Annotated in this window: 48 protein-coding genes and 1 tRNA gene (2 of these 49 running past the window's edge); 15 read left to right on the forward strand and 34 right to left on the reverse strand. The window is 34.5% G+C overall.

Going from position 1 to position 57,671, the window contains the following annotated elements; translation table 11 throughout:
- Positions 1-791 carry the 3' portion of an MBL fold metallo-hydrolase RNA specificity domain-containing protein gene (locus tag BM296_RS13280; protein WP_091903561.1) on the forward strand. Its footprint begins 580 nt before the window's first position, so only the last 791 of its 1,371 coding nucleotides appear in the window; its start codon lies off the left edge, out of view; it ends in the stop codon at positions 789-791.
- 108 nt (positions 792-899) lie between these two features.
- Positions 900-1,538: a hypothetical protein gene (locus BM296_RS13285; protein WP_027067600.1), complete on the forward strand. Its 639-nt coding sequence runs from the start codon at positions 900-902 to the stop codon at positions 1,536-1,538.
- Positions 1,539-1,541: 3 nt separating this feature from the next.
- On the opposite strand, the gene cls is transcribed toward BM296_RS13285, so the two are convergent.
- Entirely contained in the window at positions 1,542-2,948 is a 1,407-nt protein-coding gene (cls, locus tag BM296_RS13290; protein WP_027067601.1) for a cardiolipin synthase, read from the reverse strand.
- A gap of 228 nt (positions 2,949-3,176) precedes the next feature.
- Between cls and BM296_RS13295 the strand changes: the two genes are divergently transcribed.
- Positions 3,177-6,542: a ThuA domain-containing protein gene (locus tag BM296_RS13295; RefSeq protein ID WP_091903563.1), complete on the forward strand. Its 3,366-nt coding sequence runs from the start codon at positions 3,177-3,179 to the stop codon at positions 6,540-6,542.
- A gap of 102 nt (positions 6,543-6,644) precedes the next feature.
- Here the strand turns inward: BM296_RS13295 and BM296_RS13300 are convergent, their stop codons facing one another.
- Genes BM296_RS13300 through BM296_RS13310 form a run of 3 tightly spaced genes read right to left on the reverse strand, consistent with a single transcriptional unit; the run spans position 6,645 to position 9,690 of the window.
- A complete protein-coding gene (locus tag BM296_RS13300) occupies positions 6,645-7,337 on the reverse strand; it encodes an ABC transporter ATP-binding protein (RefSeq protein ID WP_091903565.1) in 693 nt (230 codons plus the stop codon).
- Positions 7,338-7,348: 11 nt separating this feature from the next.
- A complete protein-coding gene (locus BM296_RS13305) occupies positions 7,349-8,611 on the reverse strand; it encodes an ABC transporter permease (protein WP_091903567.1) in 1,263 nt (420 codons plus the stop codon).
- The gene (locus tag BM296_RS13310) at positions 8,608-9,690 is read right to left on the reverse strand and encodes an efflux RND transporter periplasmic adaptor subunit (protein ID WP_091903568.1); all 1,083 of its coding nucleotides are present in this window, start codon (positions 9,688-9,690) and stop codon (positions 8,608-8,610) included. Before BM296_RS13310 ends, BM296_RS13305 begins: the two co-directional genes overlap by 4 nt.
- Positions 9,691-9,919: 229 nt before the next feature.
- On the opposite strand from BM296_RS13310, the gene BM296_RS13315 reads away from it, so the two are divergent.
- From BM296_RS13315 to BM296_RS13340, 6 genes are all read left to right on the forward strand, one after another.
- The gene (locus BM296_RS13315) at positions 9,920-10,378 is read left to right on the forward strand and encodes a hypothetical protein (RefSeq protein ID WP_091903570.1); all 459 of its coding nucleotides are present in this window, start codon (positions 9,920-9,922) and stop codon (positions 10,376-10,378) included.
- Between the two features lie 41 nt (positions 10,379-10,419).
- Positions 10,420-11,229: a universal stress protein gene (locus BM296_RS13320; protein ID WP_091903584.1), complete on the forward strand. Its 810-nt coding sequence runs from the start codon at positions 10,420-10,422 to the stop codon at positions 11,227-11,229.
- Between the two features lie 14 nt (positions 11,230-11,243).
- The gene (locus BM296_RS13325; protein WP_091903586.1) at positions 11,244-11,459 is read left to right on the forward strand and encodes a hypothetical protein; all 216 of its coding nucleotides are present in this window, start codon (positions 11,244-11,246) and stop codon (positions 11,457-11,459) included.
- Between the two features lie 114 nt (positions 11,460-11,573).
- Positions 11,574-13,256 carry an ABC1 kinase family protein gene (locus tag BM296_RS13330; protein ID WP_091903588.1) on the forward strand — a complete coding sequence of 561 codons (1,683 nt, stop codon included), beginning with the start codon at positions 11,574-11,576 and terminating at the stop codon, positions 13,254-13,256.
- An 11-nt stretch (positions 13,257-13,267) separates the two neighbouring features.
- Positions 13,268-14,539 (forward strand): MgtC/SapB family protein, encoded by a 1,272-nt coding sequence (locus BM296_RS13335; protein WP_091903590.1) that lies wholly within the window; start codon positions 13,268-13,270, stop codon positions 14,537-14,539.
- 52 nt (positions 14,540-14,591) lie between these two features.
- The gene (locus BM296_RS13340; RefSeq protein ID WP_091903592.1) at positions 14,592-14,969 is read left to right on the forward strand and encodes a hypothetical protein; all 378 of its coding nucleotides are present in this window, start codon (positions 14,592-14,594) and stop codon (positions 14,967-14,969) included.
- A 114-nt stretch (positions 14,970-15,083) separates the two neighbouring features.
- Here BM296_RS13340 and BM296_RS13345 read toward each other — a convergent pair.
- The 3 genes from BM296_RS13345 to BM296_RS13355 form a co-directional block, all read right to left on the reverse strand.
- Positions 15,084-15,160, reverse strand: a tRNA-Pro gene (locus BM296_RS13345).
- A gap of 68 nt (positions 15,161-15,228) precedes the next feature.
- Entirely contained in the window at positions 15,229-16,140 is a 912-nt protein-coding gene (locus BM296_RS13350) for an alpha/beta hydrolase (protein WP_091903594.1), read from the reverse strand.
- Between the two features lie 15 nt (positions 16,141-16,155).
- Positions 16,156-16,923 (reverse strand): M15 family metallopeptidase, encoded by a 768-nt coding sequence (locus BM296_RS13355; protein WP_091903596.1) that lies wholly within the window; start codon positions 16,921-16,923, stop codon positions 16,156-16,158.
- A 108-nt stretch (positions 16,924-17,031) separates the two neighbouring features.
- On the opposite strand from BM296_RS13355, the gene BM296_RS13360 reads away from it, so the two are divergent.
- Positions 17,032-18,156, forward strand: coding sequence for a glycoside hydrolase family 130 protein (locus BM296_RS13360; protein ID WP_091903598.1), 1,125 nt, complete (start codon positions 17,032-17,034; stop codon positions 18,154-18,156).
- A gap of 84 nt (positions 18,157-18,240) precedes the next feature.
- Here BM296_RS13360 and BM296_RS13365 read toward each other — a convergent pair whose 3' ends face one another.
- The 4 genes from BM296_RS13365 to BM296_RS13380 form a co-directional block, all read right to left on the reverse strand.
- Positions 18,241-19,062 (reverse strand): sugar phosphate isomerase/epimerase family protein, encoded by an 822-nt coding sequence (locus BM296_RS13365; protein ID WP_245787017.1) that lies wholly within the window; start codon positions 19,060-19,062, stop codon positions 18,241-18,243.
- Positions 19,063-19,076: 14 nt separating this feature from the next.
- The gene (locus BM296_RS13370; protein ID WP_091903601.1) at positions 19,077-19,799 is read right to left on the reverse strand and encodes a gluconate 2-dehydrogenase subunit 3 family protein; all 723 of its coding nucleotides are present in this window, start codon (positions 19,797-19,799) and stop codon (positions 19,077-19,079) included.
- 3 nt (positions 19,800-19,802) lie between these two features.
- A complete protein-coding gene (locus BM296_RS13375) occupies positions 19,803-21,524 on the reverse strand; it encodes a GMC family oxidoreductase (protein ID WP_027067617.1) in 1,722 nt (573 codons plus the stop codon).
- 129 nt (positions 21,525-21,653) lie between these two features.
- Positions 21,654-23,033, reverse strand: coding sequence for a sialate O-acetylesterase (locus BM296_RS13380; RefSeq protein ID WP_091903603.1), 1,380 nt, complete (start codon positions 23,031-23,033; stop codon positions 21,654-21,656).
- A 144-nt stretch (positions 23,034-23,177) separates the two neighbouring features.
- Here BM296_RS13380 and BM296_RS13385 point away from each other — a divergent pair, with 144 nt between their 5' ends.
- Complete coding sequence (locus tag BM296_RS13385; RefSeq protein ID WP_091903605.1) at positions 23,178-24,551, forward strand: Gfo/Idh/MocA family protein; 1,374 nt, start codon at positions 23,178-23,180, stop codon at positions 24,549-24,551.
- A 1-nt stretch (position 24,552) separates the two neighbouring features.
- On the opposite strand, the gene BM296_RS13390 is transcribed toward BM296_RS13385, so the two are convergent.
- The 7 genes from BM296_RS13390 to BM296_RS19435 form a co-directional block, all read right to left on the reverse strand.
- Positions 24,553-25,569 carry a LacI family DNA-binding transcriptional regulator gene (locus BM296_RS13390; RefSeq protein WP_245787018.1) on the reverse strand — a complete coding sequence of 339 codons (1,017 nt, stop codon included), beginning with the start codon at positions 25,567-25,569 and terminating at the stop codon, positions 24,553-24,555.
- A 157-nt stretch (positions 25,570-25,726) separates the two neighbouring features.
- A complete protein-coding gene (gene xylA / locus BM296_RS13395; protein WP_394365307.1) occupies positions 25,727-27,043 on the reverse strand; it encodes a xylose isomerase in 1,317 nt (438 codons plus the stop codon).
- A gap of 10 nt (positions 27,044-27,053) precedes the next feature.
- Positions 27,054-28,541: a xylulokinase gene (locus BM296_RS13400; RefSeq protein ID WP_091903611.1), complete on the reverse strand. Its 1,488-nt coding sequence runs from the start codon at positions 28,539-28,541 to the stop codon at positions 27,054-27,056.
- Positions 28,542-28,777: 236 nt separating this feature from the next.
- Positions 28,778-29,419, reverse strand: a complete 642-nt coding sequence (locus tag BM296_RS13405) for a response regulator transcription factor (protein ID WP_091903810.1) — start codon at positions 29,417-29,419, stop codon at positions 28,778-28,780.
- A gap of 668 nt (positions 29,420-30,087) precedes the next feature.
- The gene (locus tag BM296_RS13410; RefSeq protein ID WP_027067624.1) at positions 30,088-31,866 is read right to left on the reverse strand and encodes a PorP/SprF family type IX secretion system membrane protein; all 1,779 of its coding nucleotides are present in this window, start codon (positions 31,864-31,866) and stop codon (positions 30,088-30,090) included.
- Positions 31,867-31,932: 66 nt separating this feature from the next.
- Positions 31,933-33,159: a TolB family protein gene (locus tag BM296_RS13415; protein WP_091903614.1), complete on the reverse strand. Its 1,227-nt coding sequence runs from the start codon at positions 33,157-33,159 to the stop codon at positions 31,933-31,935.
- Between the two features lie 156 nt (positions 33,160-33,315).
- Positions 33,316-33,459: a hypothetical protein gene (locus BM296_RS19435; protein WP_155941670.1), complete on the reverse strand. Its 144-nt coding sequence runs from the start codon at positions 33,457-33,459 to the stop codon at positions 33,316-33,318.
- Positions 33,460-33,697: 238 nt separating this feature from the next.
- Here BM296_RS19435 and BM296_RS13420 point away from each other — a divergent pair, with 238 nt between their 5' ends.
- Entirely contained in the window at positions 33,698-34,150 is a 453-nt protein-coding gene (locus BM296_RS13420; protein WP_091903616.1) for a ferritin-like domain-containing protein, read from the forward strand.
- Between the two features lie 60 nt (positions 34,151-34,210).
- On the opposite strand, the gene hpf is transcribed toward BM296_RS13420, so the two are convergent.
- From hpf to sbnA, 5 genes are all read right to left on the reverse strand, one after another.
- Positions 34,211-34,513, reverse strand: a complete 303-nt coding sequence (gene hpf / locus BM296_RS13425; RefSeq protein ID WP_027067627.1) for a ribosome hibernation-promoting factor, HPF/YfiA family — start codon at positions 34,511-34,513, stop codon at positions 34,211-34,213.
- Between the two features lie 8 nt (positions 34,514-34,521).
- Positions 34,522-34,920, reverse strand: coding sequence for a VOC family protein (locus BM296_RS13430; RefSeq protein WP_091903618.1), 399 nt, complete (start codon positions 34,918-34,920; stop codon positions 34,522-34,524).
- Positions 34,921-35,020: 100 nt separating this feature from the next.
- Entirely contained in the window at positions 35,021-36,496 is a 1,476-nt protein-coding gene (locus BM296_RS13435) for a type III PLP-dependent enzyme domain-containing protein (protein WP_245787019.1), read from the reverse strand.
- Positions 36,471-38,288, reverse strand: a complete 1,818-nt coding sequence (locus BM296_RS13440; RefSeq protein WP_091903620.1) for an FAD/NAD(P)-binding protein — start codon at positions 38,286-38,288, stop codon at positions 36,471-36,473. The genes BM296_RS13435 and BM296_RS13440 overlap by 26 nt, the downstream gene beginning before the upstream one ends.
- Before the next feature lie 8 nt (positions 38,289-38,296).
- Positions 38,297-39,301 (reverse strand): 2,3-diaminopropionate biosynthesis protein SbnA, encoded by a 1,005-nt coding sequence (sbnA, locus tag BM296_RS13445; RefSeq protein ID WP_091903622.1) that lies wholly within the window; start codon positions 39,299-39,301, stop codon positions 38,297-38,299.
- A 331-nt stretch (positions 39,302-39,632) separates the two neighbouring features.
- On the opposite strand from sbnA, the gene BM296_RS13450 reads away from it, so the two are divergent.
- A complete protein-coding gene (locus BM296_RS13450; RefSeq protein ID WP_091903624.1) occupies positions 39,633-40,097 on the forward strand; it encodes a (2Fe-2S)-binding protein in 465 nt (154 codons plus the stop codon).
- 47 nt (positions 40,098-40,144) lie between these two features.
- On the forward strand, positions 40,145-42,349 hold the full coding sequence (locus BM296_RS13455; protein WP_091903626.1) for a xanthine dehydrogenase family protein molybdopterin-binding subunit: 2,205 nt from the start codon (positions 40,145-40,147) through the stop codon (positions 42,347-42,349).
- A gap of 77 nt (positions 42,350-42,426) precedes the next feature.
- Here BM296_RS13455 and BM296_RS13460 read toward each other — a convergent pair whose 3' ends face one another.
- The 11 genes from BM296_RS13460 to BM296_RS13510 form a co-directional block, all read right to left on the reverse strand.
- Complete coding sequence (locus BM296_RS13460) at positions 42,427-43,305, reverse strand: DUF6268 family outer membrane beta-barrel protein (protein ID WP_027067634.1); 879 nt, start codon at positions 43,303-43,305, stop codon at positions 42,427-42,429.
- A 113-nt stretch (positions 43,306-43,418) separates the two neighbouring features.
- Positions 43,419-44,894, reverse strand: coding sequence for a malate dehydrogenase (quinone) (mqo, locus tag BM296_RS13465; RefSeq protein WP_091903629.1), 1,476 nt, complete (start codon positions 44,892-44,894; stop codon positions 43,419-43,421).
- Positions 44,895-45,042: 148 nt separating this feature from the next.
- On the reverse strand, positions 45,043-46,368 hold the full coding sequence (locus tag BM296_RS13470; protein WP_091903630.1) for a DUF3570 domain-containing protein: 1,326 nt from the start codon (positions 46,366-46,368) through the stop codon (positions 45,043-45,045).
- 22 nt (positions 46,369-46,390) lie between these two features.
- Positions 46,391-46,603 carry a DUF4266 domain-containing protein gene (locus BM296_RS13475; protein ID WP_091903632.1) on the reverse strand — a complete coding sequence of 71 codons (213 nt, stop codon included), beginning with the start codon at positions 46,601-46,603 and terminating at the stop codon, positions 46,391-46,393.
- On the reverse strand, positions 46,600-47,580 hold the full coding sequence (locus BM296_RS13480; RefSeq protein ID WP_091903634.1) for an FAD:protein FMN transferase: 981 nt from the start codon (positions 47,578-47,580) through the stop codon (positions 46,600-46,602). Before BM296_RS13480 ends, BM296_RS13475 begins: the two co-directional genes overlap by 4 nt.
- A 1-nt stretch (position 47,581) precedes the next feature.
- Positions 47,582-48,022, reverse strand: a complete 441-nt coding sequence (locus BM296_RS13485) for a thioredoxin family protein (RefSeq protein WP_091903636.1) — start codon at positions 48,020-48,022, stop codon at positions 47,582-47,584.
- A 94-nt stretch (positions 48,023-48,116) separates the two neighbouring features.
- Entirely contained in the window at positions 48,117-49,259 is a 1,143-nt protein-coding gene (locus BM296_RS13490) for an efflux RND transporter periplasmic adaptor subunit (RefSeq protein ID WP_091903637.1), read from the reverse strand.
- A 10-nt stretch (positions 49,260-49,269) separates the two neighbouring features.
- Positions 49,270-53,607, reverse strand: coding sequence for a CusA/CzcA family heavy metal efflux RND transporter (locus tag BM296_RS13495; RefSeq protein WP_091903639.1), 4,338 nt, complete (start codon positions 53,605-53,607; stop codon positions 49,270-49,272).
- 76 nt (positions 53,608-53,683) lie between these two features.
- Entirely contained in the window at positions 53,684-54,046 is a 363-nt protein-coding gene (locus tag BM296_RS13500) for a hypothetical protein (RefSeq protein WP_245787020.1), read from the reverse strand.
- A 110-nt stretch (positions 54,047-54,156) separates the two neighbouring features.
- A complete protein-coding gene (locus BM296_RS13505) occupies positions 54,157-55,101 on the reverse strand; it encodes a L,D-transpeptidase (RefSeq protein WP_091903643.1) in 945 nt (314 codons plus the stop codon).
- Between the two features lie 2 nt (positions 55,102-55,103).
- Positions 55,104-55,880, reverse strand: a complete 777-nt coding sequence (locus tag BM296_RS13510; protein ID WP_091903645.1) for an LOG family protein — start codon at positions 55,878-55,880, stop codon at positions 55,104-55,106.
- Between the two features lie 345 nt (positions 55,881-56,225).
- On the opposite strand from BM296_RS13510, the gene pta reads away from it, so the two are divergent.
- Positions 56,226-57,671: the 5' portion of a phosphate acetyltransferase gene (pta, locus tag BM296_RS13515; protein ID WP_091903647.1), read on the forward strand. Its footprint extends 648 nt past the window's final position; the window shows 1,446 of its 2,094 coding nt (coding positions 1-1,446); the start codon lies at positions 56,226-56,228; the stop codon falls past the right edge of the window.

Here is a 57,671-nt window from a genome sequence, read left to right on the forward strand (position 1 = left end):
TATTACCTCCAGAAAGACCCGAATGGGCAGATTATTTATTCTTAGAAAGTACTTACGGCAACAAACTTCATCCAAAAGAAAATATTGCCGAAATTCTTAGTGACCTAGTTCAAAAGACCATACACGAAAGAGGAACATTGATCATACCCTCTTTTGCCGTTGAAAGGCTACAATTGCTCATGTATTTGTTTTGGCAATTATACAAGAAGAATAAAATACCCAACATACCCATATTTATAGATAGTCCTATGGGTAATAATGTGCTAGGTGTATTTGAGCAATTTACAGACTGGCATAAACTTAGTAAAGCTGATTATGAAGCTATGTGTAATCATTTCAACATCATTACATCATACGCAGATACATGGAAAACTATAGATGACAAACGTCCTAAAATAGTTATTGCAGGTAGCGGTATGGTAACCGGTGGCAGGGTTTTAACTTATTTAAAACAACTAGTAGATGAACCTACAACAAAGGTATTACTGGTTGGTTACCAAGCCGAAGGTACACGAGGCAGACAACTATTAGAAGGCACACATGAACTAAAATTATTTGGAAAATATTATCCTGTAAAAGCCAGTATTCATTTTATAGAAAGTCTTTCTGCACATGCCGATCAGGCAGAACTTCTAAATTTTATAGATAATATTAAAAACACACCAGAAAAAGTCTTTCTTATTCATGGAGAACCAGGTGCTTTAGATGCTTTTAAGGTTAAAATTAGAGATACTAAAGGTTGGGACTGTCATATTCCTAAATTGGAAGAAAACATAGATTTATGGTTATAACTAATCAAAAGCCAGAAGGTTCATATCATATTTACTGACAATCGTCATATTCTTGATATTTTCTAAATAGTATCTTCGACTTATAATCCAACTAAATTTACCTTTCTTATGAAAAAGTTGATCGTAGTATTGTCATTGATGTTAATGGGTTGTTCTTCTATTAGCTTAGTAGAGAATTGGAAAAATCCAGATATTGTATTATTCAATGCCAACAAAGTTTTAATTGTAGGTATGGCACAGAGCGATGATACTAGAGAAAACTTTGAAAGTGAACTTCAAGAAGAATTTACTGATAGAAATGTTGAGGCATGGCGTAGTATTGATATTTTCGACCTGTCGCTTACAGATTCTCGTAAGACCGATAAAGAATTGGATGCTGTTGAACAAAGTCTTTTAGACAAAGATTTTGATGCTATTCTTTTAACCAAAATTACAGGGTCGGAAGACCGCGATAATTTTGTAAAATCTATATCGCGTTGGGACGATCACCAAGCTAGGTTTAACGATGATTATTTAGAGCACCAAGGCATATATTACGATGATGCTTACTACGAAAAATATACTGTTTACCATGCTGAAACTACATTGTACTGTATCTGCGAAGGAAAGGAAAGAGCTATGATATGGAGAGGTATTATTGAAATTACAGAACCTGATAATATTGATAAGGCTATTAAAGATTATGTGAAATTAGTTATTACAGCTATGGAAGATCAAGATTTGGTTTTCACTTCACAGGTGGATTAACACTTAGAAAAGAGGACTAAGAACTTTACCTACTCCTTCTTTCAACTTTTTACCCCAAGGTCTTTTAATAAAATCACTATATAATAACTCATTACTAACCGCACAATCATTTAAAAAGTCTGCTTTTAAGATTTTAGCAAAATCCTTGTTGTATATAATGGCATTTACCTCATAGTTCTGTTCAAAACTACGGTCATCTAAATTAGCTGTGCCAATAGATGTAATAGTATCATCACTTACTATTATTTTACTGTGCAAAAATCCGTCAGGGAATAGGAATATTCGAATACCAGATTTCAAGAACATTTCAAAATAAGAATGTACAGACCAACTCACAACCTTATTATCTGCATTTTCAGAAACCAATAACCTAACATCAACACCACTTAAAGCCGCAGTTTGCAATGCTTGTATCAAAGCTTGCCCTGGTATAATGTAAGGGTTTGTTATATAAAGATATTCTTTGGCTTTATTAATAATTGAAAAATAAGTCTGTTCCAAAACAGGAAAATCATCATCGGGTCCTCCGGCGACAATTTGTACCAATTCACTAGAGTTCATTGGCAATTGATTGTATAAGTGCTGTAAAGGCTGTAATAATTGAGTACTTACCAAATACCAATCTGTCATAAAAACCTGATCCAATTGTGTGGCTGCCGGTCCTTCTAATCTTAAGTGCATATCATGCCATTTGCCCAGACCTACTTGTCCTTTTAGATACTTATCAGAAATATTAATTCCGCCTGTAAAAGCTACTTTTCCATCTACAACAATAATTTTTCTATGATTTCTATAATTCAAAGAATAAAAGTACCTGCCAAATTTAAAGGGAAGAAAAGAATACACCTCTACCCCAATGTCCAATAATTTTTTTAAATAGTTCTTGCTTAGCGTAAAGCTTCCAATACCGTCATAGATCATTCTTATGGCAATACCTTCATCAATTTTTTTCTTAAACAAAGCCATTAAGCGATCTGCTAACTCCCCTTCTTCAAAAATATAATATTGTATATGTATCTGTAATGTAGCTTGTTCCAAAGCATTAAAAATCGAATCAAAAGTTGTTTTACCATCTTTTAATAAATGTAGTTTGTTATGAGCCGTTGGCGGAAAGTGTGAATTTTTATAATTAAGGGTCATCAATTTTTTATACCTGCCATTAAACAAATTCACTTGTTCGGTATTCGGTTTGGGCAGTTTATTGAATAGGTCTTTCTTTAGACGTATAAGTTTTCGTTTGCGCCTGTTTCTTCCAATTACCAAGTAAAGAAATATACCACCTACGGGCAAGGCGAAAATAGCCATTATCCATGCCAAACTTTTTGTTGGTTTTGCCCCGTGTAAAATAATGGATAGCACGATTACAATTGTCAATAAACTATAAATAACAATAAAAATAGTGGTCCACATGAATTTTATAGTTTTGAGAAAATCTCTAAATAAAGTATTAAGATACCATTAAATTTTTCAACAAAATATGACCACAATCAACCAAAAAACCAGCACTGTGGTAATTTCAATTAATGAATCATAATCCCATTTTCATATCTTTAGGCAGCCCCTTTACCAAGGGCTGATTACAATTCATTCTAAAACCCTGATTGTTAAGGGTAAAACCAAAAACACCAAATTACACCAATGATCAAAACCACTAAACGTTCAATAAAGCAACTATGCTTTTTATTATGCTGTATTGCATTATGTACAAACTGCACAAAAAAGAAAGATAATATCTTAGTTTTCAGTAAAACACAAGGCTTTAGACATGGCTCTATAGAGGCTGGCATTGAAGCTATTAAAAAATTAGGAGAGGAAAATGGATATAATGTTATCGCAACAGAAGATGACAATTATATGGTAGAAGATTCTCTAAAAAATTATGCCGCAGTTATATTTAATAATACCACTAGAGATATTTTAAATGATGTTCAACAGGCAGATTTTGAACGTTACATTCAAGCAGGTGGAGGCTTTGTTGGTATTCATGCAGCTACAGACACTGAATATGATTGGCCTTGGTATAACAAATTAGTTGGTGCGGTATTCAATAATCACCCGCGTATTCAAGAAGCAAAATTGATTGTTAACGACAAATCCCACTCATCTACCCAGCATTTAGACGAATCTTGGACCAAAAGTGATGAGTGGTATAATTTCAAGAATATCAATCCAGATATTAATATACTTGTTTCTATTGACGAGAGTAGTTATGAAGGTGGTACAAACCCAGAAAACCATCCTATTTCTTGGTATCACAATTATGATGGCGGTAGAGCATTTTATACTGAAATGGGACATACAGATGAAACATTTCTAAACCCAAAATTCTTAAATCATTTACTTGGTGGTATCAACTATGCCGTTGGTAATGGCACATTAAACTATTCCTTAGCTAAAACAGATAGGGTACCGCCAGAAGATCGCTTTGTTAAAAACATATTAGACTTTAATTTGAATGAACCTATGGAGTTAGACGAACTTCCCGGTAGAGGAATTTTGTTCATAGAACGCCATGGTGCTTTAAAACTATTTGATTTTAAAACAGAAAAAACAAAGACCATAGCTCAGTTAGACTTGTTTTATGGCAATGAAGATGGACTCTTAGGCTTAGCTGTAGATCCTAATTACCTTCAGAATAATTGGGTTTATCTTTTGTATTCCGTTAAAGATGATATGTCTAAACAACATGTTTCTCGCTTTATACTAAAGAACGATAAACTCGATTTAAATTCTGAAAAAGTATTAATGGAAATACCCACAGATCGTCATTGCTGCCATAGTGGTGGTGCTTTAGAATTTGGACCTAATGGTAATCTTTTCATTGCTCTGGGTGATAATACAAACCCTTTTGAATCATCCGGGTTTGCGCCAATGGACGAACGCCCCAACAGATCCGGATGGGATTCTCAACGTTCTGCCGCCAACACAAATGACCTAAGAGGTAAAATATTACGAGTAAAACCTGAAGCAGATGGTAGTTACACTATCCCAGAAGGAAATCTTTTCCCTGTTGGAACAAACAAGACTAGACCTGAGATTTATGCCATGGGGTTAAGAAACCCATTCAGACATTCCATTGATAGCAAAACAGGATTTTTATACTGGGGAGATATAGGACCAGATGCCGGAAAAGCAGATCCTAATCGAGGTCCTAGTGGTATGGGTGAATATAACCAAGCTAGGAAAGCTGGTTTTTGGGGTTGGCCATTTACTAGAGGTTATAATGAAGCTTATAATGATTTTGATTTTGCAACCAATATTACAGGTGATAAATTCGATCCAGAACACCTCATCAATAATTCACCAAACAACACCGGTATTCAAGAGATGCCTCTTGCTCAAAAATCTATGATACCAATGACATACTATAGATCAGATGAATTTCCTTGGATGGGCGAAGGCGGTATAAACCCTATGGCGGGACCGGTTTTTCACGAATCGGACATGACTGGTGCCGAAAATCTTTGGCCAAACTATTTTGAAGATAAATTGTTCGTTTATGAATGGATGAGAGATTGGATTTATGTTATTACGCTAGATGAAAATCAGAATTATGTAAAGGCCGATGCGTTTATGCCCAATGAAGAATTTTCACATCCTATGGATATGATTTTTGCTTCTAACGGAAATATGTATATACTGGAATATGGTCAAAAATGGAATTCACAAAATTTAGATGCTCGTTTAAGTAGCATTACATACATAAAAGGAAATAGAGAACCGGTTGCAAAATTTGACCATGACAAGACCGTTGGCGCTTCCCCTTTAAACGTACAATTTTCTGCAAAGAACTCAATTGATTTTGACAACGATGCACTTACCTACGATTGGTATTTTACTGAAGAGGTATCTCAATCTCAAGAGCAAAATCCTGAATTCGTTTTTACTGAAGACGGTAGTTATAATGTAGTTTTAAAGGTTACCGATACTGATGGTAATTCATCTACTACGAGTTCAAAAATTTTGGTAGGTAATGACACTCCTACTTTAGCAATAAATATTACCAACAAAGACTCTATTTATTGGGATGGCAAGAAATTGGAATATGAGATCATCGTAGAAGATAAGCAAGATGGTTCAACACAAAATAACTCCATTTCTGCGGAGGATGTAAAAGTGACTTTTGATTATTTACCTGAAGGGAGAGATTTTGTAAAAGCCACTTTAGGACATCAACGTAACCTCGAACCTCTTGGTAAAAAAGCTATTGAAGCGTCTGACTGTAAAGCATGTCATGCTGTATTGGATAAGGTCAACGGACCAAGTTATACAGACATTGCGAAACGATATAGTAAAGACGACACAGGGTATCTAGTTTCTAAAATTATTAAAGGTGGCGGTGGCGTTTGGGGCGAGAATGCTATGTCGGCCCACCCTCAACTTAGCGTAGAGGAGGTTTCTTTAATGGTAGAATATATATTGGATTTAAAACCTTCAACTGAAGTAGTTAAAAAATCTCTTCCACTTAAAGGTACATTAACTTTCAATGAACACATGGGTAAACAAGGTGAAGGAAATTATGTTTTAATGGCTTCATATCGCGATAAAGGCAATCTAAACCAACCAAATTCTGAACTCACCGTTAGTGAGCAAATTATCTTTAAAAGTCAGAAAATAGAAGCTGAAAATGCAGACGAAATTAAAGAAGGTACTGGAACCTGGAGTACAAGTAAATCTAGAGTTGTTGGTGTTCTACAAGATGGTTCTTTCTTAAAATTTAATGACATTAATTTAAAAGACCTGAAACATTTAAAATTTGCAGCTTTTTATAATCTAGATCAAGAATTTAAAGGTGCTGTAGAAATACATGAAGACCGTATAGATGGTAGAATTATAGGCAAACAACTATTGGGGCATAATGGGAAAGAAGAAACAGTTTACTATAATATACCCGTTTCTACAACTAAAGAAAATGCCACACTATACTTAGTCTTTAAAAACAAAGAAAATACAACGCAGAACATTTGCCATGCAGATTGGATATCTTTCGACTATAAACGTTAACAGTAAATACTGAATTAAACAAAAGAGGCTTCAATTAAATTGAAGCCTCTTTTTTACATTATTAGTTTGAAGTAATAATATATACCTCTCGTGGTTGAAAATTTAAATAGAAAGTACTGATTTATCTATTATACGACCATCTTCCATCTCTATAATATAATCGGTTCGTTTAGCAAAATCTTCATCATGTGTCACTACCAATAACGATAGCCCCTCCTCCTCTTTTAATTGCTTAAAAATATTAAATACATTATCAGAATTATAACTATCTAAATTACCGGTAGGCTCATCTCCCATTAGTATTATGGGATTATTTATTAATGCCCTGGCGATTGCCACACGCTGTTTTTCACCACCAGAAATACGCGATGCTTTTTGCAGAGCCAAAGACCCTATGCCTAACATTTTTAATTTCTGCATAGCATCATGCTCAATCTCTTGATGACTTTTACGAGCTAACTTTTTTGCTGGCAACATTACATTCTCTAATACACTAAATTCTGATAACAAATAATGAAACTGGAATACAAACCCAATATGTTCATTTCTAATTCTTGACAATTCTGAAGCTAATCTACCGCTTACCAAGGTATCGTTTAAATATAATTCGCCAGTATATTCTGTATCCATGGTAGATAATATATATAGCAATGTGGATTTACCTGAACCAGATTTACCCATAATCGATGCGAATTCTCCTCTTTTTATGGCAAACGTAATATCTTTTAAAACATGAAAATCTTTAGGTTTTAAAAAATGTTTATTTATGCCCTTGGCTTCAAGTACTTTATCCATGTTCTATATGCTTAAGTGCCTCTTATAATTTTTACCGGATCTATATGCCTTGCTTTAAGAGATGGTAACCAACCTGCAACAAATGTTGATATTAGCGCGAATACAATACCTATTATATAATAACCTACGCTAAAATCGACAGGGTACGTTGTAATAGTTGGCAATGCTTCCGTTTCAAAAGGTACGCCATCAATAATTACAGATAGTACAAACCCTAACAGTAATCCTAAAATACCACCTACAATACCTATAATCATGGCTTGACTCATAAATATCAACTGAACATCGTAACCTGAAAAACCTGTAGCTTTTAAAATCGCTATATCTTTCATTTTTTCATAAATGAGCATGTTCAGAATATTATAGATTCCAAAACCTGCAACTATAAGTAGTGTAATGGATACGGCATAGGTTATTAAGTTTCGAATATTAGACCCTGTTTCAAATTGAGCATTTGCTTCATTGATGTCAGTAGCAGTAACATTGTACTGTTTTTCTAAAAGTTGAGCTAAGGCAGGTGAATCTTCAATAACATTTAGCTTAACATTAATATCTGTAATGTAATTTTGCGCTTCGCCTAAAATTTGCTGTACAGTTTTTAAATTACAGAAGCTTTGCGAATTATCAATATCTGCAATTCCACTTTGATAAATACCAACAATTTTTAAAGGAAAAATTGCCCCTCTTACGGTACTGATTTGTACTCTATCGCCCACAGATAAAGACAACTTACTTGCCAATCCTGATCCTAATAAAATACCGTTATCCGTATTTTTCAAAGCTTCTGGACTACCCTCAACAATATAATCGCGCATATTAGATAGTCTTGTTTCCTCCATTATGTCTACACCAACCAAGGTACCACCAAGATCTAGAGCTCCAGATAAATAGAATATTTGTGCCCTTACCTGTGGCGTAGCCCCTTTTACCTTATCTTTTTTCTTTAAATAATCTAAAATGGGCAATGCATTATGAATCTTCTTTTGACCTTGCTTAGGCTTTATAGAACTGATCATATGCACCGAATTCTCAAATTCTTCATATAATGAAATGGGCTGATTTGCCGTAGGTTCTATCTCATTATACAAGTGAATATGTGGAGTTTGGTTTAATATGAGGCTATCTAACATGGTATTAAGACCAGTCATAAAACTAACCATGGTAATATAAGCACCAATACCAAATGTGACCCCTAAAGATGCTGTTGCGGTAGATTTCATCTTAGTTAAAAGATGTGTTTTTGCTATATTCAGTATAACTTTCCAGTTTGTCATACTTTTGGTTTTAAAAGCTTGGTAGATTCAGTTATGCCAGATACAATCTCCACGCTTTCTAAATTTTTAAAACCTACCTCAACTTGTACTTCACCCTCTTCAGTTTCCACCATATTCCCATCCATTAAATATTCTATAGGTATCGTTAGCACATCTTCTTTTTCAGAAATAACAATATTACCTTCTCCAGCTAACCCTGGATATAACGTAGCAGGTGTTTTGGTAAACAATGCCTCAATTGTAAAGGTTTGTGACCGCTCATCTTTTTGAGGATATATTTTACTAACCGAAGCCGTAAAAACTTCTTTTGGGTAAGCATCTAAGGTTACCAAAGTTTGCTGACCAACCTTTACTTTAATGATATCGACCTCATCTATTAGCATTACAATTTTAAAATTAGTAGCACTGCCTATAGCGCCCAAAGGTTCTAAAGTATTAACAAGCTCACCAGGCTCTTTTAAAATAGCATATACCCTACCGTTAATTTTACTGTTTACGGTATAATCATCTATAACTATTTGGGTAGTAGAATAGCTATTTTTAGCTTGTTCCATTTTAGTCTCCAAATCATACTTAGTACGGGCATACCTAGCTTTTTGCTGTTTTAATTGATTCTCTGAAAGTTCATAGGCCAATTTTTTTGTATCATATTCAGATTTTGAACCTATATTTTGATCCCAAAGACGCTTCTGTCTACTAAAATTGATAGAATCATTAGTAAATTTTAATTTTACCGAATAAATATCATCTTCAATATCCTTTAATATAGCTGCATTGCCCTGTACATTTTCTTTTGATTGTTGTAAGGATAAATAAGCATTGTCTGAATTTAGTTTAGGGGCACGATCGTTAATTTTTAGGATTGCATCACCTTTTTTAACAAGGTCTCCTTCCTCAACTAAATTCTCATCTAAAATACCTGCTACAACCGTGTAAATTTTGTACAAACTATCTGGCTGTATGGTAACTGAAGCATATACAGATGATGTTAGCTTAGCTTTTTGAGGATATACCGTTTCGCGCTTTTGCGAACACGATAAAAACAATACAAACAGTAAACAGATTTTTAATTTTTGCATAACTAATATTTGTTATACCTCAAATTAAGCGGAATATTTAAAGTTATACTATGAGTAAAATCATATTCAATTAATTGATACGTAATCTACTTTACAATTCATAAAATGAAAAATAGCTATGTAATTCTGGATTAATCGCTACGCTTCTCATTTATCATGATTTTCGTCATAATATCTCACTATCCTTCTCTCTAACTTTATGGTCTATTCATAATTAAATATTGATAACATGAGCAGCTTTAGAAATAGACCCAAAGACAATTACATTCACGAAGCGGACTGGGACTCACTTTACGTACTAACAGAACATTGGAAATCTGATATCACTTTTTATAATGAAGACCTAAAGTTCTTACATCTTTTAATAGAAAAGTACTTTATGTGGATGGCGAAGAAAGAAAATATTGATATGGTAAGGGAAATGGAAGTAAGCCTTATTGACACTGATAAGAAATGCGATACACTGGCAAAACAAGTAGATATCCATTTACATCACTTAGCTGAATTAATAGAAAACCCATTTGCATATGATTCACATCAATTTAGAACCGAACATGCACAACTTGAAGATGACCTTGCGCTATTTGTAAAGCAATATAGAACTAACCGTAAAGAAGTTTTTGCTATCACCGAATATGTTATTGATGGTGAAGAAATGGTAAAACGATTAGGTATTACCAGAGCATAAAAACCAAACTATTTATGTATTAAATTCAAAGCTTTTCAACTATGAAAAAAGTTATTATACCTACAGATTTTTCTGTAAATGCACTAAAAGCAATTGATTACGCTCTTGAGCTTTTTAAAAATGAGGCATGCACTTTTTACATTCTTCATGGCTACCATAATGCGCCGTCATCAGAAATGTCTAAATCTGCCACTCAAAAATCTTTAGATTTTTTGGTAAAAAGTTTAGAATTACAAACTGCGGATAAAGATTTCTATTTTGAAGGTATTTTAAAAACGGAATCTGTTTTGAATTTAACGAACCAATCTCAAAACATCATAAACGCAGATTTTGTTATTATTGGCACAAAGGGCACATCTACTTTCAGTCAGATTTTTATTGGTAGCAATGCTTTAGATCTAATTAAGCATCTAGAAAATTCAGCTTTAATTATTGTTCCACCAGAATATAAGAGGTCTAGTTCAAAAGAAATTGTTTTGGCTACCGATTATAAACATACGTTTACAAATGCAGAGTTATCTCCTCTTTTGAAAATGGTTAACTTAAAAAAAACTACTTTAAATATTGCACATGTCAAAACCGAAGAAGCTTTAAGCGATGAACAAAAATCGAACAAAGAATTATTGAAAAGTGAATTGAAAGAAGTTAAAAATCATTTTTTTGAAATTGAACTTCAAGACAATGTGGCTTATACTCTTTATCAAATTGAAAAAGAAAATAAGAGTATTGACACCATGGTAATTTTAAAAACCAAACATGGCTTTTTCAATCAACTCTTAAGAGAAAATATCATTAAAAATCTAAGTGCTAAAACAAAAATTCCTTTATTAGTTTTACCACAAGTCAATTAATTAAAACAAAGAATATGAAGCAATTACATAAAATACTTAATGAAATCACAGAACTTACATTGAACATAGAAACGAATTACCCAGAGCTTTATCGATCATTAGATGAAAACCCCTTAACCTTACCTGTTATTCAACATCCGCACATGGACAAAGAGATTATGCATGAATATCTTGAAAGTTTAAAACAACTCTTAAATCATTATTTAGATGAGCATAAAACTGCTCTTTAAAAATCAATTTAAAATTAGATTTTATAAAATTATCAAGTTCGTAATAAATATTAGTTGACGACTATTTCCATTTTATAATATGAATAAAAACATATCGCAAAAGACCAATACTAAATGGCCATATTAAGAATTCCATCTCAAAAAGAAATAAAGAGGTACGCCACTTTATTCAATGTACTTGTTAAATATGGCTTTGAAGATGTGCTGTCGCATAGCCCAATTTTAAAATTAGTTCCAAATAAGTATTTAGAAAACCATCCTGATACTAAGAAGAATTTATCTTTTTCAAAATACGAACGCATTCGTATGGTCTTGGAAGACCTAGGGCCCACTTACATAAAATTAGGGCAGATTTTCAGTACTAGAGAAGATATGTTGCCGCTAGAGTTAATATTAGAACTTGAGAAATTGCAAGACCATGTACCTATGGTCAAAGACTTTGATGTTTTAAAAGTGGTAGAAGAAAACCTTGGTGAAGAAAAATTTAAATATTTCGCAACCATAAAGTTAGAACCATTAGCAGCGGCATCCTTGGCTCAAGTACATAGAGCCCAACTTATTAATGGGGATGAGGTTATCTTAAAAATTCAAAGACCAAATATTACAGAAGTTATTGAAGCTGACCTAATGGTCATGAAGCAAGTAGCGGAAAGTCTTGAAAAATACAGTAGTCAGGCACAAGCTTTTCAACCAATACGAGTTATAGATTCTTTTGAAAAAAGTATAAAAGAAGAGCTCCAATTTGCAAAGGAAATAGAGAATACAGAACGTTTTGCCGCTAATTTCAGGGGAAATGAATCTATTCACGTTCCAGAAGTTTATCGAGATTTTTCTTCCGATACAATTATTTGTATGGAATATATTGACGGTATCAAAGTCTCTAATATCAATAGTTTAAAAGCAGTAAATATTAATCCTAAAGCAGTTGCTAAAATTGGGGTAGACTTATATATTGAGCAAATATTAGATTTTGGCTTTTTTCATGCAGACCCACATCCAGGAAACATTTTTATACTCGCAGAAACAGGACAGATATGTTTTCTTGATTTTGGAATGATGGGCACTATTTTACCCAACGAACGTGAATCAATAAATGATCTATTACTGTATTTTTTAAGTAAAGACGTTAAAAGAATTATCACTCTCCTCGAAAAAATAGCCATTAGAACCAACATACCCGATTATAAAAAATTAGAACAAGATCTATATGAATTATTAGATGGCGTTAGCAATACCGCTATACAAAACATTAAACTTGGTGATACCTTATCTCAGTTCAAAATTGTATTATACGAAAATCAAATTATAATACCCCACTACCTTTATATGCTAATAAGGGGAATTGTTCTTATTGAAGGTGTAGGTCTTAAACTAGATCCTGAATTTAATATCACTAATAATCTAGAGCCGTATACGGCAAAAATAATGCGCAAGCGTTTTAGCTTTAAATACCTTTTGAAAAAGAACCTGAAACGTATAAAAGAAATTAATGAACTAGCTGACACGTTACCTGATGACATTAATACCATCATTAAAAAAATAAAAGAAGGAAAATTAGAAGTTGTTCACGAACATAAAGGACTGCAAGAATTTCAACTTGCTACAAGTAAAGCTGTAAATCGTTTGGTATTTGCCGTTATTATAGCAGCTCTTTCTATAGGATCTTCACTTTTAGTAATGGCTAAAATGCCCCCATTAGTAAATGGAATTCCCCTTTTAGGAGCTATTGGGTTTGTATTATCTGCACTCTTAGGGTTTTACATTGTTATATCGATATTTAGAAATGATCAATTCTAAATGTAAAACATATGGATGACATCAAAATTATAAGTAAAGTTATAGATCCCTATATTCTAGGTGTTATTATCAGTCTAGGTATTGGTCTTATTCTTGGTTTAGAGAGAGAATACAATAACCTTAAAGAAGACAAAGGTTTTGCCGGAATAAGAGCTTTTCCCATTGTTGCTATTTTAGGCTTTGCACTAGGTAGCCTAACTGATATCTATACCGTATGGTTACCAATAGTTGCGTTCGGTGCTTTTATTTTCTTTTTAGGTTTCAATCATTTATATAAAGAAACCATAGCATATGAAAGAAGTTTTACCACCAACTTAGCTTTGATTGCAACATTATTATTAGGCTTAATGGTTTCTGCTGCATATTATAGAAATGCTGTAGCTACGGCTGTTATAATAGTTACGCTGCTTTCTCTTAAAACCCGTTTTCATACCGTTATTAGCAATATTACCTCAGACGAGCTTTTTGCTTTAATTAAATTTTCCATTATAGCTTTATTGATATTACCCTTTTTACCCAATAACAATTACGGACCCAATGAATTATTAAATCCGTTTGAGATAGGATCTATTGTCGTTATCGTTTCTTTCTTAAATTTCATTGGTTATTTTCTGGTCAAATTTGTAGGCTCTAAAAAAGGAATTTTATTAACAGCAATTCTTGGTGGACTCATTTCAAGCACCGCGGTAACCTGGAGCTATGCATCTAGAAGTATTGAATCTCCCGAACTATCCAAAAAATATGCTGCGGGTATCATCATTGCATCGGCAATTATGTTTCCCAGACTCGCATTGTTGACTTACATATTCAATAGTGCGTTATTTATGTATGTAGCTATACCTTTTGCAATTTTCTCAATAATATGTCTTACAGTGTCTTTAGTATTAATTAAAGAGGATTCAAATAAACCTGACACAAACATTAAACTTGGAAATCCAATGAATCTTCTTAATGCCATTGGGTTCGGAGTTATTTATGTAATAATTCTATTTGCTGTCTTTTATAGTAATCAGTTTTTTGGTGAAAGCGGATTATATTACTCAGCTTTAATCGCTGGTTTAGCAGATACCGATGCCATTACCATTAGCTTAGCAAAATTTGCCTTGGATGAGGAAAAATTAAAATTAGCTTCTTCGGTCATCGTCACCGCCGTAATGAGTAATATGTTGGTTAAACTAGGTATTGCCGCTTTTAAAGGATCCAAAATTACTGGTAAATTGGTTGGGTTTACTTTCGGCGGAATCATTTTTATTGGTGTTATATATGCTGTGATTGCCCATTAACATATTAGCATTTAGAATTTATATAAGGCTTTGGGTATACAATTGAATCCTTTTGTCTAAGAATTACTTTAAAATTATAAATGTATTTTTCGTCATCGGTATTTTCGGCGCGGGGAGTCTAGTAATTACAGAATTTGCAACTGGTAATGGCTGCCCTAAATTTGGGGCAGTACCTGCTTGTCTAATTATCTTAATTTGTTTTATACTTCCCTTTATTTCGCATTTGCTTAAAAAATGGAATCTCATTTATTTCTTATTTACCGGTATTGCAACACTAATTGCTTTAGTGGCATCGGTAATGCAGTTTATAGGTAATGCAGAATGCCCTAAAAGTGATTCGGGAATACCTATGTGTTATTTATCATTACTAATTTTCACTTCACTTATTACCCTTAAAAAAATTCAGCTTGATTATGTCAACTACAAATGACAAAGTGAAGGCTAACTAACGCCTCTCTTTTTATTCAAATAGTTTACATAAGTTTTACTTATGACGTTCTTGTAATCAAAAAAGTGAACCATTCACATGGTTCACTTTATCGCTTGGTCGGGATGACAGGATTTGAACCTGCGACCACTCGACCCCCAGCCGAGTGCGCTACCGGACTGCGCTACATCCCGAAATTAAGCCTGCAAAAATAAAGAAGTTCTATAGATTAAAATCTAACTTTTACCAAAACTTAAATTAATTATCTCAGCGATACTATCCAATCTAACATTCTATTTCCCCAATCTTTTAAATGTTCATCATGTAAACCTAACCCGAAACCGTGACCACCTTTTGGGTAAATATGCATGGTTACCGATACTCCTTTATCCTTAACAGCTTTGTAGAACAATAAACTATTTTCTACTGGCACTACGGTATCATCTGTTGCGTGTAATAAAAATGTAGGTGGAGTTAGCTCAGTAACTTGTTTTTCATTTGAGAAATAATTGACTAATTCGGAGGTTGGGTTTTCCCCTATTAAATTTTTCTTTGAGCCTAGATGAGTCATCTCTCCAAAAGAAATTACAGGATATCCCAACGCCATAAAATCTGGACGTGCACTTTCATCATCTATACGATCAATTGGCTCATAAACTTTTTCATTAAAATGCGTTCCCAATGTAGATGCTAAATGTCCGCCAGCTGAAAATCCAATAATTCCTATTTTATTCGGCTTTATATTAAACTTTTCAGCATTACCCCGAACTAGCCTTACCGCTCTTTGAGCATCTAAAAGTGGTACGTACTTTTTGTCGGTTTGCGAAATATCTGATGGTAGACGATATTTTACCACTATACCTGCAATACCCTTACTGTTCAAAAATTTTGCAATATCTGTACCTTCCCAATCATAGGCTAATATTCCATACCCTCCGCCAGGAAAAATTAAAACTGCCTCTCCCGTAGCATCTCGTTTTGATGGTAAATACACTTCAATTGTAGGGACTTGAACTTTACTAATTCGCAAAATTTCATTTTGCTCATGTATTTCTTTTTCCACACTTTTTAAGTGATTAGGTATTTTATCTTTAGGCCATAACTGCATAATAGTATCTTGAGCAAAGAAGCTGTTTACCATTAGTAACAATAACAGCAATAATCTGTTTTTCATATCGTATAATTTATACTATTCACAATTCCATTTAAAGTTTGCTATTGGGTCATTTGAAGTCCCTTGTAAGTTATAATGCCACCATTCTGTTCTGGTAGACCAAAATCCGAATTTTTCCATGGTGCTTTTTAATAGTTTCCTGTTATCAAGAATTTCTTTTGGCAAGTCAAAATTATCGTGATAGGCCCTTTTTCCGAAAAAATCAAAATCGGTTCCCATATCCAGCTCCTCCCCGTCTAAAGTAACCAAAGTTATATCTACCGCACCACCTTTATTATGTATAGAACCTTTTACTGGGTTAGCAACATATTGTGGATTAGGCACTATTTTCCACATTTTGTATTGTACAGAATTAGGTCTGTAGCAATCATAAAACTTTATTTTTACTCCGCTCTTTTTAAACTCTTCATTAGCTCTTAATAAAGCCTTTACTGTTTTTACTCTTGTATAGCATTCTGCACAATCGTATACTTTTTCCTTTAGAAAATTATTATTGGTAGCGTATCTTAAATCATATTCAAAACCATCGCTATAATCTGCTAAGCGTACAAATGTTGTATCTTTTAAAGAAGTCAACGGTGTAACTTTCTTCTCAATTTTTATGGCTATTGGTTCTATTTTGGAAATAGAATCTTCGTTAATTTCTACATCAGTAGTCGCTGTTTCTGCTTTTACAGTTTTGGCATTGTCCTTACAAGATTGTAGGAATAAAAAACTGATAATGATAATAAGCAAGCACTTATAGCTTAGATAGTTGTTTTTTAAAATAATCAACGAACTCATTTTCTATACTCTTTTGGTGTTCAATATATTATACTAAATAGTGTTAGTTCTGATAGAAATTTGGCTACCTTACTTAAACCTTTAATTACAGCAATTTAACTAAAAACCATGAACAACAACCTATTCCTACTTTTAACGCTTGCTATTTTTTGTGTCTCCTGTAAAAATGAAAAGAAATCATTTACTACAACAACCGAAGCAGTAGAATCGCCTTGGTTATTAGGTTTTGAGAAAACAGATATCAACCCTATAATGCAAGCAGATTCTTCTTATACTTTCTTAGATCCTATTTCTAAAAAAGAGGTTCAATGGCAAAAAGCCGATGTTTTTAATCCGGGTGCAATAGTAAAAAACGACACTGTATTTCTGCTATTTAGGGCAGAAGATAATCCTAAAGCTATTTTAGGGCATAGAACTTCTCGTATAGGTTTAGCCTATAGTGTTGATGGTATAAATTTCACCAAACACCCTACTCCTGTACTTTTCCCTGACAATGACGAGTTTTCTCAATATGATCAACCTGGTGGTATTGAAGACCCACGCATTATAGAATCACCTGACGGTACGTATATTATGCTCTATACAAGTTGGAACAAAGATATTGCCCGTTTATCTAGTGCTACATCTACCAACCTTAAAGAATGGACAAAACAAGGTCCTGTGTTTGAAGATGCTTACGACGGTAAGTTTTTGGACGAATGGAGCAAATCTGGATCAATTGTTACCGAGTTGATTGATGGCAGACTAATTGCAAAAAAAATAAATAGTCAGTATTTAATGTATTGGGGCGAATTGTTTGTGAACCTTGCTACTTCTATAAATGGTGTGGATTGGGAACCTACATTAAATGAAAAAGGTGAATTACTACATAGTTTTACGCCATCATTAAATGAATTCGATAGTCACTTAACCGAACCTGGACCACCAGCTTTATATACAGAACATGGTATTTTATTATTATATAACGGAAAAAACTTAAGTGGTGAAGGAGCAACAAGTAAGTTCCCAGAAGGTACTTATTGTGGTGGTCAAGCTTTATTTGATAAAAATGATCCTACAAAATTGATAAAGCGATTAGATACTCCTTTCATCTGTCCTAGTCTACCGCACGAAATAAGTGGTCAATATAAAGCTGGAACAACTTTTATTGAAGGCTTGGTATATTTCAATGACAAATGGTTTCTGTATTATGGAACAGCAGATTCAATGGTCGGTTTAGCCGTTAAGGAATAAATAAATTTTACTACTTTTTTAAATAAAAAAAGCCCCTACTTCAAAAATGAAATAGGGGCTAATGGTTGGTATTGGTAATTGGTTCTATTCTTCAAGTTGACTAAGATAAACTAAGCTTTTAGGTACTTGAGTGACTACATTTTTAGATTCATCTTCTATAAACATGTATTCAATTCCTAATTTTTTAGCTTCAGCAACTACTCCGGCAATATCTATTTGCCCTGTTCCTAAAACTACATTGGTATCATCTTCTTCATGACCGGTATTATTTCCTTCTATACCTTTTTCCATATCCTTTAGATGTAATAATGTAATTTTCTTTGGATATTTCTTCATTAGCGCTAGCGGATCTGCACCTCCATGTTGTGCCCAAAAAACATCTAATTCAAATGTAAAATGAGTTGCATTTTTAGCCATATAATCAAACAAGGTTCCATTCTTATACGGTCTAAACTCATAACCATGTGGATGGTACGCTAAAACTAGTCCTTTTTCTTTCAAAATCTTACCAGCCTTATTGAATACTTCTGTAGCGTGTTTTGTTTCTTTTAAAGCCCAATTATTGTCATCATGAGGTACCCATGCACACATTACATATTTAGCTCCAAAATCTTTTGCATTTTTAATGACCTTCTCTACATCGTTCTCCAAGTCACCAAATCCAGCGCCTACACTTACTACGTCTAAATCATTTTCTTCTAGTAAAGCCTTAAACTCTTCTATTGGTAAATCATACGTTTCGCCACCTTCAATTTTAGTGATACCCCATTCATTAATCAATCCTAATGTGTTAGACACATCCATTTTAAATTGATTTCTAAGGCTGTATAGTTGCAATCCTACTTCTTGGGCTTGCGCTAAAAAACCACTACCTAAAAAGATAGCGGCTATTATTACTTTTTTCATACTCATTTTACTATTTACGTAAGTAAATTACCTTCGTCGTCCCATTCTGCAATAACGTTTCGTTGACTTTGGTCTACACATTTCGCTATCCATTCTGGGTCGTAAGCAACACCATGTTGATCAAGTACATCTTGCGGTACGCCATCCCATACATTTGGTGAATTTCCTTTATAACCCAAGTCTGCAATACCTACTTTAGAAGTATAGTAACCAGTTACCGTAAGACCACGCATAGTATAGAAAAACTGTATTTCTAAAGGTTGTTCGCTTAAAGGTTTCTCTGTATCATGCCAGCAGATTTCATCGCAAATTTGCTTTTTCTGCTCTAAGGTTGCCGACTTAAATTCAGTACCAAATTCAGTATTGCTTTTATGATCTAACCACATTAGTCCACCTAACAAAGTAGGAGCCAAATCTGGAATATCCTTGCCCATAAACTCAACAAGCTCTGGCACACCTGCCTCTATTGGACCACCATGTGGTTCTTTTGGAGGTAGTATTACTATACTTAAAGCTGCAATGGTTTCCATCTCATGCTCATTGAAAAGTTGTTCAGCATTAATCTTCTCAATACGCTCTAATTCTGCAGGCGTTCTTCCAAAATACTTTTCGCTACTGGTTGTAATGGCTTCATCAATAGATTCTCCATTTTCAGTCTTACAAGAATTGAAGACCAGCCCAGAAGTTGCCGCAGCACCTCCGAGTATTAAAGTTTGTAAACTCTTTCTTCTATCCATCTTCTAAATATTTTGTGCCTTAAGTTGTTCAATTATATAATCAGATGCTCTCCATGAAAGTGCCATAATTGTCCAAGTACAGTTTTTATCTGCCTGAGATACAAAAACACCTGCATCTACAATAAATACATTGTCTACATCATGTAACTGCTGAAACTTATTTGTAACCGATGTTTTAGGATCATCTCCCATTCTGGTCGTACCTACCTCATGAATAATCTCTCCTGGTTTGTTCAATCCGTAATCTTTATCCTTTCCTGGCTTTTCTCCTAAATAGTGACCACCCATGTTATGAATAATCTCCTCAAAGGTATCTTGCATATGCTTCGCCTGGTTTACTTCATATTCTGAATGCTTGTAGTTAAACTTCAAAACAGGTATACCAAATTGATCAACCGTTGTAGGGTCTATTTCACAATAATTATCTTTATAGGCGATTGCTTCACCACGACCACCAAATCCTATTACAGACCCGTAGTATTTCTTTACATCATCACGTAAACTATCACCATAACCTCCTGATTTTAATCCGAAGTATTGGTTCAAAGCATTTGGATCCCAACCAAAACCGTAGTTAGGCTGACTCATACCTCCCCAAACTTCAATATGATATCCTCTTGGGAAATTTAATTTAGAGTTATCGCCCCACCAAGGTGAGTAAACGTGCATACCACCTACACCATCTTCATTATAAGATGTCTTTCTATTCAATAAGCCTGGTATAACACCTGCAGCACCTGAACCTGTAGAATCATGTAAATATCTACCAACTAGGTTACTGCTGTTTCCTAAACCATTAGGGTGTTGCTTACTCTTAGAGTTTAAAAGTATACGTGCAGAGCTACATGCAGATGCTGCCAATACAACCACTTTACCTCTAAGTGTATATTCTTTTCTGTCTTCTTTGTTTATGTAAGAGACACCTGTTGCCTTACCTTCTTCATTAGTAAGAACCTCACGTACCATTGAATTTACAAACAATTTTACCTGGCCACCACTCTTTTGAGCTGGAAAAATCAAACAACTACCTGCTGAGAAATCGGCATATATTTGACAAGATCTGCCACATTGTCCACAATAGAAACAAACTCCACGATCTGCGTTAATTCTTTTGGTTAACATAGAAAGCCTACCCGGTATAACCGGTACGTTAGACTTCTTTGCTCCATTTATATAAAACAACTCGTGTAATCTCGGTTTCGGGGGAGGAAGAAAAAACCCATCAGGATCATTTTCTCTACCTTCATTGGTACCAAAAACACCAATTAACTTGTCTAATTTATCATAATAAGGTTTAACATCTTCATATCCTATTGGCCAATCATCTCCGTGACCATCACGTGTTTTACCTTTAAAATCCTTTGGTCCGAAACGCAAAGAAATACGTCCCCAGTGGTTGGTTCGTCCTCCTAGCATTCTTGCTCGCCACCACCTAAATTCAGTTCCCTCTGCATGTGTATATGGCTCTCCTTCAACTTCCCAATCTCCCCAAGACATGTCCCATTCGCCAAAAGCTCTATCTGTACCTGCTCCCCTACGTGGAGAATCATATGGCTGCTTTAATTGCGTCATGGTTTTTGGATCAGCTGGGTCAAAAAACGGACCCGCTTCAACAACAGCTACATTTAAACCTGCATCTGCCAACTGCTTGGTAGCCATACCACCACCTGCTCCTGAACCTACGATGATAACATCAAAGATTTCTGAGGATTCTTTTATCTGCATAATTTGAAATTAGTTATTGATTACAATTTAACTATTTAATAAAATAAGAACCCGTGTTTTTAGCTGAATAACCATAGTTACATGACGGGCGTATATTTTTAAAGCACATTAGTTCACTTTATGTATTTTTTACTCACTAATAAATGTAGATGCTGGTAAACCAACGGCATTGAACAACGTACTAATATCTGTACTTCGCCAAGCATATCTTACCGCTTTAGGATTCTTCACTTCTTTTGAGCTAACGATTACCGCTCCATTTTTAATTCTGGCCCTAGCGGCAAACCACTGCCCTTTTTCATTTGAAATTTCAAAAAGGTTTAGTTTTTTCCCTTTATTATATAACCCATCAGCATGGTTGAAATTTATTATAATTTGATTTCCTGTAATTTCTGAAGAGGCATATAACGGACCATAGACTTCTTGACCCTGCAGTAAATTATAATGATCTTTCAAAGCAATATTTGCCAAACGCAAACCAACATCTTGCTTATTTAAAGGGTGAATATCTTCTACTGTACAAATATCGCTTGTCATTGCCATCCCTGTATTTTTTAACGAAAGCGTTCTACGCTGTTGGTCTCTAACTATACCTCCGCTAAACTCGTCACCATATTTAAATGGAGCTATTTGCACATAGTAAAATGGAAAATCATCTTGCCATGCCGTTCGCCAAGATGTAATCATATTCGAAAAAAGTTTCTGATAATTTTCTGCATTGGCAGTGTTTGATTCGCCTTGATACCAAAGAGCACCGCCAATTTTAAATTTTGTTAAAGGAGCAATCATACCATTATATAATGAAGACCTTTCTACGGTCACCCATTTATTTGGCACTATTTTTTTATGCGATTCTACCAGTTCTGGATGCGCTTTAAATACAGATTCTGGTGTCCACACTTCTGCACTTGAAGCTCCCCATGCGTTATCTACTAACCCAATAGGTATATTCAATTCCTCTTGAACTCTTCTAGCAAAAAAATAGGCGACCGCACTAAAATCTTGCATAGATTCTGGGGAACAGGTTACCCATGTTCCAGAAACATCTTCTTGTGGATATTTTGAGGTTCTTTTAGCTACAGAAAATAAGCGAATAGTTGGATAATTTGCATTGGCTATTTCCACATCTTTATTCGCAATTTTACTATTTGCACTCCACTCCATATTACTCTGTCCAGAACAAAGCCACACCTCACCTATCAACACATCTTTTAATGTAATTTCATTGGTTTTACCTTTAAAGAGTATTTGGAACGGTCCGCCTGCTTTTGGTGTTTCTACAGTAACCTTCCATTTGGCATTATTTCCTGTTTTTACAACTACCGTTGCATCGTTCCAACTTGTGTATATAGTAAATTCTTCATTTGGGTCTGCCCAACCATACAATAATACATTGGTCTCTCTTTGTAAGACCATTTCATTAGAGAAAATTTTAGGTAGTGTAATTTCTGCTTTGGTGAGACCTGTTACTAAAAAACATAATAACATAATAGAGATACGTAAATTCATTGGATAGATACTAATTTTGATTTAAATATACCTAATAATGCATCACACTGACAAATTCTTAAACATTCAACATTATTTTTAAAGTAATCGTTATATTGACACCACTTTTTAAGATGTTCATAATCTATTAATATTCAACTTATCATGCCCACTTCATCTACCACTTTTAAGCGCCGAAATTTTATTAAGGTAGCATCAGCATCATTACTGCTAACAACATTTAATTCTTACGGGTTTGAATTTTTTGCCAATGAAAAGCCGAAAAAGGTAGCGCTTATAGGCACCGGGTGGTATGGCACCGGAGATTTAATGCGGCTTATACAAGTTGCAAATATTGAAGTTGTAGCACTTTGTGATGTTGATGATAATCAACTTAACACTGCAGCACAACTAGTTTCTGAACGTCAAAAAAATAAAAAGAAACCTAAGCTCTATACTGATTATAGAATCATGCTAAAAAGCAATAGTCTAGATATTGTACTTATTGGTACGCCAGATCATTGGCACGCATTAACGTGTATTGAAGCGTTAAAATCTGGAGCTCATGTTTATGTTCAAAAGCCTATAAGTGTTGATGTTATGGAGGGTGAGGCTATGGTTGCCGCAGCCAGAAAATATGACAGGGTCGTACAAGTAGGAACACAACGAAAAAGTACACCGCACTTAATAGATGCTAAAAAGCAAATTATTGATACCGGTTTACTTGGTACCATTGGTCATGTTGATATGAGCTGCTATTACCACATGCGTGCCAATGGCAACCCACCTGTGCAAGAAGTACCTGATTTTTTCAATTATGAAATGTGGACAGGACCTGCACCTATGAGACCTTACGATGGTCTACCCCATAAAAGATGGTGGCGTACGTTTAGAGAATATGGAAATGGAATTACGGGCGATATGTGTGTGCATATGTTAGATACCGTTCGTTGGATGTTAGGTTTGGGATGGCCAAAACGTATTAGTTCTGAAGGAGGAATATTTGTTCAAAAAGGTGGAAAATCTAATATATCAGATACGCAGTCCGCCGTTTTTGAATATGACGGACTTAACTGTAATTGGCAACATAGAACATGGGGAAACCCAGCTGACAACGAGTACCCTTGGGCTTTTAAAATTTATGGTTCTAATGGTGTGCTTAAAGGTGACGTTATGAAGGCTGAATTTACCCCCATAGATGGTAGCGAACCTATAAAATTTGAAGTGCTATACGAGAAAGAGAAATACCCTGAAGACTCATCTGAAAAAGATTTAGAATTACATGCGGCACCCGCTACACGTAGACATATGATAGATTTTTTAAATGCCATAAAAAACGGTACAAAACCAGTGGCAGATATTGAAGAGGGACATATTTCATCTGCTAGTTGCATTTTGGCCAATCTTTCAATGGATTTAAAAAGACCTTTGGTCTACGACCCAAAAAGCAGAACTGTTGTAAATGACCCTGAAGCCACTGCCCTATTACAGCGAAATTATCGTGGAGATTGGGAACATCCACACCCAGATACAGTTTAAATTACTGTAGTTTTTTAGTAGAATCCCTAACCAATAAACTTGTTTTTACAATCTTGGTCTGGTAAGGTAAACTTGGGTCTTTTATTCTATTAATCAATAGTTTAGCTGTAAGCTCACCTATATATTTACCATGCTGGCTTACCATGGTCAATGATGGCGTTACGTATTTTGATAACTGCCCATTGGTGAAACCAATTATTGAAATATCGTTTGGCACATTATATCCTCTTGCTTTCACTACTTCCAAAACTTGTACGGCAATTAATTCATCGATACCTATAATACCATCAATGGTTTTATAATTCAGTAAAAACGACATTAATAGATCTAAATCATCCTTAACTGTAAGATTAATAATCAATTTAGGATCAAAAGGCATCTCAAATTCTTCTAGCGCTTTCTTATAGCCTAAAAGCCTTAATTTCCCTACACTAGAACTAGATATAGGGTTAACTACCGCTATATTTTTACAGCCAATATTAATTAGGTGTTTGGTGATTTTATATCCTGCCTCAAGATCATCTACTACAACTTTATCGCATTGTACGTTGTCTGAAACCCTATCAAAAAGAACTACGGGAATATCGTTATTAATAACATCTATTAAAGCATCGTGTTTGTCTTCATTCTGACTTTCTTCTGCCAATGACATAATAACCCCATCAACAGTTCCTGCATCAAAAAATTCAAGCGTTTTTGTTTCTTTTGCTTTAGATTCGTTACTAATACAGCTAATGATATTATAGCCACTTTCATTGGCTACTTTCTCTATACCATACAGTACTTGGACAAAGAAGTAATTTAATATATTAGGCACAACCACACCAATAGTTTTGGTGCTTCTATTCAATAAATTAAGAGCAAGTCTATTAGGCTTATAGTGCTTTTCTTTTGCGTATGCCTGTATCTTAAGCTTAAGGTCACTACTAATTTCATGACTATCATTAATCGCTTTAGAAACGGTTGAAATAGACACCTTAAAATGACCGGCAATATCCTTTAGAGTTACTTTTTTCATAATTTATAACTACAAAAGAACAGATTTAAATTGACACTTTAAATTATTGGTTAAAGCAAACTGTCCCTAATGGAAAACCAAGGGACAGATTACTTCATATTATATTAATATTATTACCCAAATTTCAACTATTTAAAATAGTCTTAGGGTTGTAAATTTATATGTATTGGTTAATGATATTCTCAAACAATTCTTGCTTACCACTCTGTAATTCCAACTCACCATTTTCTTTGGCTATGTTGTAAAGATCCTTCATATCTAATTTACCATTTTCGAAATCTTTTCCTTTACCTGAGTCAAAAGAACTATATCTGTTTTCGCGTAGTTTATTGTAAGAAGAAGACGAAATAATTTTATCTGCTGTAATCAAAGCTCTAGCAAAAGTATCTGCCCCACCAATGTGTGCATGAAATACATCTTCTAAATCTGTACTGTTTCTTCTTATTTTAGCATCAAAATTAACACCACCACCTTGTAAACCTCCAGCAGCTAAGAATACTAACATAGCCTCTGTTGTTTCTTGAATGTTATTTGGAAACTGATCTGTATCCCATCCATTCTGGTAATCTCCTCTATTAGCATCCATACTACCTAACATACCTGCTTTAGCAGCTACAGCAATCTCATGCTGAAAAGTATGTTGTGCCAAAGTTGCATGATTTACCTCAATGTTCATTTTAAAATCGTTTTCTAAACCGTACTCTTTTAAGAAACCGATTGCAGTAGCACAATCAAAATCATACTGATGCTTCATAGGTTCCATTGGTTTTGGCTCTATGAAGAAGTTTCCTTTAAACCCTTGGCTACGTGCATAATCTCTTGCCATGGTTAAAAACTGACCCAAATGATCAACCTCACGACCTAAATCTGTATTCAATAAAGACATATAACCTTCTCTACCACCCCAGAATACATAGTTTTCACCACCTAAAGCTATGGTAGCGTCTAAAGCCAATTTAATTTGACCACCTGCTCTTGCCAAAACATTAAAATCTGGATTGGTTGCGGCACCGTTCATGTATCTTGGATTTGAGAAACAGTTAGCTGTACCCCAAAGTAATTTCTTACCAGACTCTTGTTGTTTAACCTTCAAGTAATCTGTAATTGTTGCCAATCTCTTTTCTGACTCTGCAAAAGTTGAACCTTCTTGAATTAAATCGAAATCATGAAAACAGTAGTAATCAAATCCTATTTTATCAAAAAATTCAAACGCTGCATCTGCCTTATCTTTAGCAGCTTGTATAGCATCTGATGATTTATCCCACTCAAAGCTTTGTGTTCCAGGACCAAATGGATCTGAACCTTGACCACAGAATGTGTGCCAGTACGCAGTTGAAAATTTAAAATGATCTTTCATGGTCTTACCAGCCACTACCTGATCAGGATTGTAATATTTAAAGGCCATAGGATTATCTGATTCCTTTCCTTCAAATTTAATTTTGTCTATTCCTTTAAAATATTCCTTGTTTGCCATTATATTGATTTTATAAGTTGTTTAAAATTAATTCCAATTCATTTTTCCAAATTGCATATGCATCTTGGTATCCTTTTTTATCTTTTTTAGGGCTGAAGGTCATTACATAATCGTTATCCAATATTGCCTTACCGAAAGCTTCAAAATCGCCCTTATGTAAATTTGCCGCTCTTGCCGCTCCAATTGCCCCAGTGGTATCATAAATCTCAATATCATACCCTATTAAAGTTGCAACTGTATTCGAGAAGATTTCTGAACGAAAAAGGTTGTCGTTCCCTGCACGCATTACATTTACTTTTATACCGTCAGACTCCATAATTTCCATGCCATAAACAAAAGAAAATGCAATACCTTCTAATGCTGCCCTACACATATGACCTTTACCATGATTATTTAAATTAAGGTTTACGATACGAGTACCGACTTCCTTGTTTTTAAGCATTCTTTCCGCTCCGTTTCCAAAAGGAATCATGGTTACACCATCCGAACCTATTGGTACTTCATTCGCCAACGTATTCATCTCTTCGTAAGATTCAACATTAAGATTATTCAACAACCATCTGTATTGAATACCAGCTCCGTTAATACAAAGTAATTTCCCTATTCTTGCTGGTTTTCCTGGAGAATAATTTACATGCGCAAAGTTGTTTACACGAGAGCTTTCTTTTACTGAAAGATTATCTGTTACGGCATACACAACCCCAGATGTACCACCAGTTGCCGCAACTTCACCAGGATTAAAAACATTTAAGGTCAAGGCATTGTTAGGTTGGTCTCCTGCTCTATATAAAATAGGTGTACCAATAGAAAGTCCGCTTTCTGTAGCTCCTTTATCATTGACCTGAGATTGTACTGAAAACGTATCTACAATATCAGGAATCATATTTTTATCCAACCAATAATGTTCTAAAACGATATCAGCAACAGCATCTTCTTTGAAATCCCAAAAAATACCTTCAGATAAACCAGAAACCGTAGTATTTACTACACCAGACAACTTATAGGCGATGTAATCACCAGGAAGCATCATCTTATAAATCTGTGAGTATATTTCGGGCTCGTTTTCTTTTACCCATTTTAACTTTGAAGCCGTAAAGTTTGATGGTGAATTTAGAAGATGTGTATCGCAAGTTTCAGCACCTATTTCTTCATAAGCATTCTGACCTATTGTTACTGCTCTACTATCGCACCAAATTATAGATTTTCTTAAAGGATTACCTTCTTTATCAATAAGCACTAGACCGTGCATTTGATATGATATACCGATACCAGAAATATCGGTTTTATTAATAGAATTCTGTACACATAATTTATCGATACCACTACACACGTAGCGCCACCAATCTTCTGGACTCTGTTCTGCCCAGCCGTTTTTTACAGCTTCCATAGACATTTCTGTCTCAGGTTCCGTAACAACTCCTACACTCTTACCGGTAGAAGCATTTACTAGAGCAATTTTAATAGATGAACTTCCTATATCTAATCCTAAATGGTACATAAATAGTATAAATTGGTTTTCCTGTAATAAGTTAAACCAAAAATAGCTACTATACCATGCAATCGATATTTACCGTACGAAAATTATCGTAAACGCATTTCTTCTATAAATTTACAAACAACAAACAATTACTTCAATTAACTGAATATCAATTAATTACATATTAAATATATTAATCAATATTTCCGAAAAGGTTTTCGCATTACCTGCTGTATAACAAACTACAACCCTTCAATTTAATATTCTTCAAGTTGATTTTGAAGTTGTTCTAATTTAGAAAGTGCCTCAGATTTAGAGTTTACATCTAGTTTTAAATAGATATTCTGAATGTGAAAATTTACGGCACTTGGGGTTACAAATAACTTTTGTGCAATCATCTTATAAGTAGCTCCTTGACATAAAAAATCTACAATTTGATTTTCTCGTTCAGAGAAAAATGCGAATGTCTTTTTATGAAAGTTGCTAATAATTTTCTTTACAATATCATTACTCATCGCAGCGCCTTCTTTTTCCATACTACGCAAAGCATGCTCTAGTTTGTCTAAAGTCAAAGGTTTTGTCAAATAGCCATTTGCTCCTTTCTTGAAAGCATTTTTAATAATGTCGAAATCATTGATTTCACTGAACATTATAATTTTTACTTCCCAGTCTTTCTTTTTAAAGAGCTTGATAGCATCTACACCGTTCATGTCATCTAAATCTATTTCAGAAAGTACAATATGCGGTTTTGTAAACTTGAAATCTTTTATAGCATCTTTAGCAGAAGTATAGCTACCTACCACTTCATATCCTTCGATATCTTCAAAGTGATTTTTATATACAGAATGTAACGATGTATCTTTTTCTAATAGTATTATTCTAATGTTTGAATTTTTCATAATCTCCATAGTTTTACAGCTATCATTCTAATTACAGAACAATAACTAAAGTTATTTTTGAGTATTTACAATACTAGAATAACTAAACAATAGATATGTACTGTGACCAAATAGTATAGACTATAGGTTCATATTTACATATATAATGGCAACTATTGCCCTAAAGAACAACCAGAAAAAAAGATTGTACTTCAACTTTGTTCAGTCATAAATTTAAATCAAAAACGAATTTTCGCTAGTGAATTAATTTGTAATACTGAGGCGTTTGCCAAACTTTGGATTAATGAGATTTCTTAACAGTAAAAAAATAGAAATCTTATGTATAATAAGATGGGTTCCGGAACTGGAATTACGTAGGTTAAATTCATTCATGGTTGTGGGGGGATTTGGGGTTATACAATTGGGTTTGAATCTATTTGGTGATTGAAATATAGATATTATTGTAATATACCCGTTGAAAACCTAGAAATTTTCGTTCAAATACCAAGTTTTCTTAAAAAATAAGGTAATTCATCGATAGTTAACATAAAGTTAAAATCGAGAATCACCATTTTTGTAAATGTAAAAATAAAGGAGGGGACCCAATTATCCCCCCGGATAATACCCCTCCTTTTATTGACAATTCAAATCAACCATAAAACCGTAAAAATTAATGGCTTTTAAATTCGTTACTCTCTTGTTATATAATCATCTTCAAAAGTATTAGACGCAGTAGCCGTTGATTCGTTTACTTGCATAATCCATTTCTCTTGATTGTATTTTCCATTTAAATCTGTACTTGCTGCCATTTGGGCATCATTCTTATAATCGTAGTCTGCTAAATACACGTAATACAGACCGTTTTCTTTATTGTAAAATTGTTTTGGATCTAAACCTTTCTCTTTTAATTCTTTCATAAATGCATTCATGTACTTTGTTTGACTATATACATTTGCAATTACATAGTAACCAGAGTTCATATCTATTACATCAGATTCTACCAGCATCTTAACAGGTAATGCTTTAAAGTTATTATTTGTAGATGGTAATTCTTTAAAATTTGCTCTTCTTGAAGAAGTAGTTGTTGCTACCGATGGTGATGATGACGTTGCAGTGGCAAAAGCATCTGCAGGCTCTGTTATAAAGTCCATTGCATCATCATTAATGTCATTAGATGCATAAGATGTATTATCCTCTACACTAAAATCTTGTAAAGAGCTTTTTATCGTCGTATCAATATCATTACGTAACATTCTAACTATTAGTTCAAAACGTTCTTCAAAAGCCGCTATTCGTTGTTCTTCAATAGAGTCTTGACGAAGTATAAGCTCATCTAAAATTATTTTGTTCTCATAAGCCAAGCTACTTTCTGAAACAGATGTAGAAGTATTAGAAGAAGCTTCTTGATTTCTACGACCAGACTTTCTTGCACTATCACGCTCTTCTATTAAGTGAGCAATTTGCTCCTCATAGTTTCGTACTATATTATCTATTTGATTGTCTGATGAATTATCGGCTACAGAGATAGCTAAATCATCATCCTTAAATTTATATGCTAGGGTAATTTCATGATTCCACCCAAGGTTTGCATCTTCACTTGATAAATCTTTCTCCATTAAATATCCTAAAGACATTTTTTCACTTAAGTTGAAACCTACTCCTGCTGCAACACCATATTCTTCATCTACCGTGGTTTGCAACCAACCATAATTTGGTAGATCTAATAATAAAGAACCAAAATAGTATAAACTACCATCTAAGTTTTGACCTACTTGAGCCATTGGCATTAAACGAGCGTCTTCAAAAAGACCCCTTGTATGCTCAAATGAGTGTGTATATTGTACTGATCCCTTTACACTTTTTGTAGACAGGTCAGTTAAAAATTCGTTCGTTGTTTGATTGTACTTTAATAAGTCTTCTGCATAAAAACCAAAATCGAACTTACCTAGCGATAAATTAATTCCTGGCTGTATAGCTATTTTACTTTCTTTTCTTGAGTCTGCAATCTGCGGATCGTCTTGAGCTACAACAATTCTATTCTTATCTAACCCTTGGTTAAAATAAGTAACATTGGTACCAAATGTAAGCACAGATTTTTCTCCTAATTGAACTGATGATGCATAATTGGCATTAAATCCGAACTCTTGAACAACACCAGACCATTGGCTATATACACCAATACCTACTGCGGTATGATCATTTAATTTGTTGCTAAATCCTAGAAAATAGTTTTGGCTATTATCCTCGAATGTTGCAGATTGATTTCTATGAAGGATGTTTAAATATGATTTATTCTCACGCACTAAGGAGAAAGTTGGGTTTATAAAAAAACGATTGAAGAATAATTGATTGTGGTATGTACTACTAGATCCTAAGTTTGCATTGGTTTCTTGACCTTTTACTGTTTGGACAAGGGCCAATAAAAGTAATGCAATAAGAAAACTATTGATTTTTAACGGACTTTCCATAACGATTGATTTTTACGATTAAAATTGAATTTGTCAAATGAATTGGGGGAAATGAATAATGGGTGGTTATTCATCTTCAAATACAGAACTGGAATACTGTGTCTGTCTTTCTGAGTTGAATGCTTCTAAGAAGCGATCGTCTCTATCTTTATCATTAATAGGTTTATCATTTAAATTAAAAGCTACATTCTGTGTACGCTTGCCTTTTGCAATTCTATTAGAAACTACATAACCAGATCCGTCTCCTTGCAATAGGTTAACAGAATATTCGTCATAAGAACTATTAATAGTATTGCCCATGTTTACAGCAAGACCAACGCTACGCTGACCAACTTCTACCATATACACATCTAGACCACCGTACCCTTCTCTACCATCTGAAGCAAATACTAAACTACCGTTTGAGATAGGATTAGGATGAACATCATTCTTAGCGGTATTTACTTTTGAGCCTAAGTTTTTGGCTTGTCCTAACATTCCATTTTTTTGAATGGTAGCTACATAAATATCATATTCACCAAAGGTACCAGGCATGTTTGAGGCAAAGAATAAACGACTACCATCTGGTGAAATAGCAGGATGCTTTGCAGAATAGTCTCCTGGGCACACCGCTACTTCAGTGATTTTTTTCCATTCTCCACCAATTTTATCGGCTTTGTAAATTTTATGAATTTCTTTCTTTTTGGAGAACATACCGGTTACTGGCTTTCGGTATGTTGTTTTGCTGTAGTACGCCGTATTACCGCCATTGGTAAGGGCTACCGGTGGAGCGTATTCACCAATAGTATTTAACGGCTTGGCACTGTTTGAAGCAAATTCTTTTTTTGTTCCTTGGTCATCCCATGGTAAAAAATTTCTTCTATTATTAGATGTTAAACGAGAAGGCACAACGGTGTGCGTCATCTTATAATCGTCTTTTACCAATTCCGTCCAATTCTCATCGGCAATTTCATTCTGGACTTCTTTTCCTAATTGAGATACCGCATGGTCAAACCTCTTCTGATAGCTTTTCTTTAAAGTACCATCTTCAGATATTTCAATTAGCTTACCATACCAGTATAATGCATTCGCATATTTTTTGGTTAGGAAATTGGCATTGCCAAGATCTTCAAAAATTTCAGAATCTGAGTAGCCAAGTGATTTTAACTTTTCATAATTCTCTACTCTATTAGATACTTCAGTAATCTTTTTTTCATGAAAACTGGTTGAAGTGTCATTGTAGGCCAAATCTTGGCCGTAACCCATGGTTGCCATACAGGCAAACAAAAGGCTGATTTTAATTGAATTGTTCATAATACTAGATTTTGGGGATTTAATACTCCAAAGGTCTAGCAATTCATTCAATCTGTTATTAATAAAAATTCATAGGTTTTTGTAAAATTGATAAACCATAGAATTCAAAAAACACTATAACCTATTTAAAATCAATTATATATGTAAATTATTTCTTTATTTTGATACCTGTTTATTTTTTCTTTTATCTGAAATGTAGGTATATCCTAAATATGCAAGCTGCAAACCAACAGCTGCCATTTTCAATTTTCTACTTCTTACTAACATTTTTGCTACTCCAAATAGTGGTGATAGTCCCATAATTTTATTTTTAAAGTTCTCACCGAAAATAATACGAGCTGCTAATTCTTCTTAGCTCTATACACTGAAATAATAAGCGTAAAACAATTAAAAACATAGTGTTTATGGGATATTGCTGTTTAATCAATAAAGCAAAAGTACTATTGTTTATAGTCAATGTTAATGCTGACATACCTATACCTTAGAAGTAGAAATTTTATTTAATCACAGGTGTAAACACCTATTAAAAAATAATATTATGAATACAGATATAGCAAAAATTGAGGATAGTCTAAAGGACTTAATAAGTAAAAATGAAGATGCAATTAAAGGATTCGAAAAAGCATCTGAAAATTCAAAACAAGTAGGAATTAAAAGCTATTTTGAGAAGAAGGTCGTTGAACGTATGCAATTTCTAAGAGAACTTAGAGCTGCTGCTCCAGAATTAGATTTGGGCAGTGTAGAAATTGAAGGTAGTGGTGCAGGAACATTACATAGAACCTGGATGGATGTTAAAGCATTTTTTGCAGAAGATAATGATGAAGCAATGCTAGAAGAAGCCGTAAGAGGTGATAAAGCTGCCATTTTAGATTATGATAAAGCATTGGCAGAAACTATGATGCCACATCGCTTAAAAGAAATTATAAGAGCTCAAAAAGAGCTTTTGCAGAACGATTTGGAAACTACTGAGATTTTAGAAAATCACAGATAAAAATACTCCAACAAAAATTAAAGCCCTTGCAATTGCAAGGGCTTTTTTAATGCCTAATATTTAATAAGCTTTCATTTTATCTTTTCGCTTTTTCAGCTGCCGTTCTAATTCCCTAACCGATTCATTCACCGATTCTTCAAAATTCTCATTGCTGGCTTCTGCGAAAATTCGTGGACCAGGTAAACTTAAACGTATGTTACAGATCATACCTGTTTCATCAGATGATGTATTTTCTTGTTTTAGAAAAACATCTGCTCTAATTATGTCGTCGAATTTATGATGAAGCTTATTTAATTTTTCAGCTGCATAACCTTCTAATCTTGAACTAGCTGTTACGCCGTCATACTCATATATTATATCCATATTACTTTTTATTTATCAACATTAATCATCCACCCAATACCAAAACGGTCTGTACATCTACCAAAGTGTCCCCATTCGCGCTCTCTAAATTCATGATGTACTTGACCACCGCTAGATAATTCTTTAAATAATTGTTTCCCTTCATCTAAATCATTCAAATCAACACTCATGTTAATTTGATTACCATTATTCAATGGAGTATCTGGAGCAGCGTCATATGCCATAAAATGAACTCCTTTTCCCTTTAATTCTGCGTGTTGCAGTTTTTGTCTAAAGGAGGATGGGACATCAATTTTCATATCCTCATATGTTTGTCTGTTTTTTATTTCTGCGTTAAACAGATTTGCGTAGAAGTTTAATGCTTCTTGACAATTGCCGTTGAAGGCTAAATATGCTTGTATTTTCATGATATATTGTTTTGATACAATGTACTCACAACCCGCAATTCATCTTGGCTTAAAACACATTGTTATTGATGCATTTGACAATGCTATTTTAAAGTATTAATTATGAATTTAATACAATCTTATTATCATCAATAAATTGAAAAAACGATAGCTTTTCATTTGAACCCGTAAATATTAAATTAGTTGAAAGCTCAAATAGGTGTGCCTCTGTTTCAAAAAAGTGCATCATATAACCTGCTGTATTTACAAATGCTACATATTCCCCAATTGCCGGTAGTCTAGGTAAGGTAATTTTACGTTTCAACAATACGTCTCTTTCTAAACAATAAGCTCCTGTAAAAAATACATCTACAGACTCTTCTTTCTCCACCTCAGAACTATATAACATAAAAGGGTCTAATAAAAAATCTGCACTAGAACTCATCATTTGGCTCATATTCATTTCTAAACCTACTAGCCATTGTCCTTTGGCATCCTTTTTTCTGTGACTAACTTTTGCGACCGTTATACCAACTTGATCTAATAATGATCTACCCGGCTCAATACGAATTTCTATATCATTCTTAAGTAATAAAGATGCTACCGATAACCCAGATTCCTCATCTATAAAATCGAGTACTTCTTTCAGGAAAGAATTTTTGTTAACCGTATTGAAAAATGGATAGGTATTTAACTTACCTCTTAGTTCACCATCCTCTAGTCTAAATCCTAGACCATTGTTATTAAATGTTATATTATTATTGTTGTTTTCCACTACTGCTTTTTTCAGATTTTCATTGAAGGATACCCATTCGTTTTCTTTTTCCAAATAATTCATTAAAATACCCCCACCAATATCTATAAAGGATAACTCATGTCCCTTATCTTTCAAGGTCGATGCTATTGTAATACTAGCAATTAAACTTACACTACGCTGGTGGGTAGAATACCCATCTAAATGAAAATGCAGCCCCGTAACTTTTAGAAAATCAAAAGTTTTTTGTTCCCCAACATAAGAACCAATAAAATCAACTACCTCATCTACATCAAAACCAAACCGGCTGTACAGCTTTTCTCCATCTACCTCAAATCCGCTTATGCGAAACCCAACATTTGCTATTATACCAATCTCTTTTGCAATAGATTGTGTCAAAATACATTCATCTTCGTTATCTAAAATAATAGGTACGCCATTTTCTATAGCCAATTTAATTTGCGCTTCAGTTTTAATAGCTGCGGTTAGCACGAGGTTTTCTGCATTGCCACCTAAGGACAAAGATTGTTCTAGCTCTTTATAACTTGCAGTATCTACACCTATTCCCGAGGCAAATGCCTGCTTTACCAAACCTTTTGATTTGTTTGCTTTTCTTGCATAAAAAATGCGATACTTTAATCCGTATGACTCAAAAAGTTCCTTGTAATTTTTGCTATTTTCATTGAAAGACGGTAGGTGATGTATGTTTACGGGAGAACCATAACGTTCAATTAACCCTCTTAAAACATCTTGATCATTGAACAGTTCATGCATCCAACTAGAGGTTATTGGTGTCAATTCATTTTTTGGTGCTCCTTTATAATACATTTTCTTCTCTTTCATAATTATCGATTGATCCATCTTTTTTTAAAATTGCTGCAGTAGTCTGTTTCGCCCACCCTGTAGCGAAGTCATTTCTAGTCCTTGATAAGGTGTCATTATCAAATGTTATACCCTCTGTCGGTGTTCCATAAAATGTAATATCTGGATTGATCTGCCCATTTTCGTTTATAGGATTTCCATCATCGTTCAATGCCAAACAGCCCGGTTTATATGAAGTATTCAGTTTATTTTCGTACTCCACAATAAGTTTGTTTCTTTTTAAATTTTGATACAACTCATTCTCAAAGTCTTTTCCTTTTGCTCTAGAAATTGTAGCATTTATATAAAAATCTACCGCTGTTTCTTGTCCGTTTTCAACTTTTAAACTAAAACTGCCACACTCCTCATTTTCGGTAAAACTTGCCGATTTAGCAAAAGAAAAATCTAGTAACCCTGCTTTACACAATGCTACTATTTTTTGCAAATTTTTAACCGGCGGACCGTAAGACAGCCTATTGAACAACCCAAAATAATAGGTGTCAAATTCTTTATGAGACACAGCATCTAAACCTCCAAAACTATACAATTCATTAAAAATTGGACTAATTTTTCTCCATACGGCTACGGCTGCCATGAATGGACTTTTATCTTCTCCTCGTTTTGCTTCTTCTAATAAAAATTCTAAATACACCTGTATAACTACAGATGATAAAACAGGCTCATCTTTAAATGGGTCTACTATAGTTTCCCAATTAAATACAGGGCATTCTGGAAAATCTTCATGAAAAAACTTTACCTGATTTTCTATTACGGTGAAATCTTGATCAAAGTAAAGTTGATGCCCGTGAGAATTGAATAGCGCAGTGTAGAAAGCAAAATAGAACTCTTTTTTAATCAAGGGTAATAGGGTACAATTAAAACTAATTGGTCTATTCTCCTTAAAATTTTCTACTATCGTTTCGCTAAAATATTGAAGTTCAATTTCTGAAGTTGGAGAACCATTTCTTGGTACCATTGGTAAGCCTGTTCTAGAGAAAGGATAAATTTTATAAGGCTCTTTACCAGATGAAATATATTTTAAAACTCCCTTATCGTTCTTTTTAAACTCCCCTCCTCTACCCTCTGTTAATGCAAGAACAGCATCTAAAGCAGTAAGTCCAAATCCTTTAACTGCAACTAAAGAATTAGCTGTTACCGAGCTTAATTTTTCATCAACAGGGTATATAAAATCAATTCTATTTTTATTGTTTATTATTTTGGTTTGTTGTGATTTAAATGAATGATGACCAGTAGTAAATAATATATTTTGACAATCAACCCTAAACTCATTGCCCATATTTCTGTAGCTACCCATTACCAAATATGACTCTTCATTCTTTTCTACGTTTACTACTGAACCTTTGTGGGTTATTACTTTTATATTTTTAGGTAAACTGTCAACAACCCTTTTAAAACAGTGTATAAGATAATCTCCAACAACCTTTCTAGGTGCATAATCTCCAGGTGCAGCTTTGGTGTATCCGTTAATTTTTAACCACGACACAAAATCTGCGGTTTCTTCCACATTTGACATTGGCTCTTCTAATGACCAGCAATTAATGTTTCTATTCGCATAGTTCATTATAAGATATTCCGGTTGATCTGTTCTGTAGACATCTCCTGCCGCAAAGTATTCTGTGGTATTGAAAATATGAATTTCAATACGTTGATAAAATGTATTTTGACTTAAATAAGCCACCAACCTTTCAAAACCATAGAATCCCTTAGGTCCAAAACCTATAATTCCTATTCGATATGTTTTTCTATTCTCCATATAACTTACTACCAACCGCCTATTGGCGTAAATGCATTTTTACTTTCTGGTAATTCGTTTAAAAGCCATTGTGGATTATAAATGGTATCTAAATACCGTTCTCCACGATCGCACAGAAACATTGCACAATTACTACCTTCTTCTATATTCTTACTATACTTTTTAACTGCACTTAAAATTCCACCGGAAGAACCCCCACATAATATTGCTTCTTTTTCCAATAAAGACCAACACCCACGAGCACAGTCTACATCATCAACATAAACATGATCATATATTCTAGAAGTATTTAAAAATTGAGAAGGGACCCCGGCACCATGTCCCGGTATTAATCTTTTTAAAGGCGGACCTCCAAATAGTACGCTTCCTACGGCATCCACTGCTATAATTTTTGTGTCCAGTTTATTCTCGTAGATAAAATCTGCACATCCCATTAGTGTTCCGCAAGTACTTGTTGCCACAAATAGATAATCTAATTTGCCCTGTAACGAATCCACAATTTCTGTCATGGTTTTATGATGCGTTTTAGGATTATCAGGATTACCGTATTGATTGGACCAAAAACTATTTGGAATAGTGTCTAATAAATATTGAACCCTTTCTAACCTAGCCGCCAAATACCCACCTTCTTTTTTGGGTTCTGTTACATGCTCTATTTGTACACCGTATGTTTTAAGAATTTTTTCTGTGTGTGAATTTAGCTTAGGATCTACTACTACGATAAGCTTAAGACCGTAGTATAAACATGTTTGTGCCAAACCTAGTGCCATATTACCAGAGCTTGATTCTATTACCGTATCCCCTTTTTTAATTCTTCCTGATGCAAGTGCCTCTTGTAATATAAAAAGAGACGTTCTATCTTTTATGCTACCTGCAGGGTTTGCCGCTTCTAATTTTCCATATAAATTGAAGTAATTATCCGCCAAAATTCTATCTAATCGTACTAAAGGGGTATTACCTACAGTACTTATAATTGATTCAGAAACAACGCCTGATATATTTTGAGTTATCATTTTCTAGTATTTACAACCATTTCAATCAGAAAAAGAATGGTATAATTCAGTATCTAAAATTACCTAGGTAAATTCTAAACCAGTATCACGATAACTTTTATAAATAACTCGTTCGATTTTATATTATAAAATCTTATTAAAACCTCTTACAAATGGTTAGAATACAAAAAAATACCCTAACCAACTACATATCAAACACATATACTTAATACACCCAATTTGTGTTAGTTCTTAATTCAAGTAAAATTTTATGATTTTTTAATTGTAAATCTGGGCATTTACTCTGAAAAAATACCTAATTTCAAGGGACTCAAATAAATATTAAAATCTAATGGCGAATTTCAGTTTAAAAGTTAATGGAAAAACCCAAGAAGTAGACGTTGACCCATCTACTCCAATACTATGGGTATTACGTGATCATTTAAAATTGGTAGGCACAAAATTTGGTTGTGGAATTGCTCAATGTGGTGCTTGTACCATTCACTTAGGTGATAATGCAGTGCGTTCTTGTCAACTACCTGTTTCAGCTGTTGGTGACCAATCTATCACTACCATAGAAGGTCTTTCAGAAAATGGAGATCATCCTGTACAAAAGGCATGGTTAGAAGAAGATGTTTACCAATGTGGTTATTGCCAAGCTGGCCAGATCATGAATGCCAGTGCATTTTTAAAACGGAACCCTAATCCTACAGATGTAGAGATAGAGGATGCTATGAACGGTAATATCTGTCGTTGTGGCACATATACGCGAATTAAAAAAGCAATCAAAAATGCTTCGAGTATTTCTAACGCGTAAATTAATTGCCCACAATTTTGGGATATTAACCTTCAAAAAATAAACAGATGACTCTCATAAAAACAACATATAATAGACGTTCTTTCTTAAAAAGCAGTTCGCTCGCTGGTGGCGGTATGATTTTAGGCTTTAGTTGGCTTGCCTCATGTAAACCAACTCCAGAGCAGGTGAACAACATACCAAAAGAATGGTTCGATATTAATTCTTTCCTGAAAATTGGAGATAACGGTATGGTTACCATTATGTCGCCAAATCCAGAAATTGGGCAGAATGTAAAAACCTCTATGCCAATGATCGTTGCAGATGAATTAGGGGTAGATTGGAAAAATGTAATTGTAGAGCAAGCTCCATTGAATACAGATATTTTTCAAAGACAACTTGCCGGTGGTAGTCAATCTATACGTGCAGGATGGTCTGGGTTAAGAATGGCAGGTGCTACGGCCAGACATATGCTTGTTGCCGCTGCTGCTGAAGCATGGCAAGTACCAGCATCAGAAATTTCAGTTAAAGCGGGAATTATATCCCATGATGGTTCAGAAAAATCTGCGAGCTTCGGAGAAATGGCTTCTACGGCGGCTACCATGTCGGTACCTGAAGAAGTAACCTTAAAGGAAACTAGTGATTTTGATATTATAGGAACGGATAAAAGAAATGTTGACGGACCAAATATTGTTACAGGAAAGCCTTTATTCGGTATTGATATTCAAGAGGAAGGAATGATGATCGCTATGATTGTTCACCCACCTGCTTTTGGTATGACGTATAAGTCAATGGACGCCGAAACTGTAAAATCAATGCCAGGTATAAAAGATGTTTTTCCTATTGATGTATATCCGGAAGGTGTTGAACGACAATGGTCTGATGGTGGTGCTATAGATAAATTAGTTGCTATTGTTGGTGAATCTACTTGGCAATGTATGCAAGCCAAAAAAGCATTAAAAGTTGAATGGGAGAAATCAAGTGACTTGGAAAGCACTGCAGGCCATGATGAGGCGTTAACTAAATTATTAAACACGTCTTCCAAAGAACCGGCCCGTAAAGACGGGAATGTAGTTAGTGCATTTAAAAAAGCAGATAAAGTTATAGAACGTACCTACAGTGCTCCTTTTTTAGCGCACAATACAATGGAACCCATGAACTTCTATGCAGATGTTACCGCCGAGAGAGCCTTGTTTAACGGACCAATACAAACTCCAGAATTTTTAGAAAAGACCTTAGCTTCTAGATTGGACATGCCAGTTGAAAAAATTGATATTAAAATGAGCCGAATGGGCGGTGGTTTCGGAAGACGCCTATACGGTACATTTGGTGTAGAAGCGGCTGTGATTTCACAGCACATGCAAGCTCCTATAAAATTGGTATATACTCGTGAAGATGATATGACACAAGGTACCTATCGCCCAACGTACAAAGTAAAATATAAAGCAGGGTTGGATAAGGATGGCAATTTAATTGCTTGGCATGTAAAAGGTGCCGGATCTAATGACGATTTACTTTTTGAAAATAGATTTCCTGCCGGTGCCGTAGATAATTACCTAGCAGAAAAATTTAGTCTAGAAACCAATGTAACCACTGGTGCATGGCGTGCACCACGCTCTAATTTTGTTGCCGGTGCGGAGCAAGCCTTCTTAGATGAAGTTGCCGAAGCTGCCGGAAAAGATCCTATAGAATTTAGATTAGCGTTGTTTGACAGAGCAATAAAAGATCCTGTTGGCGAACCAGAAAAGAATGACTATGATCCAGAACGTTATGCCGGTGTTTTAAAATTGGTTAGAGATAAATCTGGTTGGGACAGTAATCAAAAAAATGGAGCAGCAAGAGGAGTTTCCGCCTACTATTGTCATAACTCTTATGTAGCGCAAGTTTTAGACCTTTCTGACGATACTAATTCACCAAAAGTTAATAAAGTGTGGTGTGCCGTAGATTGCGGAATTGTAATAAACCCAATGGCTGCCAAAAATCAAATAGAAGGGGGAATCATTGATGGAATAGGGCATGCTACATATAGCGAAATGACTTTTGAAGATGGTAAGCCTCAACATAATAATTTTGATACCTATCGCTTAATTAGACATAAAGAGGCACCAAAAGAAATAGAAACTTATTTTGTAGATAACGGTATTGATCCAACAGGATTAGGAGAACCTTCGTTACCACCAATTATTGGTGCTTTAGCAAATGCCTTATATAAAGCTACTGGTCAAAGACATTACAATCAACCATTTATTACTGAAAAGTCGGTAATTGGCTAACGCCCTTATGCTATTGTAAAACGAAAACGCCGGAAAAGAAATTTTCCGGCGTTTTTTATAGGTTCAATTCAAACCTACTATATTTTAAACCTTAGCACTGCTCTAAAATAACTTCTAGAATCATTATCTATGGTAAACAATGTATTGTTACTACCATCTTTCAATTTATTATTTAAACTGAAATTATAAGCTGCACGTAAATCTAATTGTAGATGATTTGTAAAATGATACTCGTATTGTAAACCACCATTAATTAAGGACATATTTATAATTTCAGCAGTGTCTGTTCCGTTAACTAATGCCCCATTTTGTATGTTAGATGTAAAACCATCTAATTGCCCAAATAATTTAAACCGGTGCTTATCTGATAAGTGATACTGTAAATTGGTTTTTGGAATACCAAGATTATATGACCAATCTGGTCTAAACTTTTTATAATAACTTATAAAGGGTAGCGGAAAAACATATCCCCTATTTTGCGAATAAGATAATCCAACAATTAAACGAGACGGCTTATCAAAATCATTTTCAAACTTTTTAATAAATACTACATCTCCTGAAAAAACCAGATCATTAGAATTTAGATTTTTAGCAGTAAGATTGGTACTTATACCTGGCTGAAAACGAACACCCAAACGCCATCCATTATTTAATGGTTTTGTATACCCAATGGTAAAATCCAATAATTTAAAATCGTTCAATAAACTTCTTTCAAATGGTAATTCATCGCTTTTAAAACGAAGATGTACGTTACTATAATCTATCCCCAAGAGTACGTATTCGCCTTCTTTTTTAAGTTTTATTGGGTAATTTATTAGAAATCGTGATCGTGTATATTCTACATCTGATCCTTTATTAGGGATAAACGTAAAATCTAATCTGGCTAAATCGCTTAATTGTGCCTGTGAGAAAAAACTAATACTAAAAAGAAAAAATAAAAGAAATCTAATTCGCATTTTCTATTTGTTGCAAGGGTGGTAAAATACAATAATGCAAGTACCGTCTTTTTATTGTATTGATTTAGTGCTTATAAGAAATATAATAGCTTAAATGAAAATGTATGATTGCTTTACAATTCTAAAATTTCGGTTACTCTTGCAAGTTCTTGATCAAACAAATCTTTGGTCACTTCCTTTTTATAAAAGGGAACCATTTTAGCTAATTGTTCTTTTCCTTTTTCTGTTGACATTAGTTCTGGAAATGCTTTCTCTAGAACATCTAACATAATCCTTACAGATGTAGATGCTCCAGGAGATGCTCCTAAAAGACATGTTATTTTACCGTCTTTACTACTTACCAATTGTGTTCCGAATTCTAAAGAACCACCTTCAAACTCGTCCTTCTTAATTGTTTGCACTCTTTGACCAGCCACTACTATTTCCCAATCTTCATTTTTTGCATCCTTCACAAATGCTCTTAAGGATTCCATTCTATCTTCAAAACTCATAGCTACTTGCTCTACCAAATATTTGGTCAGTGGTAGATTATGCCAGAACACACCCCACATGGAAGGGAGATTATCAAAATTGATAGATTTAAATAAGTCTAAGTTTGAACCTTCTTTCAAAAACTTAGGACTAAAACCTGCAAAAGGACCAAATAACAATTCTCGTTTTCCATTGATATATCTAGTATCTAAATGTGGAACGGACATTGGGGGATCGCCAATACCAGCTTTACTATATACTTTTGCGTTATGTTGTTCTATTATATCTCTATTCTTGCAGACTAACCATTCTCCACTCACCGGAAAACCTCCATAACCATCCTTCTCCTCTATTTCTACTTTTTGCAACAGTAATAAACTACCACCTCCAGCACCTATAAACACATGCTCAGCATCTACCGTGCTTTTAGTACCCGTATTAAGGTCTTCCATTTTTAACAGCCAATCTTCATCATGGTCTGGGTCTATATCTTCAACTTCTGTATTAAATAAAACCCTAGTATCATATTCCTTATCAAGAATATCAAACAATTGCTCTGTAAGCGAACCGTAATTCATTTCCGTTCCCCTGTCTATTCTAGATGCAGCCATTACTTCATCATCGGTACGCCCATGCATCATCAACGGAAACCACTCTTTCATTTTATCAATCTCTCTTGAAAACTCTATACTATGAAACATAAAATGCTCTTTAAAAGCTTTGTAGCGCTTTTCTAAATAATTTGCGTTCTCTTTACCTTTTACCCAACTATGATGCGGAACTGGCGAAATGAACGATTTAGGATTTCTAATTAACCCTTCTCGCACCAAAAAAGACCAAAACTGCTTAGAAATTTCAAATTGAGTACAGATTTCAATTGCCTTTTTTATGTTCACATGACCAGCTTCATCCTCAGGCGTATAATTAAGTTCACATAGTGCAGAATGACCTGTACCCGCGTTGTTCCAAGCTGCTGAACTTTCTTGCGCCACTTTATCTAATCGTTCAACGATCAGCACATTAAGATCTGGCTTTAACTGTTTTACCAATAATGCCAACGTTGCACTCATGATACCTGCACCTACACAAATAAGGTCATATTCCTTTCTTAATTCCATTCAAAATAAAATTTTGTTGCTATCAATATTTTTGAAAAGTTAACTATTTCATCTGGTACTTATTCAATGCTTTTAAAATTAAAACCCATTCACCAAAACTAAAAAGCAGGTCGTATGACCTGCTTTTTAATCTATCTTATATCATCAATTAGTCCATTACGAACTTAAATCCTGCAGTAACAATGCTAGAACTAAAAGTGGTGTCCCTGTCATATTTATAAAACTTCAAGTCAATACTTTTGAGACCTAGTTTCCAAATATGCATTTTAGTAAATATATCTGTATACGAAACTCCCATCCCAAATTGATTCGTCGAATATTCCGATAAATCATAATCTGAGGTGTAAAAAGTCTCCGTAGATAATGCTTCTTCATATCCGTAAAAATAATCTGCAGCCGTTTGCTGATAATACCTATAGGAAGGATATACCGTAAACTTATCGGATAATTTTATAGGAACCTCTACACTTGCCGTATGCGAGCTAATTCCCCAATCATCATAGTAATAGCGATAGAAACTACGTACTACTACCGTTTCATTTACATACCAGTTTAAACGACCACCTGCTGCTACTTTAAAGCGGCTATCTGGCAATTGTTCTATAGCATCAGCCAATTGAAAATTATCAATAAATGAATCTTCTACATCTGCAAAATAAACACGTTGAAACGGGGTTGATAACAATCCTTGCTGCTGCACAAAATCTAACGCCAATGAACCTTGAAGATTCTTACTCAGAATTTGTGAAAATCCGAATCCGACGGAATATGAATTTCTTGTTTCATCCGTGAATTCATTAAAAACAGGACTATAGTCAGTATTTCCTGTAATTGTATTATTGGAAAACAAACCATTAGCCAAACCATTAGCGCCACTTGCAAAAGGTCTAAGTTCTGAAGGATAAATGGAGTTCCATTTATCTAAATACACGTTGGCGTTTACACTTACTTCAGTATTCTTTTCATTATATAGTTTCGTTAATCCACCACCGAAACCTAAAGAGAAATAATCGTATTCTGAAGATACCGATAGTTTACCTGAAACAATCGTATTTCTATCATCTGAACTATGACTGTATGAGCCCGATAAGTTTGCCCAAGTATCTGAACTAGATGCTCCAGAACTAGCTACAAAAGGGTCTGCCGGTTGCCCGCCATCAAACGGGTCAACATTACTAGAAGATGCCGATGTGTACGCAGAAACGCCCGCATCAATAGTAAGTACATCATCATCGTTTAATGGTATCGACACCACAAATGTACCTGTGAAATCTGTAAGTTCTTCGGTTCCTAATCCTCCACTTACCGCTGCGTTGTCGCCATCTTGCGAGTAATAACTTGTCAAGAAATCTACCTCGGTAGTTTCTAAAACTCTCTTCTTATATGTCTTTACACCATCTTGATCTTGTTGCGCATAACCCGACGCAACCAAGAGTAACGTTACTATAAAACCAATCGATTTAAATATTTTCATTTTTTGTGAAATTCCATATTAACTAATTACAGCCACAGCCTCCGCCAGTCTTACCTCCATTTGCCCCAGCAGCAGCTTCTCTGTACGAATGCATGGTAGTTACATTACGGTCAGCCTTTTTATCTTGCAAAACCATATCTGGATCATTAATATTTATTTTCTCGTACTCTTTAAGTACCGTACAGCTGCCAAATGAGCAAGCAACAACTGCAATAATCAAAATCTTCTTTATCATGATTTTTCTATTTCTATATTCTTCGATGTGATGATATTCCCCTTATCATCGATTATAATACACTCTACTTTTGGTAATTGGTTAATACGATTTAAGCCTACTTCTATGCCCATCACAAATACCGATGTTGCCAAAGCATCTGCCAATTCTGCTTTTGGGGCAAACACGGTAACACTGATGATACCCGTTGCCGGATACCCACTTCTCGGGTCAATAATATGCGTATACCGCACATCATTAAAAGTTACATATTTCTCATAATTACCTGATGTTACTACTGCCCCATTAGTTATAGGCAACAAGGCAAAAACCTTATTCTTATCCATAGGATTGGTAATAGCTACCTTCCATTCGCTACCATCTGGCTGCTTACCCCAAGTATTCATATCACCGGATGCATTGATGATTCCTGATACTACTCCTTTTGAAATCAATAGGTCTTTTGCTTTATCTGCTGCATATCCTTTACCAATAGCTCCAAAACCAATCTTCATTCCTTTTAGTTTCAATAAAACCGTGCTGCTTTCTCTATCCAACACTATATTTTGAAAACCAACTTTTGACACAGATGCTTTAATCGAATCTGTAGAAGGCATCACCGTCATGCTTCCATCAAACTTCCAAATTTTATCCATAGATGCATAACTGACATCAAAAGCTCCATCCGTTAGTTTAGAAATACCGATTGCCCTTTGAATTAAATCAAATAATTCAGCATCTACTTTTACTGGTCGCAATCCTGCATTTCTATTAACTTCCGATGTTTGTGAGTTTGAATCCCATGAAGAAATTAACTGCTCTATTCTTGTTATTTCATTGACAGCCAAGTCTATATATTCATCAGCTTCAACTTGATCTTTAGCTACCACCGTAATATCAAAACGGCTACCCATTAATTTTAAGGTGCGCTTATAAGGCTCTTGAGCAACAAGTGACCCAAGAGAAAATAGTGCTAGTATGAGAAATATGTTCTTCAACTTATTTTATGAATGAATTCATTTCATTTATATATTCTTTAGGAGCTAATTTTTTATAACTCGTTTCTCCATACACCTCACCTTTTGCATTCATAACTACAACAAAAGGAAATACTCCGTTTCTATTATACTTTTCTGCTAATGCCTTGTTCTTATTCAATTGCTCTTCTGGTAATGCATTACTTTTTCTGCGCGGAAAATCTGCTTGTAGCATTACATAATGCTCTTTGGCATAAGCTTTAAACTCATTTGTAGCCCATACATCCCTATCTAACTTAATACATGGAGCACACCAATCTGAGCCTTGAAAAACCAATATAATTGGCAGGTCTTTAGATTTAGCCATTTCTTGTGCTTTATTAAAATCGGTTTGCCAGTCTTGTGCAAACGATGAACCTAATCCTGTTACTACAAACAATACTAGCACTATATATTTTTTCATATCTTTTATAAATTGGACTTAACATAAGTCAATAATTATACCCAAACCTTTCTTTTAAAACCAAATTACGCTAAAACTAAAAAGGAATAATCATTTACTCTCCTATCAGGCTAAACGCACCTTTTGTTAAAAATTGTGTTCCCTGCTCAAAAATCACCTTTTCACCTAAGGCACTCATATCCTGATAACTGCCTTGAACTTTTACCGGTACCTGTTTAAAGTAATAACTACCCTCTTTTGTATCATCTAAAACTAATACATAAGATTGGTCATCAATTACACCGATAGCATCTGTAGGCAATGCCATTTGTTTGGATGAATCTGTAATAATATTCGCCTCTACAAACATTCCTGTTAGAAAATTAGCTGCCTCTTCATCCTCTAAATGAGCGTGAACTTTAATTGTTCTATTCTCATCAATTGAAGTACCCACTAAATGAATTTCTGCCTTGAAAGTTTCTGTTGATGATTCTGGTATTTTAAACGCTACCAGTTGCCCTTTCTTCACTTTCAAAATATCCTTCTCAAAAACAGACAACTCTAAATGAATATGGTCGTTGTTGATGATTTCCATGATTGAAACCGACGGCGAAACGAATGTTCCTCTAGATACATTTACTTTGGTAATACTTCCCGCTATTGGTGCAAAAATGGATGCTTCCGAACTTATATTACCTTTTTCAACTTGTTCTGCTGAAATATTTAACATGGCTAATTGCTTACGTAGCCCATCATATTTTGCGACCGCTGTTTTATAGTCGCTCTCTGCTTTAAGAAAGCTTTTCTGTGAAGATATTTTTTCTTCAACCATAGTTTGCTGGCGGTCATACTCAGCCTTTAAATAACTTAGTTGACCATTCACCTCCATATATTCTTGCTGTAAGGCTACAAACTCCGGATTTTCAATAGTCACCAATAATTGACCTTTACGAACCTTATCCCCTATTAACAACGGTGTTTTTTTAATATAACCGCCCATTGTGGCACTAACTACTGCTCTATTTTCTGGCGGCACATCAATCATACCTGAGGTAGTAATCGATATAGGAAATTCCATTTCCTTTATGACATCTAACTCCATATTGTTCTGATCAAATTGTGCTTTAGAAATTTGAATTCGGTCATCAGCTTTTCCTTCTGACGCACCATTTTCGTTGGATTGTTTTTCTGCTTCTCCACAACTTGATAGTATCACAAAAATGAATAAGGCTAAAATTTTATATATATAGTTTTGCATGATGCAGTATTTATAAGGTTAAGAAATTAATGTTTATAACAGTTTCATTGTACTCTTTCAATTTATCTAGATAGCCTAATTTTATGTCATAGGCGCTTTCTAAACTCTGTATATATTGATAGAAATCAATTTCACCATTTTTAAAACTAATTTGAGCGGTTTTTAAAATTTCATCGGATAGCTCAGTGCCCTCATTTTCATAATAATTGAGCGAATTTTGAATCTGTGCAATTTCTTCGAGTAAGATTTCTTGCTTTGATTTTATTTGAATTTTATAATCAATGGACTCGGTTACCGCCCGTTCATTGGCAATTTTAGAAGCCTTAATTCTAGCGGCTTGACCACTGAATAACAACGGAATTTTTAAACCCAATTGATATCCAATAAGGTTATCGTTCAACTCTGAATTTGAACCTTGAAAGTAGGCTACACTTATATCTGGAAGTAATTGCTGTTTTTCAAAATTACTTTCGGCAGCCATTAATTGCATGTTAGTTTCATAATAGGCAATCTCTGGAGTGCTTTCAACAGTAATAGCTTTCAAATCGATTTTAAGATTCATTTCTTCAGATAGTTCCAAACTATCCTCAACTTGAATTATTCGCAACAAATTAGCATGTGCTATAGATACCTGCTGAATTGCCTGTTGATAATCTAGATTGATTTTTCGCTGTTTTGAAGCTGCGGTAATTTTTTCTAAATAATTGGTTTCGCCCAGTTCAAATTTTCTGGCGGCAACAGATGAAAAATTAGCATATAAGCTATCTAAACGTTTGTAAACCCTAACTTTTTCACGGGCAATTTGATACTCGTAATACCCAATAGTCACATCTCTTTCAATAGCCTTACTTTGAATATCGAACTCAGTTTGCATCAAATTATTCCTCACCTTATTCACCCTCTTTTGAGAAAAATATTCAGTTGGAAAACGAAAATCTTGTTGTACACCAAAGACCTTTAATGGTACGTCATTAATGGCAAGATTATTTTCATCGTATTCATAATACACATGCGTTTTATTAAAATTAATAGCACTGTTAATCATCGATTGAGATTCCTCAACTTTTAATTTACCAGCTTTTAAACCCATATTGTTTTCAATAGCTGAGGATAACAATTCATCAAGATTTTGACCTTTTGTTTCTTGTGCAGATACGCCAACAGTTATGAGTAGCGCAATAAACGCTATACCATTTTTCAAAGTTGTTTTAGGAATTGGTTTTTTTGTATTCTCATATTTATCAAAGATGGAATATAGCACAGGTAAAACGACCAAGGTTAATATGGTAGCCGTAAACAAGCCCCCAATTACTACAGTTGCCAATGGTCTTTGTACTTCAGCACCTGCATTTGTGGATATTGCCATCGGTAAAAAACCTAGAGCAGCTGCAGAAGCGGTAAGCAATACAGCTCTTAATCTATCTTTGGTTCCTTGTTTTATTAACGCATCTAAATTATCGAACGAATGCTTTTTCAGTTCTTTAAAATGCTCTATTAAAACGATTCCGTTTAGTACCGCAATACCAAAGAGCGCTATAAAACCAACCCCGGCAGATATACTAAATGGCAAACCTCGCATCCATAAAAGTGATACGCCACCAACTGCTGCCAATGGAATTGCAGAATAAATGATTAGCGCTTCTTTTACCGATTTAAAAGCAAAATAAAGTAGTGTAAAAATGAGCACCAATGCAATTGGCACTGCTATTATAAGACGGTCACGAGCGCTCTGTAAATTTTCGAATTGTCCACCATAGGTAATAGTATACCCTGCCAGTAACTTAACTTTCTCATTAATCAATTGCTGAACATCGTCTACTACCGACTGCAAATCGCGGTTACGAACGTTTACACCTACTACGGTTCGGCGCTTTGTATCATCCCTAGAAATTTTAGCGGCTCCTTTTTTATAACTGATTTCTGCCAATTCCGTCAAAGGCACTTTACCGCCCATTGGTAGGTCTACATAAAGATTTTTGAGGTCATCAATATCTTGTCGCTTCGCTTTATCTAATCGTACTACTAAATCGAATCGCTTTTCTCCCTCAAACACACTGCCCGCAGTTTTTCCTGCAAAACCCATGGATACCATATCATTCAATTCTTGAATATTTAACCCAAAACGGGCAATTTTAGCACGATCATAGTTGACGCTCATTTCTGGTAAGCCAGCAATTTTCTCCACACTAATATCTGCGGCACCTTCTACATTCTTAATCAAATTACCAATCTCACTTCCTTTTTTAGCTAAAACATCTAAATCTGGTCCGAATATTTTAATGGCGATATCTGCCCGAACTCCGGTTATCAGCTCATTAAAACGCATTTCTATAGGTTGGGTAAACTCTACTTCCATGCCCGGTATTACAGCCAGGGCTTCTTTAAATTTATCAGCTAGTTCATCTTTGGAAACGGCACTTGTCCATTCCCCTTTTGGAGCCAGTTTAATGATGACATCACTTTCTTCCATTGACATTGGATCCGTTGGTACTTCGGCAGCCCCAATTCTAGTAACTACCTGTTGTACTTCTGGAAAATTTTTAAGAAGAATTTTCTCAATCTCAGTGGTTATTTCTACCGTCTTGCTTAATGACGTTCCCGTTTTTAAAACAGGCTGAATTACAAAATCACCTTCATCTAAAGTTGGCACAAATTCACTACCCATAGTACTATACAAGAATATGGCACCTAAAAGAAATACCGATGCAATCCCCAAGACCAATTTCTTACTTTGTAATGCCCAGTCTATAATTGGTTCATATTTCTTGTTCAACCATTTCATTAGGCGAACCGAAATATTCTTATCAGATTCTTTAGACGGTTTCAAGAAAATTGATGCAGCCACTGGTACATACGTAAAACATAATATCATTGCGCCAATTAAAGCGAAACTAAATGTTAGTGCCATAGGCTTAAACATTTTACCTTCCACTCCACTTAAAGATAGAATAGGAATAAAAACGATTAATATTATAAGTTGCCCAAAAATGGCAGAATTCATCATTTTTGATGCCCCATTAAAGGTTATCTCATCTTTTAGCTGTTGTTTTTCAGACGTTGCCAGACTATTGATTTCTTGCTGTTTTCTTGTGATTTCAAAGGCTATGAACTCTACAATAATTACCGCACCATCTATAATGATACCGAAATCTATAGCTCCTAAACTCATTAAATTGGCATCGACTCCGAATATATACATGAGTGATAATGCGAACAACAGACATAACGGAATTACCGATGCTACCACTAAACCAGATCTGAAATTACCTAATAGCAATACGACCACAAAGATGACTATCAAGCATCCTAAAATTAAGTTTTCGGTGACCGTAAAAGTGGTTTTCGCTATTAGTTCGCTTCGCTCTAAAAACGGATTTATATAAACGCCTTTTGGTAGTGACTTTGAAATTTCAGCAACACGTTCTTTAACAGCCTCTATCACTTTTTTAGAGTTCGCATCTTTTAACATCATCACTTGCCCCATGACCTTCTCACCTTCCCCATTACCGGTTATCGCTCCAAAACGTATGGCACTACCAAAATCTACCGTAGCAATATCCTTTATATAGATAGGGACTCCGCCTTCATTTTTCACAACAATATTTCTAATATCATCTAGAGATGTAACCAAACCTTCTCCACGAATAAAAAATGCCTGATTCACCTTTTCAATATACCCACCTCCAGAAACACTGTTATTACTTTCAAGCGATTTAAAAATATCACTTGCTGTAATATTCATGGCGTTTAACTTTTGGGTGTTTATAGCGACTTCATACTGTTTTAAAAATCCGCCCCATGTGTTCACCTCAACAACACCTGGTATCCCAGACAATTGGCGTTTAACAACCCAATCTTGTATTGTTCTTAAATCTGTAGTGGTATACTCATCTTTATACTCCGGTTCCACCTCTAATATATATTGATAGATCTCACCTAATCCTGTAGTTATGGGTCCCATTTGTGGAGTGCCAAAACCAGCTGGTATTTTCTCTGAAGCAGAAGCTATTTTTTCGGCAATTAATTGTCTTGGCAAGTATGTTCCTAAATCATCGTCAAAAACTATGGTTACCACCGATAGACCGAATTTTGACACAGAACGAATTTCCTTAACCCCTGGCAAGTTTGCCATTTCCAATTCTACAGGATAGGTGATGAATTGCTCCATATCTTGAGTAGAAAGGTTACGTGAGGTAGTAATGACCTGAACTTGGTTATTCGTTACATCTGGCACTGCCCCAATCGGAATTTGTGAAAGGGCAAATAGTCCGTAGCCAACTATGAATACGGTAAATAATAGAATAATTAGCTTATTCTTTAAACTGAAATTAATGATATGTGAAAGCATGTTTTCATATAAATCAATGTTAAGCGCTCAAATTCACAAAAATGAATTTGAACTAAAAAATTAAAAATCGATTGTATTATGAAATGCGCGGTGGTTGTAAAATACCTTGTGTATGCAATGAAGATGTTGGTGCCTGATAATAGAAATTGGCAGATTTATAATCTAAAAATTCAACTACATTCAAATCTGACTTATAGATACTAATAAAAACATCTGCCACACATGTATGAGAAGTACTACTATGATTAAAAGGAAGTTTTTCGTGATCCTTTTTTTCTTCTTGGTGATCTCTTTGATGATCCTCTTTTAATTCTCCATAATGCTTGGAAAGAAAAACAATCATATTATCTCCATACTGTTCGCTATGAAACTGCGCATGCTCAATTAGTTCGTCTAATTGAACAATATCATCATAATGTACACCAAAGCTTTGCAGCATGATGAGCGATGATAGTAGTATGGAAAACAGCTTATTCACTTAAGTAAAATTAATAAAATTATTAATATAGCACGCCTTAGTTAGGGATACAAAGCCAATTCATATTCATTCTAATTGGCTAAATGATAAATATCTCTTAGCACAGAAATAACCATGCCTTCATCATAGGTCTCTAAATCATACCTAATACGGAGTTTGGTACCCAATGGTGCATAATAATACACTCGCCACGAATCTGCCTCCCCTAACCCAATACATCCGTTAGAATATGCTTTTCCTAATGTTTTAGGGTTTGTAGTGGGATGAATCATTTGTCCATTTCTAACATTATTGATTTCAGTTTCTATCCAAGGAATTTGCGGCATCATTGTAGTCTTTTCATCATCTCTTCTGGTTACGTAAAAACGCTTTCCATTTACAGGATTATAAAAATCTGGATGCTTAACATGTTTAACAATAGTACCTTTTCCTGTTTTCGTTCTTAAATCTGTTACTCGGTCACCAAATTTTAAATACCGTTCTCTAAATTGCCCTACTCTTACCGGAAACTCGTATAACAAAATAGAATCTTGAAAGATGCGTAATTTATACTCAGGTATATTCACATCAATTTCTGTATTAGAAAATGCTTCCAATAATTTACAGGCACTGAGTGAATCTGGAATAGTTAATTGACTTCCTTTTGGTAGCACTATCATTTGCTTTTGGTCATATACAAATGAATCGCGAGCCATCATTCTATAATAATCAGTGTTTTCAAGTGTATCAATAATCCAAGGATTATTGCGCACCAATAGATGTTCAGATAAATCATAAGGTACAATAGAATCATATTTACCAACCACAGAATCCATGAACTGAAAATACTTTCCTACCCTTATATCTTTTGAAATCTGTATGAGTGTTGGTTCATTAACTAACTTTTGGTACACCAGTGTTATTCCTGTACTGTCTATTTGAGCTGTTTCTAAATTTGATTGTTTTTTTGACTGACAAGAATTAAGAAAGACCAAAGAAAAAATAAGGGTCATTAAATATATAAGTCTGATTTTCATTATTATAGGTTATTATTTTTATAATTTCTTTCAGTTTCTCCAAACCACCATCTTTTCCGCATTGGTTTCTTAATAAGTCCAAATCGTTTAACGGCATGTTCTTTAAGGTGCGCTTTCATTTCTTCAACCGAATCTGTCAAGAACATTAAATCCATATCCTCTTTTGAAATACTTTCATTGTCTGCCATGGTCTTTATATGGTGGTATAGTTCTTTATGATATTCTTTACCAATAACCACTACCGGAAAGTTGTGAATCATTTTAGTCTGTATCAACGTTACTGCTTCAAAAAGCTCATCCAGCGTTCCAATACCACCTGGCAACACAACAAATGCATATGAATATTTCAGCAGTAAAAATTTACGTACAAAGAAGTAAGGTATGTTGATCCACTTATGTAAATAGGGGTTCGGTTTTTGTTCATGCGGTAATATAATATTACACCCAATAGAATAACCATTGTTTAGGTAAGCACCTTTATTAGCCGCTTCCATAATACCTGGTCCGCCACCGGTCATAACAGCAAAACCCATTTCAGATAATGCTTTACCTACTTCTTCTGCCTGTTTGTAGTAGACATTATCTTCCTTAAAACGAGCAGAACCAAAAACGGTTACACAAGGTCCAATAAAGTGTAATTTTCTGAATGCTCTAATAAACTGATATTGTACCTTAAACGTAAACCACAATTCTTTAAACCTACTTCTAGGACCATCAAGAAAAGCACGTTCTTCTGTTAAAAATTGTGGTGCAGGGTCTTTTTTAAACTTTTCGCTCATAGTACAAACTACATTGTTATATGAATCGAAAGTAGTGTAAACTACTTTCGATAAAAATGACAATGCTCATACCTATTCTATGAGCATTGTCATGTTTAAATGAGCCTATGGTAATTAAATTTGCCTTTGTTTATTTAGTTATAATTCAGATTTGAAAACTTAAAACAATTTAAATTAACCTTGTTTCAAATAAGAAAACGAGACTGTTGTCGCAATAACATTACTTATATTTATATCTAAAACCTTATAAAATTTAAAATAATCTAGAACTTTAAATTTAGTGTCAGATTTTAACAAGCACACCTTATTTTTAAAGGTTTAATAAACACATATAACCATTAACACGTGAGTAAAGCTATTTATATTGTCACCACTGAACCCAATAGTGGAAAATCAATTGTCTCATTGGGCCTTATGCAACTCTTATTGGGCAAGACAGCAAAAGTTGGCTATTTCAGACCTATTATTGACGACGTTGCAAATGGAAAAATCGACAATCATATTGATACGGTTTTGAGCTACTTTAATGTAGATATGAAGCCAGAGGAGGCATACGCATATACGCGTAGTCAAGTGGTACAATTAAAAAACCAGGATAAAGACGATGAAATTGTTGGTCATATCATTCATAAGTACAAAACCATTGAAAATAGGTTCGATTTTGTATTAGTTGAAGGAACAGATTTTTCTGGAGAAGGAGCCATTATTGAATGGGACATCAACGTACTCATAGCTAAGAATTTAGGTATTCCAGCGGTTATTCTTGCAAGCGGAAAAGGCAAAACATTAGATGAATTATTAGGCAATTTGTACATGGCCTACGATTCATTTATGGAGAAAGGCGTTGAAGTTTTATTGATTATCGCCAATAAAGTTCAGCCAGAAAATTTGGATATCGTTTCTAACGGATTAAAAGAAAAATTACCTAATAATGTATTAGTAGGGACCATTCCAACTAATAGCATATTAGGTAGTCCTACGGTAAAAGAAATAGCTCAAGAGTTGGATGCTAAAATTCTTTTTGGTGAAGATTACGTGAATAATCAAGTAGCCGGTTTTAGTGTTGGTGCAATGCAATTACGTAATTACATTACCCATTTAAAAGAAGATAGTTTAGTTATTACCCCAGGTGATAGAGCAGATATTATTCTAGGCGCGTTACAAGCCAATATCTCTACTAATTATCCAAAACTTTCAGGTATTGTTCTTACGGGCGGCCTACTTCCTGAAGAATCTATCACAAAACTAATTGAAGGACTTTCAGATATAATTCCAATACTTTCGGTTGCCGGCGGTACATTTTCCGTAACCAATAGAATTGGCACCATTAGACCTCGTATTTATGCGGATAATAAAGAGAAAATAGTTACCTCTATTCAAGAGTTTGAAAAGCATATTCCTACTAAAGAATTAGCAGAACGCTTAATTACATTTAAGGCAAAGGGAATTACCCCTAGAATGTTTCAATATAACCTTCTTCAAAAAGCTAAGTCCACAAAAAAACATATTGTTTTGCCTGAAGGGTTAGATGAACGTATCCTTTTAGCCACAAAAAAACTAATTGATGCTGATGCCGTATCCATCACCTTGTTAGGTTACAAGGAACAGATTAAAGCTAAAATAATGGAATTGGATATCGATTTGGATATTGATTCTATAACTATTATTGATCCTACTACATCTAATCAATTTATTGAATATGCCACCACGTTATTTGAACTAAGAAAACATAAAAATGTCAATTTAGCCATGGCTAAAGATTTAATGGAAGATGTTTCTTATTATGGTACA

The sequence above is a fragment of the Maribacter stanieri genome, from assembly GCF_900112245.1.
GTDB classification, from domain to species: domain Bacteria; phylum Bacteroidota; class Bacteroidia; order Flavobacteriales; family Flavobacteriaceae; genus Maribacter; species Maribacter stanieri.

Bases quoted from the DNA above. Each gene is read 5' to 3' on its own strand.
- cls (WP_027067601.1), bottom strand. From the start codon at position 2,948: ATGTGGACCACTATTTTTATTGTTATTTATAGTTTATTGACAATTGTA.
- BM296_RS13360 (WP_091903598.1), top strand. From the start codon at position 17,032: ATGAACAACAACCTATTCCTACTTTTAACGCTTGCTATTTTTTGTGTC.
- BM296_RS13505 (WP_091903643.1), bottom strand. From the start codon at position 55,101: ATGAAAATCAGACTTATATATTTAATGACCCTTATTTTTTCTTTGGTC.
- BM296_RS13405 (WP_091903810.1), bottom strand. From the start codon at position 29,419: ATGAAAAATTCAAACATTAGAATAATACTATTAGAAAAAGATACATCG.
- BM296_RS13305 (WP_091903567.1), bottom strand. From the start codon at position 8,611: ATGACAAACTGGAAAGTTATACTGAATATAGCAAAAACACATCTTTTA.
- BM296_RS13390 (WP_245787018.1), bottom strand. From the start codon at position 25,569: ATGAAAAAAGTAACTCTAAAGGATATTGCCGGTCATTTTAAGGTGTCT.
- BM296_RS13495 (WP_091903639.1), bottom strand. From the start codon at position 53,607: ATGCTTTCACATATCATTAATTTCAGTTTAAAGAATAAGCTAATTATT.
- BM296_RS13310 (WP_091903568.1), bottom strand. From the start codon at position 9,690: ATGCAAAAATTAAAAATCTGTTTACTGTTTGTATTGTTTTTATCGTGT.
- BM296_RS13470 (WP_091903630.1), bottom strand. From the start codon at position 46,368: ATGAAAATATTTAAATCGATTGGTTTTATAGTAACGTTACTCTTGGTT.
- BM296_RS13365 (WP_245787017.1), bottom strand. From the start codon at position 19,062: ATGAAAAAAGTAATAATAGCCGCTATCTTTTTAGGTAGTGGTTTTTTA.
- xylA (WP_394365307.1), bottom strand. From the start codon at position 27,043: ATGGCAAACAAGGAATATTTTAAAGGAATAGACAAAATTAAATTTGAA.
- BM296_RS13460 (WP_027067634.1), bottom strand. From the start codon at position 43,305: ATGCGAATTAGATTTCTTTTATTTTTTCTTTTTAGTATTAGTTTTTTC.
- BM296_RS19435 (WP_155941670.1), bottom strand. From the start codon at position 33,459: ATGGGACTATCACCACTATTTGGAGTAGCAAAAATGTTAGTAAGAAGT.
- BM296_RS13415 (WP_091903614.1), bottom strand. From the start codon at position 33,159: ATGAACAATTCAATTAAAATCAGCCTTTTGTTTGCCTGTATGGCAACC.
- BM296_RS13450 (WP_091903624.1), top strand. From the start codon at position 39,633: ATGGCGAATTTCAGTTTAAAAGTTAATGGAAAAACCCAAGAAGTAGAC.
- BM296_RS13380 (WP_091903603.1), bottom strand. From the start codon at position 23,033: ATGAATTTACGTATCTCTATTATGTTATTATGTTTTTTAGTAACAGGT.
- BM296_RS13295 (WP_091903563.1), top strand. From the start codon at position 3,177: ATGATCAAAACCACTAAACGTTCAATAAAGCAACTATGCTTTTTATTA.
- BM296_RS13430 (WP_091903618.1), bottom strand. From the start codon at position 34,920: ATGAAAATACAAGCATATTTAGCCTTCAACGGCAATTGTCAAGAAGCA.
- BM296_RS13335 (WP_091903590.1), top strand. From the start codon at position 13,268: ATGGATGACATCAAAATTATAAGTAAAGTTATAGATCCCTATATTCTA.
- BM296_RS13355 (WP_091903596.1), bottom strand. From the start codon at position 16,923: ATGAGTTCGTTGATTATTTTAAAAAACAACTATCTAAGCTATAAGTGC.
- BM296_RS13485 (WP_091903636.1), bottom strand. From the start codon at position 48,022: ATGAAAAAATATATAGTGCTAGTATTGTTTGTAGTAACAGGATTAGGT.
- BM296_RS13375 (WP_027067617.1), bottom strand. From the start codon at position 21,524: ATGCAGATAAAAGAATCCTCAGAAATCTTTGATGTTATCATCGTAGGT.
- mqo (WP_091903629.1), bottom strand. From the start codon at position 44,894: ATGGAATTAAGAAAGGAATATGACCTTATTTGTGTAGGTGCAGGTATC.
- BM296_RS13285 (WP_027067600.1), top strand. From the start codon at position 900: ATGAAAAAGTTGATCGTAGTATTGTCATTGATGTTAATGGGTTGTTCT.
- hpf (WP_027067627.1), bottom strand. From the start codon at position 34,513: ATGGATATAATATATGAGTATGACGGCGTAACAGCTAGTTCAAGATTA.
- BM296_RS13300 (WP_091903565.1), bottom strand. From the start codon at position 7,337: ATGGATAAAGTACTTGAAGCCAAGGGCATAAATAAACATTTTTTAAAA.
- BM296_RS13420 (WP_091903616.1), top strand. From the start codon at position 33,698: ATGAATACAGATATAGCAAAAATTGAGGATAGTCTAAAGGACTTAATA.
- BM296_RS13475 (WP_091903632.1), bottom strand. From the start codon at position 46,603: ATGATAAAGAAGATTTTGATTATTGCAGTTGTTGCTTGCTCATTTGGC.
- BM296_RS13435 (WP_245787019.1), bottom strand. From the start codon at position 36,496: ATGAAAGAGAAGAAAATGTATTATAAAGGAGCACCAAAAAATGAATTG.
- BM296_RS13330 (WP_091903588.1), top strand. From the start codon at position 11,574: ATGGCCATATTAAGAATTCCATCTCAAAAAGAAATAAAGAGGTACGCC.
- sbnA (WP_091903622.1), bottom strand. From the start codon at position 39,301: ATGATAACTCAAAATATATCAGGCGTTGTTTCTGAATCAATTATAAGT.
- BM296_RS13400 (WP_091903611.1), bottom strand. From the start codon at position 28,541: ATGTACCATTTAGGATTAGATATAGGAAGTTCATCTATTAAAATTGCT.
- BM296_RS13320 (WP_091903584.1), top strand. From the start codon at position 10,420: ATGAAAAAAGTTATTATACCTACAGATTTTTCTGTAAATGCACTAAAA.
- BM296_RS13440 (WP_091903620.1), bottom strand. From the start codon at position 38,288: ATGGAGAATAGAAAAACATATCGAATAGGAATTATAGGTTTTGGACCT.
- BM296_RS13385 (WP_091903605.1), top strand. From the start codon at position 23,178: ATGCCCACTTCATCTACCACTTTTAAGCGCCGAAATTTTATTAAGGTA.
- BM296_RS13510 (WP_091903645.1), bottom strand. From the start codon at position 55,880: ATGAGCGAAAAGTTTAAAAAAGACCCTGCACCACAATTTTTAACAGAA.
- BM296_RS13410 (WP_027067624.1), bottom strand. From the start codon at position 31,866: ATGGAAAGTCCGTTAAAAATCAATAGTTTTCTTATTGCATTACTTTTA.
- BM296_RS13315 (WP_091903570.1), top strand. From the start codon at position 9,920: ATGAGCAGCTTTAGAAATAGACCCAAAGACAATTACATTCACGAAGCG.
- BM296_RS13455 (WP_091903626.1), top strand. From the start codon at position 40,145: ATGACTCTCATAAAAACAACATATAATAGACGTTCTTTCTTAAAAAGC.
- BM296_RS13490 (WP_091903637.1), bottom strand. From the start codon at position 49,259: ATGCAAAACTATATATATAAAATTTTAGCCTTATTCATTTTTGTGATA.
- BM296_RS13500 (WP_245787020.1), bottom strand. From the start codon at position 54,046: ATGCTGCAAAGCTTTGGTGTACATTATGATGATATTGTTCAATTAGAC.
- BM296_RS13325 (WP_091903586.1), top strand. From the start codon at position 11,244: ATGAAGCAATTACATAAAATACTTAATGAAATCACAGAACTTACATTG.
- BM296_RS13350 (WP_091903594.1), bottom strand. From the start codon at position 16,140: ATGAAAAACAGATTATTGCTGTTATTGTTACTAATGGTAAACAGCTTC.
- BM296_RS13370 (WP_091903601.1), bottom strand. From the start codon at position 19,799: ATGGATAGAAGAAAGAGTTTACAAACTTTAATACTCGGAGGTGCTGCG.